45 protein-coding genes and 2 tRNA genes (1 of these 47 only partly in view) are annotated in these 51,887 nt (G+C 69.3%); 20 read left to right on the top strand and 27 right to left on the bottom strand.

Annotated features, from left to right (window positions below; all coding sequences use genetic code 11):
* Positions 1-854 (top strand): HNH endonuclease signature motif containing protein (locus BKH32_RS04485; protein WP_178384554.1); only part of this gene is annotated, 854 nt, incomplete at its 5' end.
* A gap of 26 nt (positions 855-880) precedes the next feature.
* On the opposite strand, the gene BKH32_RS04480 is transcribed toward BKH32_RS04485, so the two are convergent.
* The 7 genes from BKH32_RS04480 to BKH32_RS04450 all read right to left on the bottom strand — a co-directional run bounded on the left by BKH32_RS04480 (position 881) and on the right by BKH32_RS04450 (position 7,707).
* On the bottom strand, positions 881-1,327 hold the full coding sequence (locus BKH32_RS04480; protein WP_075248828.1) for an HIT family protein: 447 nt from the start codon (positions 1,325-1,327) through the stop codon (positions 881-883).
* A gap of 47 nt (positions 1,328-1,374) precedes the next feature.
* A complete protein-coding gene (locus BKH32_RS04475) occupies positions 1,375-2,139 on the bottom strand; it encodes a metal-dependent transcriptional regulator (RefSeq protein WP_081376690.1) in 765 nt (254 codons plus the stop codon).
* Positions 2,136-2,870: a vitamin K epoxide reductase family protein gene (locus BKH32_RS04470; RefSeq protein ID WP_075248814.1), complete on the bottom strand. Its 735-nt coding sequence runs from the start codon at positions 2,868-2,870 to the stop codon at positions 2,136-2,138. Before BKH32_RS04470 ends, BKH32_RS04475 begins: the two co-directional genes overlap by 4 nt.
* 93 nt (positions 2,871-2,963) lie before the next feature.
* Entirely contained in the window at positions 2,964-4,970 is a 2,007-nt protein-coding gene (locus BKH32_RS04465; RefSeq protein WP_075248813.1) for a metallophosphoesterase family protein, read from the bottom strand.
* Positions 4,971-4,978: 8 nt separating this feature from the next.
* The gene (locus tag BKH32_RS04460) at positions 4,979-5,836 is read right to left on the bottom strand and encodes an HAD hydrolase family protein (RefSeq protein ID WP_075248812.1); all 858 of its coding nucleotides are present in this window, start codon (positions 5,834-5,836) and stop codon (positions 4,979-4,981) included.
* A 115-nt stretch (positions 5,837-5,951) separates the two neighbouring features.
* The gene (locus BKH32_RS04455; protein WP_075248811.1) at positions 5,952-6,125 is read right to left on the bottom strand and encodes a methionine/alanine import family NSS transporter small subunit; all 174 of its coding nucleotides are present in this window, start codon (positions 6,123-6,125) and stop codon (positions 5,952-5,954) included.
* Position 6,126: 1 nt separating this feature from the next.
* Positions 6,127-7,707 (bottom strand): sodium-dependent transporter, encoded by a 1,581-nt coding sequence (locus BKH32_RS04450; RefSeq protein WP_075248810.1) that lies wholly within the window; start codon positions 7,705-7,707, stop codon positions 6,127-6,129.
* A 226-nt stretch (positions 7,708-7,933) separates the two neighbouring features.
* On the opposite strand from BKH32_RS04450, the gene deoD reads away from it, so the two are divergent.
* Positions 7,934-8,656 (top strand): purine-nucleoside phosphorylase, encoded by a 723-nt coding sequence (gene deoD, locus BKH32_RS04445; protein ID WP_075248809.1) that lies wholly within the window; start codon positions 7,934-7,936, stop codon positions 8,654-8,656.
* A gap of 279 nt (positions 8,657-8,935) precedes the next feature.
* Positions 8,936-9,214 (top strand): DUF1540 domain-containing protein, encoded by a 279-nt coding sequence (locus BKH32_RS04440; protein ID WP_075248808.1) that lies wholly within the window; start codon positions 8,936-8,938, stop codon positions 9,212-9,214.
* A gap of 121 nt (positions 9,215-9,335) precedes the next feature.
* Here BKH32_RS04440 and BKH32_RS04435 read toward each other — a convergent pair whose 3' ends face one another.
* From BKH32_RS04435 to BKH32_RS04395, 9 genes are all read right to left on the bottom strand, one after another.
* Positions 9,336-10,223 carry a hypothetical protein gene (locus BKH32_RS04435; RefSeq protein ID WP_075248807.1) on the bottom strand — a complete coding sequence of 296 codons (888 nt, stop codon included), beginning with the start codon at positions 10,221-10,223 and terminating at the stop codon, positions 9,336-9,338.
* Between the two features lie 127 nt (positions 10,224-10,350).
* Positions 10,351-10,998: a MarC family protein gene (locus tag BKH32_RS04430; protein ID WP_075248806.1), complete on the bottom strand. Its 648-nt coding sequence runs from the start codon at positions 10,996-10,998 to the stop codon at positions 10,351-10,353.
* A gap of 82 nt (positions 10,999-11,080) precedes the next feature.
* A tRNA-Ala gene (locus BKH32_RS04425) sits at positions 11,081-11,156 on the bottom strand.
* A 40-nt stretch (positions 11,157-11,196) separates the two neighbouring features.
* A tRNA-Ala gene (locus tag BKH32_RS04420) sits at positions 11,197-11,269 on the bottom strand.
* Between the two features lie 93 nt (positions 11,270-11,362).
* Positions 11,363-12,004: a histidine phosphatase family protein gene (locus BKH32_RS04415; protein WP_075248805.1), complete on the bottom strand. Its 642-nt coding sequence runs from the start codon at positions 12,002-12,004 to the stop codon at positions 11,363-11,365.
* A complete protein-coding gene (gene rsfS / locus BKH32_RS04410; protein ID WP_075248804.1) occupies positions 12,001-12,420 on the bottom strand; it encodes a ribosome silencing factor in 420 nt (139 codons plus the stop codon). Before rsfS ends, BKH32_RS04415 begins: the two co-directional genes overlap by 4 nt.
* Positions 12,421-12,486: 66 nt before the next feature.
* Complete coding sequence (locus BKH32_RS04405) at positions 12,487-14,175, bottom strand: hypothetical protein (RefSeq protein ID WP_075248803.1); 1,689 nt, start codon at positions 14,173-14,175, stop codon at positions 12,487-12,489.
* Positions 14,165-14,848: a nicotinate-nucleotide adenylyltransferase gene (nadD, locus tag BKH32_RS04400; RefSeq protein ID WP_075248802.1), complete on the bottom strand. Its 684-nt coding sequence runs from the start codon at positions 14,846-14,848 to the stop codon at positions 14,165-14,167. Before nadD ends, BKH32_RS04405 begins: the two co-directional genes overlap by 11 nt.
* Positions 14,849-15,026: 178 nt before the next feature.
* Positions 15,027-16,118 carry an ROK family protein gene (locus BKH32_RS04395; protein ID WP_075248801.1) on the bottom strand — a complete coding sequence of 364 codons (1,092 nt, stop codon included), beginning with the start codon at positions 16,116-16,118 and terminating at the stop codon, positions 15,027-15,029.
* Positions 16,119-16,400: 282 nt separating this feature from the next.
* Between BKH32_RS04395 and BKH32_RS04390 the strand changes: the two genes are divergently transcribed.
* The 10 genes from BKH32_RS04390 (at position 16,401) to BKH32_RS04345 (ending at position 28,762) form a co-directional block, all read left to right on the top strand.
* On the top strand, positions 16,401-17,177 hold the full coding sequence (locus tag BKH32_RS04390; RefSeq protein WP_075248800.1) for a DeoR/GlpR family DNA-binding transcription regulator: 777 nt from the start codon (positions 16,401-16,403) through the stop codon (positions 17,175-17,177).
* Between the two features lie 112 nt (positions 17,178-17,289).
* On the top strand, positions 17,290-18,582 hold the full coding sequence (locus BKH32_RS04385) for a glycosyltransferase family protein (RefSeq protein ID WP_075248799.1): 1,293 nt from the start codon (positions 17,290-17,292) through the stop codon (positions 18,580-18,582).
* A complete protein-coding gene (locus BKH32_RS04380; protein WP_075248798.1) occupies positions 18,579-19,865 on the top strand; it encodes a glycosyltransferase in 1,287 nt (428 codons plus the stop codon). The genes BKH32_RS04385 and BKH32_RS04380 overlap by 4 nt, the downstream gene beginning before the upstream one ends.
* Positions 19,865-21,034 (top strand): glycosyltransferase family 4 protein, encoded by a 1,170-nt coding sequence (locus tag BKH32_RS04375; RefSeq protein ID WP_075248797.1) that lies wholly within the window; start codon positions 19,865-19,867, stop codon positions 21,032-21,034. The genes BKH32_RS04380 and BKH32_RS04375 overlap by 1 nt, the downstream gene beginning before the upstream one ends.
* Before the next feature lie 50 nt (positions 21,035-21,084).
* Positions 21,085-22,860 (top strand): ABC transporter ATP-binding protein, encoded by a 1,776-nt coding sequence (locus tag BKH32_RS04370; RefSeq protein WP_075248826.1) that lies wholly within the window; start codon positions 21,085-21,087, stop codon positions 22,858-22,860.
* The gene (locus tag BKH32_RS04365; protein ID WP_075248796.1) at positions 22,857-24,077 is read left to right on the top strand and encodes a phosphotransferase family protein; all 1,221 of its coding nucleotides are present in this window, start codon (positions 22,857-22,859) and stop codon (positions 24,075-24,077) included. The genes BKH32_RS04370 and BKH32_RS04365 overlap by 4 nt, the downstream gene beginning before the upstream one ends.
* A 23-nt stretch (positions 24,078-24,100) precedes the next feature.
* Positions 24,101-25,180: a phosphotransferase gene (locus BKH32_RS04360; RefSeq protein ID WP_081376689.1), complete on the top strand. Its 1,080-nt coding sequence runs from the start codon at positions 24,101-24,103 to the stop codon at positions 25,178-25,180.
* On the top strand, positions 25,177-26,502 hold the full coding sequence (locus BKH32_RS04355) for a UDP-glucose dehydrogenase family protein (protein WP_075248795.1): 1,326 nt from the start codon (positions 25,177-25,179) through the stop codon (positions 26,500-26,502). The genes BKH32_RS04360 and BKH32_RS04355 overlap by 4 nt, the downstream gene beginning before the upstream one ends.
* Positions 26,503-26,576: 74 nt before the next feature.
* On the top strand, positions 26,577-28,106 hold the full coding sequence (locus BKH32_RS04350; RefSeq protein ID WP_075248794.1) for a sensor histidine kinase: 1,530 nt from the start codon (positions 26,577-26,579) through the stop codon (positions 28,104-28,106).
* A complete protein-coding gene (locus BKH32_RS04345; RefSeq protein WP_075248793.1) occupies positions 28,103-28,762 on the top strand; it encodes a response regulator transcription factor in 660 nt (219 codons plus the stop codon). Before BKH32_RS04350 ends, BKH32_RS04345 begins: the two co-directional genes overlap by 4 nt.
* A gap of 45 nt (positions 28,763-28,807) precedes the next feature.
* Here the strand turns inward: BKH32_RS04345 and BKH32_RS04340 are convergent, their stop codons facing one another.
* Positions 28,808-29,320 carry a ubiquitin carboxyl-hydrolase gene (locus tag BKH32_RS04340; protein WP_075248792.1) on the bottom strand — a complete coding sequence of 171 codons (513 nt, stop codon included), beginning with the start codon at positions 29,318-29,320 and terminating at the stop codon, positions 28,808-28,810.
* Positions 29,321-29,499: 179 nt separating this feature from the next.
* Positions 29,500-30,795, bottom strand: a complete 1,296-nt coding sequence (locus tag BKH32_RS04335; RefSeq protein ID WP_075248791.1) for a glutamate-5-semialdehyde dehydrogenase — start codon at positions 30,793-30,795, stop codon at positions 29,500-29,502.
* A gap of 104 nt (positions 30,796-30,899) precedes the next feature.
* On the opposite strand from BKH32_RS04335, the gene BKH32_RS04330 reads away from it, so the two are divergent.
* Both BKH32_RS04330 and BKH32_RS04325 read left to right on the top strand, forming a co-directional pair.
* Entirely contained in the window at positions 30,900-32,054 is a 1,155-nt protein-coding gene (locus BKH32_RS04330; RefSeq protein ID WP_075248790.1) for an AAA family ATPase, read from the top strand.
* Positions 32,055-32,066: 12 nt separating this feature from the next.
* Positions 32,067-32,666 (top strand): hypothetical protein, encoded by a 600-nt coding sequence (locus BKH32_RS04325; RefSeq protein ID WP_081376688.1) that lies wholly within the window; start codon positions 32,067-32,069, stop codon positions 32,664-32,666.
* 8 nt (positions 32,667-32,674) lie between these two features.
* On the opposite strand, the gene proB is transcribed toward BKH32_RS04325, so the two are convergent.
* The 5 genes from proB to BKH32_RS04300 form a co-directional block, all read right to left on the bottom strand.
* Positions 32,675-33,769 (bottom strand): glutamate 5-kinase, encoded by a 1,095-nt coding sequence (proB, locus tag BKH32_RS04320; RefSeq protein WP_075248788.1) that lies wholly within the window; start codon positions 33,767-33,769, stop codon positions 32,675-32,677.
* A gap of 82 nt (positions 33,770-33,851) precedes the next feature.
* Positions 33,852-35,459: a GTPase ObgE gene (gene obgE / locus BKH32_RS04315; RefSeq protein WP_075248787.1), complete on the bottom strand. Its 1,608-nt coding sequence runs from the start codon at positions 35,457-35,459 to the stop codon at positions 33,852-33,854.
* A gap of 86 nt (positions 35,460-35,545) precedes the next feature.
* Positions 35,546-35,803, bottom strand: coding sequence for a 50S ribosomal protein L27 (gene rpmA, locus BKH32_RS04310; RefSeq protein WP_009746875.1), 258 nt, complete (start codon positions 35,801-35,803; stop codon positions 35,546-35,548).
* Positions 35,804-35,872: 69 nt separating this feature from the next.
* Positions 35,873-36,193 (bottom strand): 50S ribosomal protein L21, encoded by a 321-nt coding sequence (gene rplU, locus BKH32_RS04305; protein WP_004565174.1) that lies wholly within the window; start codon positions 36,191-36,193, stop codon positions 35,873-35,875.
* Positions 36,194-36,369: 176 nt separating this feature from the next.
* A complete protein-coding gene (locus BKH32_RS04300) occupies positions 36,370-39,615 on the bottom strand; it encodes an Rne/Rng family ribonuclease (RefSeq protein WP_075248786.1) in 3,246 nt (1,081 codons plus the stop codon).
* Between the two features lie 632 nt (positions 39,616-40,247).
* Here BKH32_RS04300 and BKH32_RS04295 point away from each other — a divergent pair.
* From BKH32_RS04295 to BKH32_RS04275, 5 genes are all read left to right on the top strand, one after another.
* On the top strand, positions 40,248-41,798 hold the full coding sequence (locus tag BKH32_RS04295; protein ID WP_075248785.1) for a cytochrome ubiquinol oxidase subunit I: 1,551 nt from the start codon (positions 40,248-40,250) through the stop codon (positions 41,796-41,798).
* A gap of 23 nt (positions 41,799-41,821) precedes the next feature.
* The gene (gene cydB, locus BKH32_RS04290; protein ID WP_075248784.1) at positions 41,822-42,955 is read left to right on the top strand and encodes a cytochrome d ubiquinol oxidase subunit II; all 1,134 of its coding nucleotides are present in this window, start codon (positions 41,822-41,824) and stop codon (positions 42,953-42,955) included.
* A 65-nt stretch (positions 42,956-43,020) separates the two neighbouring features.
* Complete coding sequence (cydD, locus tag BKH32_RS04285) at positions 43,021-44,730, top strand: thiol reductant ABC exporter subunit CydD (protein WP_178384553.1); 1,710 nt, start codon at positions 43,021-43,023, stop codon at positions 44,728-44,730.
* Between the two features lie 50 nt (positions 44,731-44,780).
* Positions 44,781-46,640: a thiol reductant ABC exporter subunit CydC gene (gene cydC, locus BKH32_RS04280; RefSeq protein WP_178384552.1), complete on the top strand. Its 1,860-nt coding sequence runs from the start codon at positions 44,781-44,783 to the stop codon at positions 46,638-46,640.
* 5 nt (positions 46,641-46,645) lie between these two features.
* A complete protein-coding gene (locus BKH32_RS04275; RefSeq protein WP_075248782.1) occupies positions 46,646-48,739 on the top strand; it encodes a GAF domain-containing sensor histidine kinase in 2,094 nt (697 codons plus the stop codon).
* A 49-nt stretch (positions 48,740-48,788) separates the two neighbouring features.
* Here BKH32_RS04275 and BKH32_RS04270 read toward each other — a convergent pair whose 3' ends face one another.
* The 4 genes from BKH32_RS04270 to BKH32_RS04255 all read right to left on the bottom strand — a co-directional run.
* Entirely contained in the window at positions 48,789-49,448 is a 660-nt protein-coding gene (locus tag BKH32_RS04270) for a response regulator (RefSeq protein WP_075248781.1), read from the bottom strand.
* 88 nt (positions 49,449-49,536) lie between these two features.
* Entirely contained in the window at positions 49,537-50,595 is a 1,059-nt protein-coding gene (mutM, locus tag BKH32_RS04265) for a bifunctional DNA-formamidopyrimidine glycosylase/DNA-(apurinic or apyrimidinic site) lyase (protein ID WP_075248780.1), read from the bottom strand.
* The gene (gene rnc / locus BKH32_RS04260; RefSeq protein WP_075248779.1) at positions 50,595-51,389 is read right to left on the bottom strand and encodes a ribonuclease III; all 795 of its coding nucleotides are present in this window, start codon (positions 51,387-51,389) and stop codon (positions 50,595-50,597) included. Before rnc ends, mutM begins: the two co-directional genes overlap by 1 nt.
* A protein-coding gene (locus tag BKH32_RS04255; RefSeq protein WP_075248778.1) for a YceD family protein crosses the window boundary here: on the bottom strand, positions 51,389-51,887 show its 3' portion. 92 nt of this gene lie beyond the right edge of the window; 499 of the gene's 591 nt are visible here — the last part of the coding sequence; its start codon lies off the right edge, out of view; the stop codon is at positions 51,389-51,391. Before BKH32_RS04255 ends, rnc begins: the two co-directional genes overlap by 1 nt.

The raw sequence follows: 51,887 nt of genomic DNA, 5'->3' as shown, positions 1-51,887 counted from the left end.
CCAGCGGGAGGACTCTGCCCGGTTCCAGCGGGGAAAGTCTGCCTGAACCCGACCCGGCCGCTCCCACTCCCCAGCCCACCGCGTCGTTCTCCGCCGCTCCCACTCCCCAGCCCACCGTTCAGCCCACCGTTCAGCCCGCCGCCTCGTTGTCCGCTGCGGCCGGGGTCGCTGAAGTCTCCATCGGGGCGCGCAGCGTGGCGGTACCGCCCCTGACCGCCTGGGCCCTGGCCACAGGTGGGACCTGGAGGCGCCTGGTGACCGACCCCGTGGGCGGCACCGTCCTGGACGTGGGCCGCACCAGGTACCGTCCCCCGGCCGGCCTGGCCGACCTGGTACGCGCCCGCGACCGGGCCTGCGTCTTCCCCACCTGCCAGACCCCCGCCTCCCGCTGCGACATCGACCACCTCACCGCCTGGAGCCAAGGCGGAACCACCAGCCTGAACAACCTCGTGGTCCTGTGCCAGGCCCACCACCGCCTCAAGCACACCCCCGGATGGGCCCTCACCAGAGACAACACCACCGGGACCCTGTCCTGGCACACCCCCGACAAAACCGTCTACCAGCGCCACCCAGACGGCACCATCGACCGCCTGCCCCGCAAGGTCGGCCCCCACCAGCGCTACGTCCCCGGCACCGTCGTACCGGCCGACCTGAGCCAGCAGATCAGCCCCGACATCCTCAACCGCCTCAACACCGCCCTCGACCGTACCCAGCCCAGCAGCGGCAGTGCCCTCCTCGTGACCCGAGGCCCCCTACCCGGCGAAAACGCGGGAGACTACGAGACCACCCCTCATCCGAGGGCCGCCCACACCCTCGGACTAGCGCCCCTCATCGACCAAGCCCCACCCTTCTGACGAGGACGAAGCGAGTAGCGTCGGGGCTACGCAAGCGCCGCGCTGTCCATCTGCACGGGCACGAACTCACCCCAGCCGTCCTCGACGAGGCCGGCCCGCAGGCGCTCCATGGCGGCGTCGAGCTCGGGGTCCTCGGGGTGGCGGGCCGAGGAGAAGGACAGGTCCTCCTCGCAGCGGATCGGCAGCACGTGCAGGTGCAGGTGGTCGACGCCGTAGCCGGCCACGACGAGCCCGGCCCGGGGCGCCTCGAAGACGCGCACCTGCGTGGCACCAATGCGCTTGGCAACCACGGCCAGGTGCGCCACCACGTCGTCGGGTGCGTCCACGTAGGAGTCGACCTCAGCCCGCGGGACCACGAGGACGTGCCCGTCGGTGTGCGGCTCAATGGTGGCGAAGGCGACGCAGACCTCGTCCGCCCACACGAAACGGCCAGGGATCTCTCCCTTGATGATCTTGGTGAAAATCGTGCTCATGGCCCCCATTGTCCCCCAGTCGCACCCGGATCCGTCCAGGCCCCTGGTCAGGCCAGCAACCACAGGGAGCCGTCGGGGATGACGGCCTCCCGGGCGCCCTTGGGCGCTGCACCGCGTGAGGCGTCGGCGTCCAGCAGGGCGATGACGGTCGCCCGACGGCGGCCACCGCCCTCCACGGCCGGCGCCACGGTGCCCCGATCACGGATCCGCACCCGGCTGTCCAGCCCGATACCGGCCCGCTCCAGGCGGCGCAGCGTCTCTGCGTCGTCCTGGATCCGTCCGACGACGCCGTCGGAGCCCACCGGCAGAGTCTCCAGTCCCACCAGGTCGGGCACGATGAGGCGGCCGTCCGCCGTGGGGATCGGATCCCCGTGCGGATCGCGGGTGGGGTGCTCCAGGACCGCGTCGAGCCTCTCCAGCAGCCGCTCGGAGACAGCGTGCTCAAGCTCCTCGGCCTCGGCGTGTACCTCGTCCCAGCCGAAGCCGAGCCGGGTGACCAGGTAGGTCTCCAGGATGCGGTGTCGGCGAATCATGCCCATAGCCCGGCGTCGCCCCTCCTCGGAGAGGGTGACAGCCTTGTAGGGCTCGTGGACGAGCAGCCCCTCCTCCACGAGGCGAGCCACGTTCTCCGAGGCGGTCGAGGGCGCCACCTCCATACGTTTGGCCAGGCCGGTGATGGAGGCGCCAGCGCCGCCCCACTCGCAGGCGGCCCACACGACCTTGAGGTAGTCCTGCGTGACGGTCGAGTCCCCCGCCACCGAGGACTTCCCGCCGGCTCCGCTCGGAGCCCTCCGCTCCATGGGTGCGGTCACCCGAACAGCCTCGCCAGCTGGCCGCCGAAGGCGATGACGACGGTGAGGACCACCGCCAGGTACATCGCCGCCATGATCCACCAGCGGGCCTTGAGCACATCCAGCGCCAGGTTGTCGCGCAGCCCCAGGTGCCCGCCGGCCGCGGCCCAGGCCCAGGAGTGGGCGGCCGCCGGGATGGTGACGGACCAGATGACCATGCAGAAGGGGCAGAGCTTGCCAAAGGTCATGATGGAGACGGACAGGAACCAGATGACGAAGGCGATCCCGCCGAGGCTGCCGGCACTGAGCCCCCACCACATCCAGCGCGGCAGGCGCGCGCCGCTGAGCAGGACCGTGCCGATCGCCGCCAGGGCCCCGAAGGCGATGGCCCCGATGAAGGAGTTCGGCACCCCCAGCAGGTTGCCCTGCCACACGTTGAGGGAGTCGCCGCAGGACACCAGGGGGCTGACGTCGCAGACGAGCACTGCGTCCGGGTTGCGCAGCAGGTCGAGCTGGGCGCTGATGAGCTCCCAGCAGGCGAAGATCCCGACGAGTGCGCACACGGTGAGCAGCCAACCGAATCCCCGCCCGGCCCCGGAGCGTCGCAACCAGGCGGGACGCGCGGACGAGTCGTCGTCGGTATCACGACGGGTGCGCCGGTCAAGCTCTTGGGCGGGGCCGGAGTCCAGGTAGGCCTCGAGCTCTTCCTCGCTCATCTCATCGATCTCGGCATCTGTGGGCATGCGCGACATCGTCAGTCTCCTCACCGGTGGTGCGTCAGCAGTTCTTCTGGGCGTCGTGGGGTTGTCAGGATGAGAGCGTATGCCACAACCGTCGACTATGCCCTACCCGTCCGAAGAATCGGTCTCCCCCTGAGGCTCGGCCCCCTCCTGCGGCTGCGAGGCCTCCTCAGGCCTCGCGCTCTGCGGAGCCTCGGTCGGTGTCGGCACCGGGGTGGCCGACGCCGACGGGCTCGGGGTCGACGCCATCGTGGCCGTCGTCTGTCCCGAGGCGATACCGGGCACGGGCCGCCAGGCCCCCACCGTCACCGAGGCGTCGGGGTGAAGGATGACGACCCGCCAGGCCACGAGCGCTCCGGTGGAGTCGAAGGACATGACGTGGAGGAAGGCGTCCTCGGTGACCGCGCCCAGTGACGTGCCGCCCTTGCCCGCACCCGAGATGATCCCGGTGACGGGCAGGCCGGTTCGGGGGCTGATCGCCGTGGTCATCCCCCGCTCGGCGTGGACGTGACCGGCCAGGAGCAGCGGCGCGCAGCCCTTCTTCGTGAGCGTGTCGAAGGTGGCGGGCTGGTGGATGAGGACGACGTCGACCGGCGTGCCCCCGCAACTGGTCTTGGCCAGGCGGGAGGCGATCTTCTCGGTGGTCTCCCCGTTGCGGGGCTTGGTGCCCGCAGCCGTCGTGCGCTCGGCGTCGTCGTGCCCCAGGACGGTGATCCCGGCGACAGTCTGGACCGAGCCGTCGGTGACGGTCCACCCCTGGGAGCGCAGGCGGGCGGCGGTGGCGTCGGAGTCGTGGTTGCCGATCGTGGCGACCTTCTTCGCCGAGCTCGGGACCGCCTGGGTCAGCGCGTCGACGCACACCCGCTCCGGATCCGAGCCGGTCATGGTCAGGTCGCCGTCATCCATGTGGATATCGGCGCCCGAGAGTTGGTCGAGGATCCCGGAGAAGGCGATGACGTCGAGGTTGCAGTGCAGGTCCGTGGTGAGCACGGCGGTCTTGCGTCCACGCTCGGGCACTGAGCGGGCTCCGGTCACCGAGATCGAGGCTGTCGCAGTGGCCCTCGGACTCTCAGATGGCTGCGGGGCGGCGCCGGGCTCAGGATTGGCGGCCTTCACCAGAGTCTTCGCGGAGGACGCCCTGACCCGGGCCTGCAGGTCCTCGGTGTCCACCTTTCCGTCGGCGGCGGTGACGTCCACCAGGCCCCCAGTCTGCTCGGCCGCCTTCCAGGCGGCCCGCAGGTTGGTATCCGCCTTGGCGTAGAAGCCCTTATTCGTCTCCACGAAGGTGCGCGCCTTGGGCCCGTAGGCGGTGACGACGTCGGCGATGCGTCCTGAGAAACGGGCCTGGGCCAGCGGGGTCCCCTCCAGGACGGACAGGGTGGAGCCGTGCGAGGTGGCCGTGCGCATGGCCGGAACCAGGAGGACAGCCACGGTGGCCACGGTCGTGGAGAACGCCACGGTCGTCGCCCAGCGGTGCGAGGCACCGACTCGGACGGTCTCACGCCAGGGCTTGGTCGGCGCCAGGCGCCAGGCGGCCACACAGCACAGGAAGATCGCCTCGACGACCCCGGCCCGGCGCAGGGCGTCGCCGGCCAGTCCGTAGAGGCCCTGCCGGATCGTCAAATCGGGGTGGGAGACCAGTGAGAGATAGGAGGTCGCGTCGGAGGACAGGGACTGCCCCACACTGGCCGCATTGGCCGTATCGGGTGTCGGATCGCCCGGGATCTCCCCCAGGACCACCTTGACGCCGAAAATCCCTGCAGGGGACTCCATCGAAGCGGTTCCCAGCGGCCCGAGGTCCAGCGTGACAGTGGAGTCCAGGGTCGTCGACCAGGTCGCCTCGTGCGGGCCGACCGGCGTCGAGGCCGTCGCCGTGGACACCCCCAGCAGGAGGGAGACGAGGCTGGAGGCCAGGATCATGGCCGCCGTTCCGATCGCCGTGCGGGTGCCGGGGCGACGACGACGCCACCAGCCGCGCGGTGACAGCATGAGCGTCACGGCCAGGGCGCAGCAGTGCCGCACGGCCGTCAACAGACCACCCCACCGGTCTCCTGCTCCTTCGGTGGTGCCGGTACCGGCACCGGTGTCAGGGTCTGAGGTTGTCCGTACCACGACTGACCTCAGAGACGAGCGCCCAGTGAGACCTGGGCGGCCGGGTCCTCACCGCCGTGCGTCTGAGAGGCGATGAGACTCGCCAGGGAGGTGACGTAGGTGACGGTGTCCTGCCAGCCGCTCACGGCCTGGCAGGGAACGCCCAAGGCCTTGACGGGGTAGTCGTTCCCCTCCGGGTCCAGGCGGTCGCCGACGAAGATCATCTGCTCCAGTGCGATACCGGTCATCTCCGCCAGGCGCTTCATGCCGTAGGCCTTGTCCACCCCTTTGAGGGTGATGTCGACGCTTGTGGAGCCGCCGGAGCGGACCTCCAGGTCCGGAAGGAGCGGGGCGACGGCGTCACGCAGGGCGGCCTTCTTCTCACCGGTGGGGTCCCACGCGCGCTTGGCGTCCAGGGGTGCTTCCTGCCCCAGGGCGGAGAAGGTGATCTGACTGCCGCGGTCCTCCAGGATCTCCCCCCAGGTCTGTTCCTCCCACAGGCCGAGCCGACGCGCCTGGGCCTCGACGATCTCGAAACCAGTGCGGATCTGCTCAGGGGTGAGGTCGTTGGCGTAGACCAGCGTCCAGGCGTCCTCATCGCGCTCAGCACGGGAGGGGTCGTAGGTGTAGTAGCGCGTTCCGCAGGTGGGCATGAGGTGGAGCCGGGAGAGCTCGTCAGCGTCGGCGTCGAGGTGGGCCAGGACCTGATCGCGGAACTGTCCCATCTGCCCCCCGGAGATGATGCAGACGGGCACGACGTCGAGCAGCCGCCTGAGCGCGGTGGCCATGGCCGGTGGCATGGCCGACTTCGAGGGCGCCAGCGTGTCGTCGAGGTCGAAGGCCACCAGACGGGGCAGCACCTGGGGGCTCACATCAGTCTGAGTCATAGGCGTATTGTGTCCCACCCGCCTGGAAACCGGCCGAACCGGGCCCCAGACGGGTGGTGGAGTCAGTCTCTCTTCTCAGGCGGTCTCGTCAGTGGTTCTCAGCGGACCGCGCCGGTCAGTCGACCTGCTCGGGATGGAGCATGTGCTCGCGGGCCCGCGCCGAGGCCTCGGCCCGGGCGTCGCGGTCCTCGCGGCGTCCGCGCGAGATGAGTGCGGTGATGGACACCGCCAGGCCACCCCAGATGATGACGATGGCAAGCAGCATGATGAGCACGGCGATTCCGGTCATCTCAGTCCTCCTCCTGGGAAGCGGCCTCCAGCGTGAGGGGCTCGAACTCGTCCACCGGGGTCTTCCAGGGGATAAGGCTCATGACGGCGGTGCCCAGGGCGACCAACAGCAGCATCCCCCACCCGAAGACCATGACGAAGCCGTTGGAGTAGGCCTCCGACTCGTATCCTTCGGTCAGATACGTCCACAAGGTCTGGATGAACATGTACCCCAGCAGGACGGGGACGACGGCGCCAACGAGGGCCCGCCACCACAGGCCGATCATCCGGGACTCCGAGACGGCGTTGAGGTGGTCCTGAAGCAGCTTGGTGCGCCGCAGTACCCAGGCGACCACCACGCACATGATGATGGCCGAGGCGACGACGCCGATGTTGTTGATGAAGGCGTCCACGACGTCGAGGTCCGGCAGGCCCGAGCTGGTGGCGAACAGGGCGAAGGACAGGACGGCGGCCGGGACGCCGACGACGAGGGATGCCTTCTTCGGCGGCAGGTCGAGCTTCTCCCCCACGCCGGCGGCCACCACCTGGATGATGGAGATGAAGGAGGTCAGCCCCGCCATGGAGAAGGAGGCGAAGAAGAGAACCCCGAAGAGCGCGCCTCCTGGCATCTGGGCGATGACGGTGGGGAAGGTGATGAAGGACAGGGCGGGCCCGGTGATCTTCATCTCGCTGATCCCGACATGCTGCGTGTGCGCCATGAAGCCGAGGGTCGCGAAGACGCCGATACCTGCGAACAGCTCGAAGGAGGAGTTGGCGAAGCCCGCCACGAGACCGGTTCCCACCAGGTTGGAGCGGCGCCGTTGGAGGTAGGAGGCGTAGGTGAGCATGATGCCGAAGCCCACTGACAGGGAGAAGAAGATCTGCCCGAAGGCCGCCATCCACACCTGGTAGTCCAGCAGAGCGGACCACTTGGGCGTGAACAGGGCATTGAGCCCTTCCCCCGCTCCCGGGAGCATGAGGGCGCGCACCACGAGGCCGGCGAACATGAGGACCAGCAGCGGCAGGAAGATCTTATTGGCCTTCTCCACGCCTCCGCTGACTCCCAGGGCGGTCACCACCAGACCGAAGCCCCATACGAACAGCAGCGGCAGGGCCACACCCATGATGACTGTCGGTGAGTAGCCGACCTCGGAGCCGAGCCGGTCCATCCCGATGTAGTTCTGAAAGAAGCCTGCCGCGTCGTCACCCCAGGCGATGTTGACCGAGAAGAGCATGTAGCGCAGGGACCAGGCCACGACCACCGCGTAGTAGGTCATGATGACGAAGCAGATGAAGACCTGGAACCATCCCAGCCACTCGAGCCTGGCGGACAGGCGTCTGAAGACCGCCGGCGGGGAGCCGCGGAAGCGGTGGCCCAGGGCGTAGTCGAGGAAGAGGATCGGCAGCCCGGCCGCCAGCAGCGCGATGACGTAGGGGACGATGAAGGCGCCGCCGCCGTTGGTGTAGGCCACGCCTGGGAAGCGCCAGATATTGCCCAGCCCGATCGCCGAGCCGATGGCGGCGACGAGGAAGCCGAGCTGACCGCTCCACTGCTCGCGCGGGGGCGCCTGAAGAGACTCGCTCTCCCCTGTCTTGGAGGTCATGAGTGCCTTCCGTGATGTGACGAACGAAGGTGGCCCAAGGGCTACCTTTTCCTGCGGATGGGTCGCAGGCCCTTTTGTCGTCGGACGCTAGTCCAGTGACCACGATGTGTCGTCTGATGTCCACGATACGGACGATTGTCGGGGTGGACCCCTGTCTTTTCTCACGCGATCCATGCCACACTGAACGTCACTGTCCAATCTGATTCACCACCCCGAGAGGACCCCCATGGCCACCCCTCATATCGCCGCAGAGCCCGGAGACTTCGCCCCCGCCGTTCTCATGCCCGGCGACCCCAAGCGGGCCCGACGCATCGCCGAGCTCCTTATGGATGACGCCCGCCTGGTCACTGACGTGCGCGGGATGCTGGGCTTCACCGGGACCGTGAACGGGAAGCCGCTGAGCGTCATGGGTTCAGGGATGGGGCAGCCCTCCTTCACGATCTACGCCACCGAGCTGTTCAGCCAGTTCGGCGTGGAGCGGATCATTCGGGTGGGCACTGCTGGCGGCCTCTCCCCGAAGGTCAAGGTCGGCGACGTCATCGTGGCCACCGGCGCCCACACGGACTCCTCCATGAACCAGCTGCGCATCCCGGGCGTCAACTTCTGCGCTGTGGCGGACTTCCGGTTGGCCGCAGCCGCCTACGAGGCCTCCCTGGCCAAGCAGGCCCAGGTCGGCGGAGCAGTCCACCTGGGCACCGTCATGTCGCGGGACCACTTCTACTTCACCCCCGAGGGACAGACCGAGGCGCTGGCGAGGCACGGGGTCCTGGGAGTGGAGATGGAGGCCGCCGCCCTCTACGGGGTCGCAGCCGAGTACGACAAGCAGGCGCTGGCGGTCCTGACCGTCTCCGACCACCTGCTGGACCACTCCGGTGACATGAGTGCCGCCGAGCGGGAGACACGTTTCGCGGACTCTTTGCGCCTGGCCGTGGCGGCGGCCCACAGCTGATCCACGCACAGTCCTCCAGGCCGCTCGGGCCTCCGGCCGCCCCCGCGCAGGACTGCCTTACCTGGGATGAATAACGAAAACTGTCGGCACACAACCCCAGCCTTCCCCAAGGGCTTCCGACGGGCGGGAATAGCCCGACACGAACCACTGAAACGGCGGAATTGCAACGATTAACAACGAGAGACGAAACAGGGCAGGCTGTCCTTCGTTGCCGGGAGGCGGATGCGGATTTACGTTATTCATGTCCACAGCGCACATCCGCTCGAAAGGAAATGCATCATGTCCGTCACCAAGATCGCCTCCTGCACCACCACCTCCTGCGCCTTCAACAACGGCGGCTGCACCGCCTTCGCCATCACCGTCGGTGGCGACAACGGCGCACCGGCCTGCGACACCTTCATCAGCCTCGACGCCCGCGGCGGTCTGCCGGTGGCCGAGGGCCACGTGGGTGCCTGCCAGCGCCTCGAGTGCGTCCACAACAAGGACCTCATGTGCACGGCCGAGGCCGTGACCGTCGGCGGTGACACCGCTGCCTGCACGACCTACGAGGTTCGCTGACCGGAAGGCTCTCCAGCTCGAGCGGCTGGGGGCCAACGGGGGATGCCACCGCATGGTGGTGTCCCCCGTTTCGGTTTCTGCAGTGGGATCAACGGCCGCAAGCGCAGCCGCGACTGGCTCCTCAGGGGCGAGTCAGGCGCCGCGGCAGAGCGTGAGAGGCCAGCCGCTCCAGGGCCGGCCCGACCTCGCCGGCGCCGACCAGGGCCTGTGGGAAGGAGACCACCAGCGTGGTGACCTCTTCACCGGTGATGGACATGAGGGTCACCCCGTGGGCATCGACGTCGACGCACAGGGTCCTGTCCCACAGCGTGGGGCACACGCCGACGGCAGGGCGGGACGAGCAGATCCATCCGGGCATCTGCCCCTCGCGCACGGCCTCGCACACGGCCCGCAGCCCCAGCTGACCGACGGCGCTGACCGCCTCATGGGCGTCCATGATCTCCTGAGGGCTCCAGGAGGCTGAGGGCGCCGCAGCAGCATCGGCCGAGTCGATGTCGAGGATCTCCTCGATGTCGTGGCTGGAGACCCCGGAGACGCAGTGAAGCATGACCCGTTCACAGGTGATGACGCCCAGCCGTCCACCGGGTCCCGAGGCGATCTCCCGAACCCGCTCGAGCGGATCCTCGCCGACGATGACGCAGTGGCAGGCAGACGACCGAGAAGAGGCCAGGACCAGGGCGCGGTCCTCACCCGCGACCCAGGTCAGGCTCCCGAGCAGATGAGCGGTGGCGGCCGTGATGCGAACACCGGGCTCGGCGGCATCGAGAGTGACGTCGAGCCGGATGTCGACGGCGACGTCGTCGGGCGCGATGGCCAACGGAGTGCCCTTGGGGGGACAGGCGGCGACGAGGATCCGACCATCGGCCCGCAAGGCATGAGCGACGAAGGCGGCCGGTGCGGAGGGGTCGATACGGTAGGCCGTCACAGCGGCGCTCCCGCTGCCGGCCAGGAGACGCCGGGCCATGCGCCGGGCACGCTGCATGATGTCGGGGACCTGAACGGACGTCACACGCTTACCTTCCTACCGTGTTGCCGCACGTGGGAGCGGGGTGCTCCCGGCAGCATCTGAAGGTGAGGCTACCCTCAGTCCGCTCGAGGAGCCAGTTCCTCTCAGGAACCCACACGTGGGGCGCGTCTCAGCGAGCCAGCCCGGGGAAAAGGTGCTGGATCCCGACGACGATCATCTGCACCGCGATCGAGGCCAGGATCATTCCCATGAGGCGAGTCATAATGGTACGCATCGTCTGGGACAGGCGAGCACCGATGCTGGCTGAGAAGTAGAGAACGATCCCGAGCGCTACGAGGACGGCCGCCAATGCAGCCGTAACCGCCGCATGCCCGCCCAGTCCCCGGACCTGGGACTGGATGACAATGATGGTGGCGATCGTTCCCGGCCCCACGAGGATGGGAAAGGTCATGGGGAAGAAGGCGATATCACTCCCATCACCAGCGGCGACGTCGTGATGCTCCTTCTCCTGCCTGCTTCCCTCGTGGGCGCTGGAGCCACTGCCATGGAGCATGGACAAGGAGATGATGAGCAGGACGATTCCACCTGCAATCCGGAAATCGTCGACACCGATGCCGAAGAACCTCAGGATTGCCGCACCGAGGATCAGTACGACGGCGCACATGACGGTGGAGGAGATCGTTGTACGAATCGCTGTGCGCCGCTGGGTCGCAGCATCCTGGTCTTGGGTGAGGCTCAGGAACAGGGGCAAGTTGACAAAGGGGTTCATGATCGCGAAGAAGGCACCCAAGGCCTTGACCAGCACAGCGATAGCCATACCTATATTGTGCCCCACATTGCAACGGCGAGCAGAGAAACAAAATGACCCTCGCCTGGATGGCGGGGCCTGGTCGGTGACTTGGTGGAGCTAGGGGGATTCGAACCCCCGACCTCTTCCATGCCATGGAAGCGCGCTACCAACTGCGCCATAGCCCCTTCACGGGTGTCCCACCCGGTGTTCACTCCGAGGGGATCGTGGAGCTAGGGGGATTCGAACCCCCGACCTCTTCCATGCCATGGAAGCGCGCTACCAACTGCGCCATAGCCCCGTTCGGGCGTCGCTCGCGTGCGGCGACGCGGATAACTGTATGAAGTTCGGACCCGTCAGAGCAAATCCGCACCACGTGCACTACCTCACCCGTTCAACCCAAAATGCTGCCCAACGGACTGGAGTCCACTGGCGGCCCGGCGTTCCACGTCACCACCGACCAGCCCGGAGGCCGTTCGTTGGTCCGCATGATCGCGTAGCAGCAGTTGCTCATGCCGCGCAGGCCGAACCACTGCTGGGCATCCATCCCCAGCAGGCAGGTGGCCCCCAGGTTGGTGGCCGCTCCGTGGGAGACGGCCACGATGACGTCGTCCTTCTGAGAGCCTGCGGCGATGGCATTGAGTGCCTCTCCCACCCTCTTGGCGGTTTGACGGCGCCCCTCGATCCTGAACTGAGGAAGCTCTCCCCCGGCCCGCCAGGTGGCGTAGTGCTCCGGCCACTGCTTCTTGATGTCAGTGGCCTTGAGCCCCTCCCAGTCCCCGAAGGACTTCTCCGCCAGTCCCTCATCGATCTCGACGCTCAAGCCGGTCAGTGACGCCAGCACCTCGGCCGTGGCCCGAGCCCGTACCAGCGGGGAGGAGACGATGCGAGTGGGCCCCAGTGCCGCGATGCCCTCGGCGGCGCGCCGGGCCTGGTCACGACCGGTCTCGTTGAGAGGGACGTCGACCTGGCCCTGAATTCGCCCTTGACTGTTGTAATCGGTCTGGCCGTGGCGCCACAGAATGAGATCCGTCATGACGCGGTGGTCTCTCGACCGCCGAGAGCGTCACTGTCTCGGCCGTTCTCATGCGTCAGGTCCACCGGCAGCTCGATGGCCGGGCAGTCCTTCCACAGTCGTTCGAGCGAGTAGAACTCTCGGTCCTCGTTCTGCAGGACATGGACGACGACGTCGCCGTAGTCCACCAGGACCCAGTGGGCGTCGGCGAAGCCCTCCCGGGTACGGCGCTTGGCCCCGGCATGGTGCATGGCCTCATCGACCGCGTCGACGATGGCGTGGACGTGTCGGTCGTTCGATCCGGAGGCCAGCAGGAAGACGTCGGTGAGCCCCAGTCGCTCGGAGACGTCGATGGCGGCGAGGTGCTCGGCCTTCTTGTCGGCTGCCGCGCGAGCAGCGGCGATCGCCAGGCCGGTGGCGTGTTCGGTGGCGGACACGGATCTCCTTCGGGACGGTCAGTCGGACATCATGCGGCAGCGGCGACTGTACCGTGCACGCCCCCGTCAGACGAGCTGACGGATCCACTCCCCCGCACCGATGCCGGTCGCCATGGCGCTCGAGCTGCCGCCGATCCTGCCGTTGAGGATCAGCAGTCCTAGGACAACCGCGATGATGATCAGCAGGAGGACGATGATGAGTGCGGCCATGAGGATCTTCCCGATGCGCGAGGAGGAGCCGGGCTGTTCCATCGGCAGGACGTGATCCGGGGTGGGCACCCTTCCGGTCACCTCATTGACCGGAGCCAGGTAGGGCTCCTCGGGAGCCTCGGCAGCCGGGACCGCCACGGAGTCCCACTCGGAGGAGCCCAGCGGAGCGTTGCCGTGCTCGGCCTCGTCGCTGTAGAAGGCGTAGGGACTGACGGCCTCACCGGAGACAGCTGCGGTCTCAGCCGTCCCCTCCACGATCGCCTCCTGGAAGCTGCCCGTCTGCGAGGGCTGGTGCAGCGACCTCCACTGCGGGGCCCCGGGTGCACCGAACTCGGAGTCCTGCGCGGCCTGAGTCGAGGGGGCCGACGTCGGAACCACCATGGTCTGCGCCTCCATATCGACCTCAACCGCGGCGTCGTCCTGCGCCATCGGCTCCTCGATGGAGGGGACGTCGTAGACATCCTGCGCGTCGGCGGCATCCTGAGCGGACGGTGAGCTGTCCACGGGCTGGACCGAGCTGAGCTCTCCCGTGGAGGCGTTGACGGTGCGCACCCCCTGCGCAGCGGCCGGAATCCGCACGATGGGTCGGCGCACCGAGCCGGCGGAGGACGCCGACCCGGCACTGAGTCCGCTGCGTGCGGACTCAGTGGTCCGTGCGGCCGCGGCCTGCTCGTAGGCGGAGAAGTCGGCGGCACCGGAGGCCGTTGCGGAGACGGCGGGAACAGCGGGGGCGGCGCTCACGGCATCGACCGTCGAGGAGGACTGCGAGGAGGCCTCCCCATCGTCCTGGCCCGTCGGCTCAAAACCCTCCCGGTAGTCGTAGGGGCTGGTGGCAGGCTCCTCGGCCTCGGCGTCGTCGCTGACCTCAACGGCCCCCTGAGGCCCGTTGCCCTCCGGGCTCTCCGCCTCCTCCGCCTCGGAGACGGAGCCCCCCTCAAGGCGGTCCTTGAGCGAGAAGCGGGCGGGTACCGGTGCCGGCTCGGAGCTGGGGTTCGCGGCCCAGTGAGCGTCATAGTCAAGGGTGGCCACCGGCAGGTCGACGGCCTCCATCAGGCCCGTCTCGATCTCAGAGATCGCCACGGCCTCGGCCGCCGACAGCGAGCGCCAGCTCGGGGCGGAGGCGGCCGGCCCCTCGGGGACGGACAGGTTGAGGGGCGGGTTCTGCCCTCCCTGCTCGAGGTAGTCGGCCCCGTCGACGGCGGCCGGCTCGGCCGGCTCCCCCAGCCCGGACTCGGCCTCATCGCCCGAGGCGGAGGAGGAACGGGAGGTGACCGACGCGGGATCGGCAAGAGGGTCCTGCAGCGCCTGGGCCTGCTCAGGGGTGATCTCGCCCGCCTCGACGGCGGCCCTGAGCGCCTTGGCCTCCTCGCGCAGACGCCTCATCTCACGTCGGGTCAGGAGCGGCTGCTGACCGGTCAGGATCGCCTCGCGCTCAGCGGCGCGCTCCGCCTGCCGGATCGCACGACGACTGCCGCGTGGAGCGTGCTCATCCTGCGTCGGCTCCTCGGACGTGGGGGCATTGACGCCGGTCTGCTCAGTGCTCACCGTCGTTCTCCTTCCTCAGGGACTGCTCGCGGGCCACTCTCGCCGTCATCGACGTCGCCGACGCCGGCCGCAAGGCCATACGATAGAGCCCGTACTTGCGTATGTACTGCACGACACCGTCAGGAACCAGGTACCACACCGGAGACCCCTCCCCGACCCGTTGACGGCAGTCCGTCGACGAGATCGCCATGGCCGGCACCTCCACCAATGAGATCCGGTCACGGGGAACCCCGGAGTCGCTGAGGACGTGCCCGGGACGTGTCACCCCCACCAGATGAGCCAGGTCGAAGATCTCCTCACTGTCCTTCCAGGTGAGGATCTGCGCCAGCGCGTCGGCTCCAGTGATGAAGTACAGCTCCGCACCCGGGTACTCCGCCGCGATGTCATGAAGGGTGTCGATCGTGTAGGTCGTTCCTCCCCGGTCGATATCAACCCGGGAGACCGTGAACCTCGGGTTGGAGGCCGTGGCGATCACCGTCATGAGGTAACGGTGCTCGGCCGGGGAGACCTTGCGCTCCTTCTTGAAGGGCTGGGCCCAGGTGGGCACGAAGACGACCTCGTCGAGAGCGAAGACGTTCTGAACCTCGCTGGCCGCGACCAGGTGCCCATGGTGGATCGGATCAAAGGTTCCCCCCATGATGCCGATGCGAAGCGGACGAGCAGACAGGGTCACGCGCTGCGCCTCGCTTCTCTCCTGGGGGACACGTTTGGTTCTCCTCAACCGGCTTGGACGACTGCAGTTGGCGAACATACTGCCACGGCCTACCCCCATTGTGGGCCTCCGCAACGCCATAAGCGAGTTATCAGCCGACGGCGCAGAGACGCGAGGCGGCATTCGGACTGCCGTCAGACTACTTCCAACCGACGAGTGCGCGCCCCGCCGCCCCCAGCACCGGGGCCGTTGCCCCGAGCCGGGAGGCCATCAGCCGCGGCGCCGGCAGGTCGCCCACGAGATCAGCCACCCGACACCGCAGAGGCTCAAGGAATGCCTCCTCATCTGCCCGCATCAGCTCGGAGTTGACGACGACGTCGAGAGGGCCGAGCAGACCGACGCCGTGAGCGACGAGCTCAGCCAAGGCGTCCAGGCCGGTGTCCCAAACGCGGCGCGCCTCCCGGTCCCCCGAACCTATCGCGCAGAGGAGGGCCTCCAGACCTGAGGCGCACTGGGTCAACGACTCACTGGAAGCGTCATCGCAGCCGCCCGAGGCCGACGCAGTGGCACCGGAGCCGGAGCCGGAGGAGCCCGCGGAGTCATCGAGCATGCCTGCGGTGTGGCGCCTCACCATGGCGCACACGGAGGCGACGTCCTCCAGGCGGGCCCTCTCCCCGTTCCAGTCCGGATCGGGAACCAGGATCCGACCGACCTGACCTGCCCAGCCCTCGCCGAGTACCGGGGTGCCGCCCAGCAGGACGGCGGAGGAGATCCACTCGCCGACCGCCAGGTAGAGGCAGTTCCTCCCGGCCGCACCCCACTGGCTCTCGGCCCAGGCGCCGCAGCCGGCATCCTGATAGAGCCTCACCTCGAGGTCTCCGGAGAGCTCGGACAGCCCAGCGGCATGAGACGACAGCGACTGCCTCACCAGACTCGCCAACGGGGCGTCCTGCAACCCGAGAGTCTCGCTGCGGCGCACGCGCCCCTCATCCTCATCGACGACGCCGGGCACACTGACCCCGACCACGAGGGCCGTCACCCCGGACGCTCCACCGCTGAGGTCGTCGGCGAGGCCCGCGTACAAGGACCGGATCGCGTTGCCGATCTCCTGGGCGAGTCGGTTGACGTCGGAGCGGCACTCCTTGGGAACGGGCAGTTCCAGGGAGGAGACGACACTCCCCCAACCATCAGCGACAACCGCGGAGACGGCGTCGGCACCGACATCGACCCCCACGGCGAGGACGCCCTCCTCACGGTGGAGGGGCTCGGCAAGATCAGCGGGACAACCCATGTCTTCTCTGTTCTCGGAGGCGGGACGGCGAGCCCACGAGGCCGCACCCCGCACAATGGCGTGATTGATGTCGAGGACAGTAGCAAGGTTTGTATCGCGATGTGTCGCTCTCAGGAGGCAACTGCGGGTATCACTGAACTATGCTGACGTCCATACACCGACTACCTGCCGCACGGTCACCAGAATACGGCAAGTAGTTGATGCACAAATCATATACACGTCCAGCTCCCGCCCCTCCCCTCCCCGTCCCGCACTACCCCCTTGACCCCCAGGAGGATCGAGATGTCTCGGCATGATCGCCATTCAGCCATCCTCGACATCATCATGGACGAGGGCAGCGTCCATATCGATGACATCATCACGCGATTGGGGGTCTCGGCGGCGACCGCACGGCGCGACCTCGACCATCTGGCGGACCAGCAGCTGGTCAGCCGCACCCGTGGCGGCGCCATCGCCAACCCCACCTCCACCGAGCCGCCTCTGCGCTATCGCACCTCCAAGATGGCCGATGAGAAGACCCGTATCGCCAAGGCGGCGGCCGCTCTGGTGCACCCGGGCGACTCCGTCGGTCTTAACGGCGGCACCACGACCACCGAGGTGGCTCGCGAGATCGCGCTCCTGCCGGAGCTGACCGACCCGGACGTGCCGGTCACCCTGGTCACCAATGCCGTCAACATCGCCAACGAGATGGCCGTGCGCCAGTGCGTGCGCGTCGTCGTCACCGGAGGGATCGCGCGAGCCCGGTCCTTCGAGCTCACCGGCCCTCTGGCCGACCTCATCCTGCCCTCGATCAGCGTGGGCACGCTCTTCCTGGGAGTCGAGGGCCTCGATGCCAGAGGCGCCTACGCCCAGCACGACGGCGAGGCCGCCGTCAACGCCGCCCTGGTCGAGGCCGCCCAGCACGTCGTCATCGTGTGCGACAGCTCCAAGCTCGGCAGGACGGCCTTCGCACTCATCTGCACCACCTCCAAGATCGACACGGTCATCACCGACGACGCCGCTCCCGCCGACCAGGTCGAGGCCCTGCGTCAAGCCGGAGTCCAGGTGCGGCTGGTCTAGCCTCCGACAAACCTGAGAGCTTTCTCATCCGCCCCTAATCGTCATCTTCTCCTGACCGGTCAGGATCGTTTCAGAACGATCCAGAACCGACACCGGGAGAAGAGAGACGATCATGACGACCGCTCCCCTACGTGTGGCCCTCTACAGCCACGATGCCAAGGGGTTGGGCCACCTTCGCCGCAACCTCGCTCTGGCCCACCACCTGGCCCGGGCGCTGCCGGGGCTCACCGGCCGTGACGTCACCGGCCTGGTCGTCACCGGCCTGGCTCCGGGACAGGAGTACCGCCTCCCCGACGGCTTCGACTGGCTGGTGCTGCCAGGGGTCAAGAAGTCCGGGGGCATCTACCAGCCCCAGCGCCTGCGCATCACCCGCGAGGACCTGGGCGAAGTCCGTAGCTCCCTGCTGTCCGGAGTCCTGAGCACCTTCGCCCCGGACCTGCTCATCATCGACCGGCATCCCTACGGGGTGCACCAGGAGCTGCGCGAGCCCCTGGCGCACCTGCGCCGGACACACCCCGCCGCGCGCGTGGTGCTCGGTCTGCGCGAGGTCCTGGACACCCCCGTGACCGTGCAGCGCGAGTGGGACGAGCTCGGCGAGGCCGACACGCTGCGCCGGCTCGTCGACGAGGTCTGGGTCTACGGGGACGCCGCGGTCCACGACCTGAGCGCCACCGGCGAGGCCCCGGCTGCGCTGGAGGAGCGGATGCGCTACACCGGTTACCTCGCCCACGGTCGCGATATCGCCGAGGCCAGGGACGGCTCCGAGGTCTCACCCGCGCTGGCCGGTAACGCCCTCGACCCGGAGCCCTTCGTCCTGACGACCGCCGGTGGCGGCTCCGACGGCATCAACCTGCTGCGTGCCGCCGCGCAGGCACGCGTCCCTGACGGCTACCGGCATGTCGTGGTCACCGGCCCCCAGCTCGATGCCGCCCTGTTCCACCAGGTCGCTCAGGCGGCCGGACCCCGCACCGCGGTGCGCCGGTCCTGGCCGGGAATGAGTCGCCACATCCAGCAGGCCGCAGCGGTTATCGCGATGGCCGGGTACAACACGGTCAGCGAGATCCTCGCCTCCGAGACCCCGGCTCTCCTCGTCCCGCGCGAGACGCCTCGCCTGGAGCAGCTCATCCGGGCCTCCGCCCTGAAGAAGGCGGGCGCCGTCGACCTCCTGAGAGTCACGGATCTGAGTGCCACAGCGCTGGAGGACCGGCTCACCGAGCTGCTGGGCGATCAGGAGGCCGCCCGTCACCAGGTGACGGGGCGACGCCGTCTGCGCCTGGACGGCCTGGCCACGGTCCCGCTGCTCGCCGCCGAGCTCATTGACGACCGAAACGACGCTCCCACCACGCGCCTGACTCACCTCACCAGCCACGCCACCAGCCTCACCAGGATGGAGATCCCCGCATGAATCCCGCACTCGACACCCACCGGGGCGCCCCCCGTATCGGATACGTCCTCAAGGTCTACCCCCGCTTCTCGGAGACCTTCATCGTCACCGAGATCCTGGCCCGCGAGGCCCAGGGCGAGGATCTGAGCATCTACGCGCTGCGCCCCACCACTGATGCGCGCTTCCACCCCGAGATCGCCCGGGTCGCCGCCCGCGTCAACTGGGTGGGCCGGCCGCAGCGGGGCATCGACCTGTGGCACCAGCTCACCGACGGCCTGACCCGCCGGGAGGACCGCGAGCGCTTCGCAGCCATCATGCCGGTGCTGGCCGAGCTGCCCGGTGACGAGGTGGCCCAGGGTGTGGAGCTGGCCCGCCAGGCGCGCAGGGACTCCATCACCCACCTGCACGCGCACTTCGCGTCCCTGGCGGGGCGGGTGGCGTGGATCGCCTCGGCCGTGACCGGCATTCCCTACACCGTGACCACCCACGCCAAGGACATCTTCCACGAGTCGGTGGACCCGGTGTGGCTGCGCCGGATCTGCGCCGGCGCGCAACGGGTCATCGCCATCAGCCGTTATAACGAGGACTACCTGGGAACAGTGCTGGCGGGCACGGGTGCCACGGTATCGCTGCGCTACAACGCCCTGGAACTGGATCGCTTCTCCTACCGCGCCCCGCAGCCGGTCTCCGCCACGAGGACCGAGCCGCTACGGGTGTGCGCCGTGGGTCGTCTGGTGCCCAAGAAGGGCTTCGCCGACCTGGTCGAGGCGGTGAGGATCCTGGTGAGCTCGGGTGTCGACGTCGAGGTGGAGCTGGCCGGTGACGGCGATGAGCGTGAGCGCCTGACCGAGCAGATCGATCGCCTGGGGCTGGCCTGCAGGATCCGTCTGCTGGGTCCGCTCACGCAGGCGGAGGTGCGCGAGCTGCTGGCGCGCTCGGACGTGTTCGCGGCTCCCTGCATCGAGGCGGCCGACGGCAATATCGACGGTCTGCCCACGGTGGTCCTGGAGGCGATGGCCTGCGGGACGCCGGTGGTGGCCACGGCGGTGTCGGGACTTCCGGAGGTGGTTCACGACGGCGTCACCGGGATCCTTCTTCCCCCGGGTGACCCGGCCTCGTTGGCCGTGGCCCTGCGCGGGATCGCGCGGGGAGAGGTGGACACCGTCTCGTTGTCCCGTGGGGCGCGGGCTCTGATCGAGGAGCAGTTCGACTCCCGGGTCCAGGCCGAGGTCCTGGCCGCCTGGCAGTCGGGCCCCGTTCCCGCTGCCGGCGTGTGCCTGGCCGACCAGGAAGGGGCCGCCTGATGCGGATCGCCTACATCTGCTGCGACCCGGGCATCCCGGTGTTCGGGACCAAGGGCGCCTCGGTGCACATCCAGGAGGTCGTTCGCGAGCTGCGGTCCGCCGGCCACGAGGTGGTGCTCTACGCCCTGCGCTCGGGTGAGCACGTGCCCGCCGACCTGGCCGACCTCGAGCTGCACCTGGAGGCGGTTGCCGATGCCGCCCCCGCTGAGCGGGAGCAGGCGCAGGTGCGTACCGCGCAGAGGATCGCCTCGCAGGTGATCGCCGACGGCGCCGACCTGGTCTACGAGCGCTACTCCCTGTTCTCCACGGCACTGACCGATGTCACTGCGGCCACCGGGGTGCCGGGGGTCCTGGAGGTCAACGCTCCGCTGATCGACGAGCAGCGTCGTCATCGCTCGCTGGTGGACGTCTCCGGCGCGAAGCAGGTGCTGCGCCGTCAGGTCGGGGCTGCCCGGGTCACGGTGTGCGTCTCGGACCCGGTGGCCGACTGGGTTCGTCGCCGCATCGCCGATGTGCCGGACGCGGAGGCTGTCGCCGGCAGAATCCATACGGTTCCCAACGGTGTGAGCGTGCGCCGCATCCAGCCTCAGCCGGCGGACCCCGACCGGGTGGTCGTCACCTTCGTGGGGACGCTCAAGCCCTGGCACGGGGTGACCGACCTCATCACGGCGGCGGCCCTGGCGCGTCAGCAGTGGAGCCTGCGGATCATCGGGGACGGCCCTGAGATGGAGACGCTCCGGGCTCAGGCCGAGCGCCTGGGGGTGGAGGCGGACTTCCGTGGAGCGGTGGCGCCTGAGGAGATCCCCGCCCACATGGCGGGTTCGGCGATCGGGGTTGCCCCTTATCCGGATCTGGGGGGCCTGGAGCAGCAGTACTTCTCCCCCATGAAGGTCCTGGAGTACCTGGCCGCGGGGCTGGCGGTCGTGGCCTCCGACGTCGGGCAGATCCCCCAGCTGCTTGAGGAGGGCCCGCAGCTCCACGGCGTGCTCGTGGCGCCCTCGGACCCCACGGCGCTGGCCGCGGCCCTGGATGATCTGGCGGCCTCGCCCCAGCGGCGGGCCCGGTTGGGGCGCGACGGGCGCCTTCTGGCCGAGGAGCGCCACTCCTGGGCTCGAGTCGTTACCCGGATCCTGGAGCTGGCCGGTGTGGCTCAAGGGGGTGGGCGGTGATGGGCTCGCTTCCACGCCGTCACGGATGCAGTCGGATGCGCCACTCCCCCATGCGGCAGACCCTGCGGCTGGTGGGCCCTGATGCCGCGCCGCAGTGGCGTCTCATGGCCGGCGGCACGGCGGTGCTTCTGGCGGAGGTGGTCTTCCGGGTACTGGAGCCCTGGCCGTTGAAGATCGCCATCGACTCGCTGGTGGCGGCGCTGGGCCGTCACACGGGCAGCGCCCCCGCCACGGTCTCCTCACTGGTGGGGCTCGGTATCGCCCTTCTGGCGATCGTGGCCGGCCGGGCACTGTGCAACTACCTGGCCACCGTGGCCTTCGCCCTGGTGGGGTCGCGTACAGCGGCCTCCCTGCGCGGCCGGGCCTTCCACCACGTCCAGGGCCTGTCCCAGCAGTTCCACGCCCGCAACCGCAGTGCGGACACGGTTCAGCGGCTCATCGCCGACGTCAACCGCATGCAGGAGGTCGCTGTCACCGCCGGCCTGCCGATGGCCGCCAACACCTTGACCCTGCTGGTCATGGTCGTGGTCATGGTGTTCCTCGACCCGCTGCTGGCCATGATCGTGCTCCTGGCGGTGGTGGCCTTCCTGCTCGCGTCCTCGGGCAACTCGCGGCGGATCTCCGCAGCCTCTCTGCGCAGCCGCAAGTCGGAGGGGAACCTGGCCAACACCGCCCAGGAGGCGCTCGGCGCCATCAAGGTGGTCCAGGCCTACGGTCTGGAGCCGCTGCTGCATGAGCGTTTCACGGGCGCCAACACGGTGTCGCTCAGTGAGGGGGTGCGCTCGCGCCGTATCGCCGCGCGCCTGGAGCGATCCACGGACGTCATCGTCGGCGTGGCCACCGCCGTGGTCATGGTCGGCGGGGGCATCCGGGTCCTGAACGGCGCCATGTCCCCGGGGGACCTGGTGCTGTTCACGACCTACCTGCGCACCACCATGAAGCCGCTTCGGGATATGGCCAAGTACACCGGCCGCATCGCCCGGGCGACGGCCTCGGGCGAGCGGGTGGCCGACCTCATGGCGGTCAAGCCCGACATCGTCTCCCCTGCTGACGCCACCGTGCTGGACCGGGTCCACGGCATGATCCACTTCGACCACGTGCATGCCGCGTACGAGGGCCGCCCGGTGCTGCACGGTGTGAGCCTGACGGTGGTTCCCGGCGAGCACGTGGCCCTCATAGGGCCGTCGGGCTCAGGCAAGTCCACCCTGGTGTCCCTGGTGGTGCGGGCCCTGGATCCGACGTCCGGCACAGTGAGTCTCGACGGGCACAGCCTGGACGACCTGGATCTGCGCTTCCTGCGCTCGCAGGCCTCGGTCCTGCACCAGGAGGCAGTGCTGCTGACCGGCACGATCCGGGAGAACATCCGGCTGGGGCGGCCCGATGCCTCCGACGAGGAGGTGGAGGCGGCCGCGCGTGCGGCCCATGCCCACGACTTCATCACCCGGATGCCGGGCGGCTACGACACGGCCGTGGGCGAGCGGGGCGGCACCCTCTCCGGCGGCCAGCGCCAGCGCATCGCCATCGCTCGGGCGCTGCTGCGCGACTCGCCGATCATCATCCTGGATGAGGCGACCACCGGACTGGACCCGGCCTCGACGTCGGCGGTGCTGGAGGCGATCGATGAGCTGGTGGCCGGACGCACGACCCTGACCGTCACCCACGACCCGCAGGCCGCCATGCGCGCCGACCGGGTGGTGTGGATCCAGGACGGGCGGATCCGCCTGGAGGGCAGCCCTCAGTGCCTCGTGGAGTCCTCGGCCGACTTCCGTCGGTGGGCGAGCAGTCATCTGGCCGAGTCCTTCGCCCTGGTGGGGAGCGGATCATGACTCCGTCGATCATCAGCGCAATGACCACGGCTGACGCCGTCGCCACGGTACTCGACGCCGATCGGCTCAGCGAGCTCCTCGGGCGCCCGGTGCGGGCCGACAGGCTGCGTATCAAGCCGGAGGTCTCGGTCCTGGTCTCTCTGACGGATCGGAGCACCGGGCTCACCGCGGGCTGGGCCCGTCTGCTCTGGCCCATCTCGCAGTCCAAGGCCGCTCAGGCCGAGCGCCTGGCCGCCCGCCTGGGGCCGGCGCAGTCCCCCGTCACCCGTCCCCTGGGCGACGGCCTGCTGCTGCAGTGCGGTGAGGTCCTCACCGACCCCAAGCTGGCCGAACCTCTCGCCCAGGCGACGGATCTGGGGGTGCTGGGCACCTGGGAGGCCCGGGACGTGCTGCGCTACAACCCCTCACGGCGACTGGTCCTGCGAGACGGTTCCACGGTCCTGCGGCTGCGAACCGGAGCCGGGGGGCCGGCCGACGACGCCCACCGCGCCCTGTCCGGGCTCCTCCCGGTCCCCGGCCTGCTCGACTCGCAGGCCGTGTCCAGGTGCGAGGGCCGCGTCAGTGTGCAGCAGTGGTGCGGAGACACGAACCTGGCTGACTTCTACGCGGACAACACTGATGATCCGGCCACCGCTCAGGGCCTCGTGGAAGCCACCGGGAGCGTGGGGACGCTGCTGGCTGAGCTGCACTCCTGCGCCGGGCAGCTGCCGGCGGACCTCGTCGACCGGCTGCCGCATCAGCCGCCCTGCTCCCGGGAGCTGGTCGAGGTCCACGCCCGTCAGCTCGATGTCCTGGCCCCCGAGCTGGCGCGCCGGGTACGGGCGGTGGGCGACATGCTGCCCGACCGGCTCCCGGGGACACCGGTTGTCACCCACGGCGATGCCTCCCCCGACCAGGTGCTCTACGAGTACTCGACCGGGCGGATCTGGCTGACCGACTTCGACCGGGTGCGTCTGGCACCGGCGGCCACGGACCTGGGCTCCTACCTGGTGGGCGCGCCGTCCTCTCAGCGGCGTGCGCTGCTGGAGGGTTACGCCGCGCACCGGCCGGTGCCGGGCGGCGAGGAGCTGGGGTGGGCGATCGCACTGTCCCGGCTGGCGCGACTGGCCGATCCCCTGCGACGGGCCGAGCCGTCCTGGCGTGAGCGCATCGGTGCGGATCTGGCCGCCATCGAGCGCATCGCCCAGTCGCCTGAGAAGGAGGCCACCTGGGCATGACGGACACGATGAGGACGACACGAATGACTCAGATGACGCAGGAGACTCAGAGGACGGGGGCAGTGGACATGCTCAGCACGCTGCGCGCCATCCCCGGGCTGCGCCGGGCCTGGCCCGGCAAACGGGACTCGGACCCCGCGAGCGTGAGCATCGAGTGCGTCGACGATCAGGGCCGTCTGCGCGCCGGGCACGTCACCGTGGGGGGTGCCCCCGACCTGCTGCCCTATGCCGGCGACCCGGCTCTGCCGGCCCTGTCCACGCAGCTGACCGGGAGACTCGTCGTCCACCGCGCCGGTCGCCGCGCCGTCGTGACGGAGGCCTCCCGGGTCCGCAAGATCGTACGGCCCCACAAGGCCGCCTCCCTGGTGCGGGCGCACGCGACCGCCGCCTCGGTGCTGCGGGTCACCGACCTGCGCACCCCCAGGATCCTGGGCAACGGGGACGACGTCGTTGACCTCGAGCTGCTGCCGGGCCGCAGTCTCGACGAGCTCGGTGACGCCGGCCTTCCCGGGTGGCGGCGGCTCACGGACTCCTGGTCATGCCTGGGCGAGCGAGAGGCGGACCTGCCCGTCCACGGGCCTCGGCAGGAGGCCGAGGTGCTGCGGCGCTGGCTGGCCTCCGCCCACCGCTACGGCGTCATCGACCAGCAGGACCTTCTGCACGAGCAGGTGGTGGACACCTGCCTGAGCCTGAGGGAGGGCAGCGGGATGCACGTCATCACCCACCGCGACCTCCACGACGGCCAGCTCCTGTGGGACGGAACCGACCTGTCCCTGCTCGACCTGGACACCGCGGCCATGGCCGAGGCGGCCCTCGACCTGGGCAACCTCTGGGCCCACGCGGATCTCATGGCGGTTCGCGGCCGGCTCGGCCCGGAGGCTCACACCCGGGTCCGCGGGTTGCTCGACGACCTGGCCCGCAGGCTGCCCGTGACGGCACCGCGCCTGGAGACCTACTACCGCTCCTCGGCGCTGCGGCTCGTCTTCGTCCACGCCTTCCGTCCCGCCGCCCACCAGTGGCTGCCCGTCTGGGTGCACCACTGCCTGGGACACGCCTCCCCCTTCATGCCCCTGGACCTCACCAACGATTGGAACAACTCATGACCCCTCTCAAGCTCACCGTCATCGGCTGCGGATACCTCGGTGCCGTCCACGCCGCCGCCATGGCCCACCTGGGACACCACGTCCTGGGGATCGACACCCGACCCGAGCAGGTCGAGGCCCTCTCCCAGGGCCGCGCCCCCTTCTATGAGCCGGGGCTGCCCGAGCTGCTGGTCACCGGGGCTCAGCAGGGCGACCTGCGCTTCACCTCAACGCCGACGCCGGCCGAGCTGGCCGCGGCCGACGTCCACTTCATCGCCGTGGGAACCCCGCAGTCCGCCACCGGCGGGGAGGCCGACCTGAGCCAGCTGTGGAGCGTGGTCGACATGCTTCACGACGCCCTGCCCGAGGGCGGGCGCAGCCTGGTGGTGGGCAAGTCCACCGTCCCGGTGGGCACCGCCCAGCAGGTGGCCGAGCGCCTGGCCGGACGCGCCCTGGTGCTGTGGAACCCCGAGTTCCTGCGCGAGGGCTTCGCCGTGGCCGACACCCTCCACCCCGACCGCATCGTCTACGGGGTTCCCGCCGACCCCCGCGACACCCAGGAGGCCCAGGCCGCGCTCGACGCCGTCTACCAGGACCTGCTGGAGGAGGGCATCCCCCGGATCGTCACCGACTACCCCACCGCCGAGCTGGTCAAGACCGCGGCGAACTCCTTCCTGGCCACCAAGATCAGCTTCATCAACGCCATGGCCCACCTGTGCGACACGGCCGGGGCCGACGTCACCGTCCTGGCCGACGCCATCGGCCACGACCCGCGCATCGGCAGGCGCTTCCTCCAGGCCGGCGTCGGCTTCGGCGGAGGCTGCCTGCCCAAGGACATCCGGGCGCTGCAGGCCAGCGCCGACCTCCACGGCGCCGTGCACCTGGCGGACCTGCTGGGCAGGGTCGACTCCATCAACCGCGAGCAGCGCGACCGGATCGTCGAGCTGGCCCGCACCCACGTGGGCGGAGACCTGTCCGGCCGGGCGATCACCATCCTGGGGGCGGCCTTCAAGCCCCTGAGCGACGACGTGCGCGACTCCCCCGCCCTGGACGTCGCCTCCCGCCTGGCCGACCTCGGGTCGGAGGTCACTGTCTGCGACCCGCAGGCCCTGCCCGTGGTGGCCCGCTCCCACCCCCACCTCACCTTGGAGGACGACCCCCGAGCCGCGCTCAGGGGGGCCGAGCTCGTCCTGCTGCTGACCGAGTGGGACCAGTTCGTGGCCCTCGACCCCGCTGACGCCGCCGCCGGCGTCGCCGAGCGCGTCATCATTGACGGACGCAACGCCCTGGACCCGGTGGCCTGGCGCGAGGCCGGGTGGACCTACACGGGAGTGGGACGCTGAGTCGGGCCGCTACCGGCTCCGCCCGTGCCCGGACCCGTCGGGCGGAGCCCCATGGCTCCGGGCACAATGGCGACATGACCTCACTGCTGCCCACTCGTACCGTCACCATCGGCACCCGTGTCATGTGGGCGATCGTGCTGGTGGCCGGCATCGCACTGGTCATGTGCGGGGCGATCGTGTGGGCGCTGGGGCACTCCAGCGTGTCGGCCGATGCCACCAACCGGCTCGAGCACAGCCGAGACCGGATCCGACAGCTGGCCGCCGAGAGGCAGGACCCCTCCAGCGGTCAGCCCCTGGAGGACGTCTCCGCGATTCTGCGCACCCACATCCAGCGCACTGCCGAGGGGCGCGGTGAGGCCGAGCTCGGCTTCGTGGGCACCGATGCCGGCACGGAGCTGACCTGGGTCTCCTCGGACAACGTCTCCTTCCGCCCCGAGGAGGACAAGGAGCTGCTCACCCGGGTGACCTCCCAGGCCGCCGCCTCGGAGTCCGTCATCGAGACGGTGCGCACCCCCACCTCGACCTACCGGGTCCTCATCGTCCCGCTGCAGGGCGGATCGCAGCGCGGCGCGCTCGTGCACGTCATCGACCTCAAGGTCGCCGAGTCCCAGCTCCGACGCACCATGGCCTTCTACGCGGCGGCGGCCGTGTTCACCGTCGCCCTGGTGACGGGGCTGGCCTGGTTCGCCGTCGAGCGGCTCCTTCGTCCCATCGAGCAGCTGCGCCGAGCCACCGAGTCCATCGGTGAGGAGGACCTGACCACCCGGGTGCCGGTCAAGGGCCGAGACGACCTGACGGCCCTGGCCGAGGCCGTCAACCGGATGCTCGACCGGGTCCAGACCTCGGTGGAGGCCCAGCGCAACCTGCTCGACGACGTCGGCCACGAGCTGCGCACCCCGATCGCCGTGGTCCGCGGTCACCTCGAGCTCACCGACCCCTCCGACCCCGAGGACGTGCGCCAGACCCAGCTGCTGGCCCTTGATGAGCTCGACCGGATGGGGATGCTCGTGAACGACCTGATCCTGCTGGCCAAGAGCGTCCAGAGCGACTTCGTCACCCCGGTGGACACCGATGTCGCCGAGCTGACCGAGCTGGTCTTCGACAAGTCCCTCGCCCTGGGCGAGCGCCGCTGGAAGATGGAGTCGGCGGCCTTCACCCGGGCCATGATCGACCCCACCCGGATCACCCAGGCCTGGCTCCAGCTGGTGGCCAACGCGGTGAAGTACTCCGAGCACTGCTCCACCGTGTCCCTGGGCTCGGCCGTTCGCGACGGCCACCTGCAGATGTGGGTGGCCGACGAGGGCATCGGGATCGCGCCTGAGGACATCGACCTGGTGCGTCAGCGCTTCAAACGCGCCACCGGGGCTCAGGAGCTCGCCTCCGGGGCAGGACTGGGGCTCAGCATCGTCGAGACGATCGTTGCAGCGCACGGCGGGCGACTGGACATACGCTCTGAGAAGGGCCGAGGATCGGTGTTCACCATGGTGGTCCCCCTGAAGACCTCCGCCGCCCCGTCCTCCTCCCAAGGCGGCGCCCTCGCACCCGCCGGGGACTCAAGCCCCGCTCAGCCCCCGACAGCCTCCCGAAGGAGTCACTCGCCATGAGCCGCATCCTCATCGTTGAGGACGAGCCCCGCATCGTCGCCTTCCTCACCAAGGGTCTCAAGGCGGCCGGGTTCACCACGCACACCACCGCCGAGGGCAGGCAGGCCGTGGCCCTGGCGGTCCAGGAGAGCTTCGACCTCATCATCCTGGATGTGGGCCTGCCCGACATCGACGGCTTCGAGGTGCTCCAGCAGCTGCGCGGCCAAGGGGTGGGAGCGCCGGTCATCATGCTCACGGCGCGCTCCTCGGTGGCCGACCGCGTCGCCGGCCTGGAGGGAGGTGCCGACGACTACATGCCCAAGCCCTTCTCCTTCGAGGAGCTCCTGGCCCGTATTCGGGTACGGCTGCGCCCTGGTACCACTGGCCCCGACCAGATGAGTCTGACCCACCGCGACATGGTTCTGGACCTGCGCACCCGGACCCTGACGCTGGAGGGGCGGACCGTGGAGCTCTCCGCCAGGGAGTTCGCCCTGGCCGAGGCCTTCATGCGTCACCCCGGTCAGGTCCTCAGCCGCGAGCAGCTGCTGAGCTCGGTGTGGGGGCTGGACTTCGACCCCGGTTCCAACGTGGTGGAGGTCTACGTCTCCTACCTGCGCAACAAGCTGGGAAGGCAGCGGGTGGAGACCGTGCGCGGCATGGGTTACCGGCTCACCTGATCCGCGGCGCCGGCCATCTCGTCAGTCGCCCCGTCAGCCGTCCACTCAGTCATCGATGTCGCGGTCGTCGTCATCGACTTCCTTCACACCGTTCCTGACCGGCTTCTTGTCGTCATCGTCATCGTCCGCCTCGGTGCGGGAGTCGTCGGAGCGGCCGGTGGCGGCCGGGGCGGCGGGCCCGGCCGGGGCAGCGGGGGCGGCGGGAGCCGGTTGACGATTGCCGTGGTCGACGGCGACAGGGGGGTCGGGCTCCACCGCCTGAGGCCCGTGGCCCTGCGTCGAGGAGTTCGATGAGGTCGAGGAGCCCGCTTCGGAGTCGCCGGGCTCGTGCTGGGTGGCGCTGGCACCGCCGGCACTCCGGCTCGGCGTCGCCGTGGTCGAGGACTGGGAGGAGGTGACCCGTGGGGTTGCCGTCAGAACGATTCCCGGTTCCTTCGCGGACTCGGCGGGGTGGGAGAGGACCATGCGGGTGACCGCGAGCAGGAGGCCCGCTGTCACGACGACGACCGTGGTGGCAACGATGCGGCCACGACCGAGACGATGTGGCAGACTCGCCATTCCGGCGTCCCCCTTCTCCCCGGCTCTGACTCGGACCTACCCGACTTTTGTCGACCGTAACATGAATGAGAGGACAAAGCACCGGAACACGGCGCCGGGGAGTCACAGAACTGATCCGCTCGCTTCTCACAATCAGTACAGCTCCGAGACGTCCCAGCATCACTCGCAGGCGCGAGGACTCAGGGACGGATGTGGCCGTCTCCCTCGACGATCCAGGTCGTCGTCGTCAGCTCGCTCAATCCCATGGGGCCGCGGGCGTGGAGCTTCTGGGTGGAGATGCCCAGCTCGGCCCCCAGTCCCAGCTGCCCGCCGTCGGTGAAGCGGGTCGAGGCGTTGACCATGACGGCCGCCGAGTCCATGCCGGCGATGAAGTCGTTGATGACGCTCACGTCCTGGGCGAGGACCGCCTCGGTGTGCCCGGTGGTGTGGGCGCGGATGTGGTCGATGGCCTCCTCCAGGCTCTCGACGACGCGCACGGCCAGGTCCAGCGAGCCGTACTCGGTGTCCCAGTCGGCCTCAGTGGCCTCGGTCAGGAGGTCATCACGTCCACCGGCCGTCGCAGTCTCGGCCAGGAGCCGGTGGGCGGTGGGGTCGGCGTGCAGGACGGTGTCCTTGTCCCACAGGGCGCGGGCGGCCGCCGGCAGGTAGGTGGCGGCGACATCGGCGTGGACCAGGAGCGTCTCGGCGGCGTTGCACACGCCGACGCGCTGGGTCTTGGCGTTGACGATGACGTCCACCGCTGCCCCCAGATCGGCGCTGGCGTCGACGTAGACGTGGCAGTTGCCCGATCCGGTCTCGATGACGGGCACGGTGGACTGCTCGACGACGGTGCGGATGAGTCCGGCCCCGCCCCGCGGCACCAGGGCGTCGACCAGACCGTGGGCGCGCATGAGGGCGCGGGCCCCGTCCCGACCGGCGGCGTCGACGCTGGTGACGAGGCCTGCGGGCAGTCCCCGTGCCTCCAGGGCGCTGCGCAGGGCCGCGACGATGGCGGCGTTGGAGTCCTGGGCGGCGCTGCCCCCACGCAGGATGATGGCGTTGCCGGACTTGACGGCCAGGGCGGCGGTGTCGACGGTGACATTGGGGCGGGCCTCGTAGATCATGCCGACGACGCCCAGTGGCACCCGCACCCGGCGCACTCGCAGCCCGTTGGGCATGACCGAGCCGTCAACGACCTGACCCACGGGATCGGGCAGGGCGGCCACCTCGCGCAGGGAGTCGGCGATGGCTGACAGCCGCCCGCTGTCCAGGGCCAGGCGATCGAGGAGGCCGGCCTTCATTCCTGCTTGGCGTCCGCGCTCCAGGTCGGCGGCATTGGCCGCGAGGATCGCTTCGCCGTACTCGGTGAGGCTGTGGGCCATGGCCTCCAGGGCCGCGTCCTTGACGGCGCGCGGAGCCCTGGCCAGGCCTCGTTGCGCCACGCGGGCTGAGCGGGCGGTTGTCGTGACGAGCTCGTGGGCCTCGACGTCGTTCATGGGGACATGATAGAAGAAGAACGCAATCTAGCAAAAGTGAAGTTGAAGCGATAGACTAGTTGAACCCCCTTAGACAGCAACCATTCGATGGGAGCAAATCTTCCGTGAAGATAACTCACATTTCTGCGAACAACTGGAGAAACTTTAAAACAATAGACTTCGACCTTGAACGCAGACTATTCATTGTCGGCCCCAACGCGGCCGGAAAATCCAACCTACTCGACCTCTTCCGATTTCTAGGTGACGTTGCTGCACCTGGAGGAGGTCTCACCAGCGCAATTTCCAGCCGAGGCGGCCTCAGCAAAGTACGCAGTCTGTTCTCCCGAAACTTCCGAAAAGGAAGGCTCATCATTGATGTAGACCTTGTCGACGGCGACACTTCCTGGAGGTACCGTTTATCCATCAAGGGGGAATCAGGAGGACTCAATCGGCCGATCGTCGATGAAGAACTTGTTGAAAAAAACAGGAATATAATACTCAGGCGCCCCAACTCCGTGGATAATTCAGACAAAGAGCGTCTCACACAGACACATCTTGAGCAGATCGCAGCAAACCAGGATTTCCGCGAGATAGCGGACTACTTCAGCAAGGTCCAGTATTTCCACTTAGTTCCGCAGATCATTCGAGATCCGGGGCGAATCAACGCCACCCCCCAAGACCCGTTCGGGAGAGACTTCATCGCACAGATGAACGCCACCCCCAAACGCACGAGGGACGCATGGATGAGGCGGATGCAAAGAGCTCTACAAGCAGCCGTACCCGAGTTCGAGTCTCTTGAGATCGAGGTGGATCCCTCAGGAACCCCTCACCTCAAAGCCGGATATAGGAACTGGCGTTCCACACCCTCAACACAGTATGAAACAGATTTCTCGGACGGAACTTTACGCCTTATCGGCCTTCTCTGGACCATCATCAAAGCGCCGAGCAATGCCGGAGTTCTCCTTCTAGAGGAACCCGAGTTGTCACTCAACTCGGCTATTGTCAAAGTTCTTCCTTCCATGTTCGCCATGGCACAGCGTTCCAACGACCTTCAGATTGTATTATCCACCCATGCTCCAGAGCTCCTCGACGAAGAGGGAATTAATCCGAAGGAGATACTCGTTCTGCAAGTGACTGACGACGGAACGACCGCGAATCTGCTTTCAAGTATCAGCAGTGCAATAGAAGACATCGAAATCGGTCTCCCTGTTTCAGACGCCATTAATGGCCTCATTGCGCCAGAGGAGTTGCAGGGACTCGTTAACTCTTCAGGTCGCTGAAGGTGTACCAGCATGCTTACACCGTATGTTAAAGTAGCCGTCGAAGGACAATCAGACCAAGGGATGGCCAAAAAGATAATTAAGCACTCTGGATTCTCTCTGGCGCGAATCGTCACCAAGAACGGATCGGGCAACATCGACAAACTAATTCAAAGCCTATCAAGAACCTCACCATCCAACCCTTGGGTAGTTTTTCGTGATTCCGACGCAAAATGCCCAGTGGAACTTCGCAGACATCTAACGAAATCAGATACAGCCAACCCGGCATTTTTGCTACGCATTGTCCATCCAATGACGGAGGGGTGGCTCATGGCTGATCCGCAGTCATTCTCACAGTACTTCAAAATCGCAGCGAAGACCGTTCCCGTCGACACCGAACTTCTGCCACACGCTAAACGTACTTTACTCGCACTATGCAGCAAATCACGCAATCGCGATATCCGCAGTGACCTAGTCCATCCCGACGGAAGCGCCGGACCCTTGTATGTCTCTCAGATCAACAAATTCGCAGAGGACTACTGGGATGTAGCTGCAGCTGCTCAGAACAGTCCGAGTCTCCATCGTGCTCTCGTACGTTTAGAGGAACTGCGTTCATTCCTGTTGACGCAGTAGAAGAACTTTCAGACTCCGGCGATACGGGGCAGCTCGGCCAGATCGTCGCGGTGGATCACTGGGGCCACGTGATCGGGGGCGGCGGCACCCTCGGCCCTGGCCGCCAGGACCTCGCGCAGCTCGGCGGCGGCGTAGCGGCATATCCCCCGTGCCAGGACGCCCTCGGGGCCGACGACGTCGACCACGGAGCCCGATTCGAAGTCCCCGTCGACGCCGGTCAGGCCGGGCAGCAGGAGTGACTTCTTCCCCACGGTCAGGGCCCGGGCCGCCCCGGCATCGACGAGAACACGTCCTTCGGGCTGGGAGGCGTGGGCCATCCACAGTCGGCGGCTGGGGCGGTGGGGCCCGGTGGGCTCGAACCAGGTGCCCAGGTTGCTGGGAACCCGTCCCCGCCCCAGGAGCCCAGTGGCGTCGTCGGCCCGGGCGATGAGGGTGGTGGTGCCTGAGGCGCAGGCGATGGAGGCGGCCTGGAGCTTGGTGGTCATGCCGCCGGTTCCCACGAAGGATCCGCGCCCGGAGACGCTGACCCCCGCCAGGTCCGCGGAGGAGCGCACGTGGCGGATGGGGATGGCGCCGGGGGTCCCGGGGCGCGCGGTCCACAGGCCGTCGACGTCGGTGAGCAGCACGAGGACGTCAGCGGTCACCAGGTGGGCCACGAGGGCGGCGAGCCGGTCGTTGTCGCCGAGGCTGAACTCGCTGGTGGCCACCGCGTCGTTCTCATTGATGATGGGGACGGCTCCCAGTGAGAGCAGGGAGTCGAAGGTGGCGCGCACCGTGCGGTAGTGGCTGCGGATGGCGACGTCGTGGGCGGTGAGGAGGACCTGGGCGGTCACCAGTCCGTAGGCGCTCATCGCAGTCTCCCAGCGGGCGGCGAGCCGTCCCTGTCCCACGGAGGCGGCCGCCTGCAGGAGACTGAGCTCGTCGGGGCGCCGGCTCATCCCCAGGGGCACCAGTCCTGAGGCGACGGCCCCGGAGGAGACCAGGACGACGTCGTGGCCACGGCGTCGCATGCCGGCGATGAGGCCGGCGAGGATGTCGATGCGGTTGAGGTCGAGCCCGCCGTCGGCGCGCGTCAGGGACGAGGAGCCGACCTTGACCACCACGCGGGCCCCCTCGGGCAGCCGTTCCGGGCGCTCCTGCCCGCCGTCGGCGCCGGTTCCTGATGGTGTCACGGGATCCCTCCGGTCAGTCCTCGTCGTCCCCGTGCCAGGAGGCGGCATCGGTCCACAGGCCCTCGGCGGCCTCGTCGCGCAGCTGCTGGCGCGCGGCCTCCTTGGCATCCATCATCTCGTGGTACTGGCTGCGCCGCTCCACGTTGGTCCGACGCCGACTGGTCTCCAGGCGCAGGTCGGTGCCTCGGGCGCCCAGCAGCTCGGGGCCGGTGGTCATCGAGGGCTCCCAGGTGAAGAGCACTCCCCCGTCGACCTCGCCGATGAGGACGGTGTCGCCGGCGTGGGCGCCGGCCTTGACGAGCTCGTCCTCGACCCCGGCCGCGGCCAGGCGGTCGGCGAGATAGCCGACGGCCTCGTCATTGGAGAAATCGGTCTGACGCACCCAGCGCTCGGGTCGCTGCCCCCGGACCTGATAGACCTGCCCCTCACTGGGATGGGCCAGCAGACGCACCTGGGCGACACTCTCCTTCTCCCGGCGTCCGACCGCTGCGGGCCGGATAATGGGGCGCGGCTCACCGGAGCCGTCGGTCCCACCGGACTCGCCGTCGCGCTGGGGAGCCGCCGGAGCCGCCTTGCGGGCCCGCTCGATTTCCTCGGCCAGGGCGAAGGACAGGGGGTGCAGCCCCGTGTGAGCGACCGCGGAGACGATGTGGACCGGCACTCCCCGGGCCTCGATGTCGGCGCGCACGAACTCGGCGAGCTCGGCGGCGTCGGGCACGTCGACCTTGTTGAGCACCACGATGCGGGGGCGCTCCATGAGCGGGACCCGTCCGGTGAGGGAGGGATCGTCCTCCTGCTCGCCGAGGCGCTCGGAGTAGGCGGCGAGCTCGGCCTCGATGGTGTCCAGGTCGGACAGGGGGTCGCGCCCCGGCTCGAGGGTGGCGCAGTCCAGGACGTGGACGATGACGGCGCAGCGCTCGATGTGCCGCAGGAAGTCCAGCCCCAGCCCCTTGCCCTGGGAGGCTCCGGGGATGAGGCCGGGGACGTCGGCGATGGTGTAGCGGACATCGCCGGCCTCAACGACCCCGAGGTTGGGCACGAGGGTCGTGAAGGGGTAGTCGGCGATCTTGGGGCGGGCGGCGCTCATGGCGGCGATGAGGGAGGACTTGCCGGCGCTGGGGTAACCCACCAGGGCGACGTCGGCAATGGTCTTGAGCTCTAAGGTGATGTCCTGGACCTGACCGGGCTCTCCCAGGAGGTGGAAGCCGGGGGCCTTGCGCTTGGCGGAGGCCAGGGAGAAGTTGCCGCGCCCGCCGGTGCCGCCCTGGGCGACGACGACGCTGGTGCTCTCCCCCACGAGGTCGGCGATGACCTGGCCGCTCGAGTCCTTGACGACGGTGCCCTCAGGAACGGGCAGGACAAGGTTCTTGCCGTCGGTACCGCGGCGCCAGTCCCCCATGCCGGGGGTGCCGTTGCCGGCCCGCTGGTGCGGGGAGCGGTGGTAGCTCAGCAGGGTCGTCACCCGGGGGTCGGCGGTCAGGACGACGTCGCCGCCATGACCGCCGTCGCCGCCGTCGGGTCCGGCCAGGGGCTTGAACTTCTCACGGTGCACGGAGGTGCAGCCGTTGCCGCCGTCGCCGCCGGCCACGTGGAGGACCACTCGGTCAATGAAGCTGGGCATGGGGTCTCCTGTGAGTCCGGGATAGCGCGAGAGGGCGGACGGCAGCTGCCGTCCGCCCTCTCGCGACGTGTAGATGTGCTCGGGGCTCAGGCCTCGGGGAGCACGACGTTGACGACCCGGCGACCGCGGAAGGTGCCGAACTCGACGTTACCGGCAGCGGTGGCGAACAGGGTGTCGTCGTTGCCGCGGCCGACGTTGCGGCCCGGGTGGAAGTGGGTGCCGCGCTGGCGGACGATGATCTCACCGGCCTTGACGAGCTGGCCGCCGAAGCGCTTGACGCCGAGGCGCTGCGCGTTGGAGTCGCGGCCGTTACGGGAGGAACCAAGACCCTTCTTGTGTGCCATGGTTGAAGGCTTCTTTCTTCTCGAGCGTGTGCGTTCAGGATGCCCGCGTACTGGCTGACGCCGGGGCGGTCACTTGATGGCGGTGACCTTGACGGCCGTCAGCTGAGCGCGGTGGCCCTGGCGCTTGCGGAAGCCGGTCTTGTTCTTGAACTTGAGGATGTTGATCTTGGGGCCCTTCTCGTCGCCGATGATCTCGGCGGTGACGGAGGACTTGGCCAGATCGGCGGCAGAGGTGGTCACCTTGTCGCCATCCACCAGCATGACGGGGGCGAGGGTGACCTCGTCGCCGATCTCACCAGCAAGCTTGTCGACAACCACGACGTCGCCGACGGAGACCTTCTCCTGACGGCCGCCGGCCTTGACGATCGCGTAGACCACTTGAATGCTCATCTCTGTAGATTCTTCGGAAGGCTCTCACTCGCTGCAAGACCGGGATCGGCCTCACCGGGAGGGCCCTGTCTGGGCAATGGCGCAAGACGCACCGGCAGATAACTCTAGGCGATCATGTCGCCGGCACCAACCTCCGACCCGACCCACCCCCTGTGTTCTTGGGCACGGAGACCTCGTCAGGCCGAGGCCTCCGGGGTGTCTGAAGAAATCTCCGGCGAGGGCGCAGTGCTCTTCGCCGTGGCCCGCCGCCGTGTTCTCCTTGCAGGTTTCTCCTCCGCCGGCTCCGACGACTCCTCGCCGGGCTGCGGCTCAGCAGGGTCCTCAGACGTCGTGGCGGCCTTCTTCTCAGTCTTCTTGCCGGTCTTCCTCCCTGACTTCTTATCCGCCTTGTCGCCCTTCTTCTCACCGGCCTTCTTCGCCGACTTCTTGTCAGCCGCCTTCCTCGACCGGGTCTTGACCGGCTTGTCCTCAACCGGGGAGTCCGAAGCGTCCTGGCCGCTGGCAGGCTCCGCGGCCCCCAGCACGTCATGGGCGCTGTCGCTCACGCCCACGGCCGAGGCCTCAACGGCCCCCTGATCCTCATGAGGGTCCTGCCCCTCCTGGTGGTTGTCCTTGTGGGCCTGCTCGGCGGCGGCCGCGATCTGGGCCAGGGCGCCGCGCACTGCCGCTCGGGCCTCGTCGTCGGCTCCGGACTCCGGCGATCCGGCGACGTCGCGCCCTGCGTCTCCCTTGCCGTGACCGGAGCCCTTGGCCCCCTTGGAGCCCTTGGTCTCCTGGGAGTCCTTCTTGGCCTCCTTCTTACCGCCGCCGGCGGCCTGCTCCTCACGGTTCTTGCGTCCGCGCGAGCGCCCGCCACCGCGTGAGGCGGAGGCCGACATGTCGACCTGCTGGTTCTCGACGGGCTCGTCGTGGACGATGAAGCCCCGGCCCTTGCAGTGCTCGCAGGTGGTGGAGAAGGCCTCGACCAGGCCCTGCCCCACCCGCTTGCGGGTCATCTGGACCAGACCGAGCGAGGTGACCTCGGTGACCTGATGGCGCGTACGGTCGCGTCCCAGGCACTCCACGAGCCGGCGCAGCACGAGGTCCCGGTTGGACTCCAGGACCATATCGACGAAGTCGATGACCACCATTCCGCCGATGTCGCGCAGGCGCAGCTGGCGGACGATCTCCTCGGCCGCTTCCAGGTTGTTGCGGGTGACGGTCTCCTCCAGCGTGCCTCCCGCACCGGTGAAGCGCCCGGTGTTGACGTCGATGACGGTCATCGCCTCAGTGCGGTCGATGACCAGGGTGCCGCCGCTGGGAAGCCAGACCTTGCGGTCGAAGCCCTTGGCGAGCTGCTCGTCGACGCGATGGGCGGTGAAGACGTCCTCGGGTCCGACCCAGTGCTCGAGACGCTCGGACAGATCCGGGCTGACCTCGTCGATGTACTGGGAGATCGTGGACCAGCTGTTGTCACCGGAGACGACGAGCTTGCGGAAGTCCTCGTTGAAGACATCGCGGATGACTCTCACGGCGAGCTCGGGCTCCCCCTTGAGCAGGACGGGGGCCCTGCCACCGCCCTTCATGACGGAGGACGCCTTCTTGTCGATGGCCTCCCACTGGGCCACGAGGCGTTCGACGTCGGCGGCCAGCTGCTCCTGAGTGGCCCCCTCAGCGGCGGTGCGCACAATCACCCCGGCCGAGTCGGGCACGATCCGCTTGAGGATCTTCTTCAGGCGGCTGCGCTCGGTGTCCGGCAGCTTGCGCGAGATCCCCGTCATGGTGCCTCCGGGGACCATGACCAGGTATCGGCCCGCCAGGGTGATCTGGCTGGTGAGACGAGCGCCCTTGTGGCCGATGGGATCCTTGGTGACCTGGACCAGGACGGTGTCGCCGCTGGAGAGGGCGTCCTCGATGCGGCGGGGCCTGCCCTCCAGGCCGGCGGCGTCCCAGTTGACCTCACCGGCGTAGAGCACGGCGTTACGTCCCTTGCCCAGGTCCACGAAGGCGGCCTCCATGGAGGGTAGGACGTTCTGAACCCGACCGACGTAGACGTTGCCGACCATGGAGGTCTGGGTGTGTCGGGAGACGTAGTGCTCCACGAGGAGCCCGTCCTCCAGGACGGCGATCTGGTTGAGGCCGTCGGACTCGCGCACGATCATCTGCCGGTCCACGGACTCGCGACGGGCCAGGAACTCGGCCTCGGTGACGATGGGACGACGACGCCCGGCCGCCCTGCCCTCGCGGCGGCGCTGACGCTTGGCCTCCAGGCGGGTGGACCCTTTGAGGGCGGTCACCTCGTCACGCAGGTCGCCGCTGTCAGAGCGGGTGCGGGAACGACGCCGCCGACGACGCGACCCGGACACGGTGCTCGCGGCGGCCTCAGCGGCTCCGTCAGCGGAGGTCTCGCGCGAGGGCGCAGCATCGGCTCCGTCATCCTCCACGGCCGGCGACTCATCATCGGCGTCGTTGTGCACCGAGTCCTCGCCCCGCGAGCGCGAGCGCCGACCGCGCCCGCCACGGCGGCGCTTGCGGCGGGTCCCGCCCTCGCGGGCGTCCTCCGCCGCCCCGTCCCGGGCCTCATCGGTTCCGTCGGCGCTGTCAGGGCCGTCGGCCTCTGGGACCTCGGCGTCGGGCTCGTCGGGGGCGGAGTCCTCCCGGGGCTCCTGCGGGGTTCCGGTATCGGCGGCGGCCCGTCGCCGACGACGGCCGCGGGTGCTGCTGCGGTCGGCTCGGGAGGACTCGGCCCCAGTGGCCTCATCGCGGTCCTTGGAACCGGTCGGCGCAGCGTTGTCCTCCTCATCCGCCCAGTCCTTGGCGCCCTGGTGGCGCGAGGCGCTCGGCGCCTCCTGGGGGGCGGCGGCCGCCGCGGTGACTCGGCGGCGCCGGCGGGCCCGACTGGGGTCGGGGGCCTGGAACAGGAGCGAGGCGGCGGGTAGACGGGGGGCCTGGAGGTCCTCCTCATCCGAGCCCGTCCCGGTGAGCGCGTCGTCCCCCTGGGGTGTGTCGGGCTCCTCGCCGTCGGTCCCCTCGGTGTCGGCCTGCTCCTCAATGTCCTCCTGAGCGGCATCGGCGCTCGGTCCGCCCTCGGTCGCGTGCGCCCCGTCGGGCTCGCCGGCCTCGGCGGCGACGTGGGGCTCGGCGGCAGGAGCCTCCTCGGGGGCGGCGGAGGCCGCGACGACCTTCCGGCGGCGACGAGACGGGGCCGACTCAACGGCCGGGGCCTGAGGGACCTGCTGAACGCCGGGCTCCTCGGGTCCGGAGGTGGTGGCGCCCGCGGCACCCGCCGGGGTGGGCTGCTCGGCAGCGGGAGCCTGGGCGGGAGCGGCCGTGGCCGCGGTGACCCTGCGGCGACGGCGCGGAGCCGGGGCGCTCACGGCGTCACCGTCAGCGCGCTCCTGCTCGTACGATTCTGTTGATTCTGATGTGGTGCGACGTGCCATGGGGCTTGCACTCTCCGGGGCCGACGCCGTCGTCGTACCCTCGACGCGCCAGCGCGGTTGTGCTCCCAGCGGGAGCAGCGAGAAAGTCTTGAGCGCGCCCGCGAGGGCGCACGCCTTACCTGGCGTCCACACAGACCGGGCTCGCAGCGGCGCAGCTCAGGCGGCGCAAGGTCCTCGGACAGGGTCGGCCGGAAGGCGCGGCTCCAGGTACCGGTACGAGGCACCCGAAGCCGGCTCGAAGTATCCCACACATGCAGCGATAAGCACCTACGCGACTCGTCGCGACCACAGGTGGCCCGCATCTCGCCCCACCTGCATCTCACCCTACAGTCAGACCACTTTCAGAATTCAGTCAGTTTTCAGTTGATCCTCGCCATTTTCTTACGGGCCTTCGGTCCTACTTGCAAGATCGTCAAACCTTCAGCAACAGCAGTCGGATCCCACTCCGAGAACCCTCAAGAATAATAGTCTTAACAAGGAAAATTGAGAGTCAACGCAGGCATCGACATCGCTTTGAAACCCCCTGCTTCATGACATCACGTCGTAGATGGACTATAATTCCCTTATTGACCTGTAGGACGTTCTACAGGATCTCTTATCGATCTCATCGTCATCTCCGAAAGGTGGCACGGATGGCCATCTCTCCTATGGCGCTGGACTCTCTGGATCTGGCGCGCTGGCAGTTCGGTATCACCACCGTCTACCACTTCATCCTGGTTCCGCTGACCATCGGGCTGTCCCCGCTGGTGGCTCTCATGGAGACGCTGTGGCGCAGGACCGGCAACAAGCAGTGGCTGGTGGCCACCAAGTTCTTCGGCAAGATCCTGCTGATCAACTTCGCACTGGGCGTGGCCACCGGCATCGTCCAGGAGTTCCAGTTCGGCATGAACTGGTCGGAGTACTCCAGGTTCGTCGGCAACATCTTCGGCGCCCCGCTCGCCTTCGAGGCCCTGCTGGCCTTCTTCATGGAGTCCGTCTTCCTGGGCCTGTGGATCTTCGGATGGGACCGGTTGTCCCCCAGGCTGCACAACCTGTGCATGTGGGCAGTGGCCGCCGGCACGAACTTCTCAGCCTTCTTCATCCTCACCGCCAACTCCTGGATGCAGCACCCGGTGGGCGCCGTCGTCAACCCCAAGACGGGGCGCGCCGAGCTCGACGGCGTGAGCGGATTCCTCAAGCTCTTGTCCGACGACCTGGTGTGGGCCACCGTGCTGCACGTCGTCTCCTCGTCGCTGTTGGTCGCCGGCGCCGTCATCATGGGCGTCTCCGTGTGGTGGATGGTCAAGGCCGCCCAGGCGAAGCAGGACTTCGAGGCGCGTGAGCTGTGGCGGCGGGTCACCCGTTTCGGGGCCATCACCATGGTGGTCGCGGGTCTGGTCACCGCCGGTAGCGGCCACATGCAGGGGCAGCTGGTCGCCGAGTACCAGCCGGCCAAGATGGCCGCGGCCGAGGGCCTGTGCCACACCGAGGCCGGGGCGCCCTTCACCGTGGCCGCCTTCGGGGACTGCGAGAACGAGAACGGCATGGTCCGGTTCATCTCGGTTCCCGGTGTCTACTCCTTCATGGCCACCAATGACTTCAACGCCAAGGTCACCGGGCTCAAGGAGGCCGGCGACACCTACGCGAAGCGGTACGGCGCCACTGATGCGCGCGGCAACGCCGTCGACTACAGCCCCAACGTCACGGTCAACTTCTGGTCCTTCCGACTCATGATCGGACTGGGCATGGTCTCGATGGGCCTGGGGGCCCTGGCCCTGTGGCTGACCCGCTCCAACAGGCTCATCTCCCGCCCGATTCTGGGCAAGACGGCGCTGGCCGCCATGTGGCTGCCCTTCATCGCCAGCTCCTTCGGCTGGCTCTTCCGTGAGATGGGCCGTCAGCCCTGGGTCATCGCCCCCAACCTGTCCGACCCGGTCTCCCAGGTCTACATGCTCACGGCCGACGGCGTCTCCTCCGTGGTCTCCTCGGGCACGGTGCTGGCCTCCATGGTCGTCTTCACCCTGCTGTACGCCGCGCTCGGAGTGGTCTGGTTCATGCTGCTGCGCCGGTACATCCGCGAAGGGGTGCGCACCCCGGCGCCGGACAAGACCGGGAAGTCCGAGCAGACGGACCAGGGCAGCAAGGGCACGGACCGCAGCGATGACGACTCCGAGGCCGCCCCGGCCCTGTCCTTCGCCTACTGAGAGCAGAGGAAGGTAGAAAACCCATGACACTGAGCATCCTCTGGTTCATCCTCATCGCCGTCCTGTGGATCGGCTACCTCGCCCTGGAGGGATTCGACTTCGGCGTCGGCATGATCCTGAAGATCCTGGGCCGCGACGAGCGCGAGCGGCGCGCGATCCTGTCCACCATCGGCCCCCACTGGGACGGTAACGAGGTGTGGCTGCTGACCGCCGGCGGGGCGACCTTCGCCGCCTTCCCCGAGTGGTACTCCACCTTGTTCTCCGGGGCCTACATCGTCCTGTTCATCATTCTGCTGTGCCTCATCGTGCGCGTGTGCGCCATCGAGTGGCGTCCTAAGGTCAACTCCCAGACCTGGCACGACCGCTGGGACTGGGCGCACACGGTCAGCGCCTGGCTGCCCTCCGTCCTGTGGGGCGTGGTCTTCGCGAACCTGGTTCAGGGCATGCATATCGAGGTGGTCCAGATCTCCAACGGCGCCGTCGTCCCGACCGCCCAGGTGCCGGCCGACTCCCTGGTGGCCGGCGCCGCCCACCAGATCACCGGGGGCCTGCTCACCATGGTGACTCCCTTCACCCTGCTGGGCGGCGCCGTCACCTGCCTGCTCTTCCTCAACCACGGTGCGCTCTTCGTGGCTCTCAAGACCACCGGTGACCTGTCGCAGCGCGCGCTGCGGATGTCACGCCGGCTCGCCCCCGCGGCCACCACGGTCACCGCCGCCTGGGCCCTGTGGGCGCAGCTGGCCTACTCGGGCAGCGCCCTGTCCTGGATTCCGTTGGTCATCGCCGCTGCCGGTCTCATCGGCTCCCTGCTCATGGGACGCACGAAGAGCGAGGGCCGGGCATTCGCCCTGAACTTCGTGGGGATCGCCTTCGCCGTCGTCTTCATCTTCGCCGCGATGTCCCCCAACGTCATGCGCTCCTCGGTGGACCCGGCCTACTCGCTGACGATCCAGCAGGCCGCGAGCGCCGACACGACCCTGCTCATCATGACCGTCGTCGCGGCCGTGTTCGTCCCCGGGGTCCTGGCCTACACGATCTGGAGCTACAAGGTCTTCGCCTCGCGCATCAGCGTCGAGAGCATCAACCCCGACCAGGGCGGGCTGCACCCCACGCTGGTGCGTGACTCGGCCCAGCCCGAGGCGCACTTCGGGTACTGACCATCAGCGCGACGCATCGGCCGGGGTTTCCGGGCCCTTGGACCTACTCCCCTATCCTTGAGCAGGTGAAGCCCCTCGATCCCCGGCTGATGCGTTACGCCCGCTCCGCCCGCCGATACATCGCCGCCACCGCTGTCACTGGAATGGTGACCGCCGCTCTGGTGGTGGTTCAGGCCTTCCTCATCTCGAGTGCGGTCTCCTCGGTCATCTCCGAGGGGGCCGCACCGTCCGCCGTCAGGGCGCTGGTGGTGGCGCTGGGCGGGGTCCTGGCGGCCAGGGCCCTGGTGGTGCTGCTCCAGGAGGTTCACGCCCACCGGTCCGCCACGGAGACGATCGTCGAGCTGCGTCGGCTGGTTCTGGAGCACGCAGCCCGGCTGGGCCCCCGGTGGCAGGCGCTTCACGGGACGCAGACCGCCACCTTGCTGACTCGCGCGCTGGACGACCTCGAGCCCTACTTCACCCGCTACCTCCCCCAGCTGGTGCTGGCCTCCACGGTCACACCGGCCACGGTGCTGGTGCTCCTCACCCAGGACTGGTCGGCCGCGGTGGCCGTGGTGTGCACCCTGCCCCTCATCCCGATCTTCATGATCCTCATCGGCAGGATGACCCAGTCCGTCTCCCAGGAGCGCCTGAAGACCATGCAGGTCCTGGGCGATCAGGTGCTCGATCTCATCTCGGGGCTGCCCACGCTCAAGGCCCTCGGGCGCGAGCAGGGACCGGCCGAGCAGGTGCGCTCCCTGGGCCGCTCCTACCGGCGCACCACCATGTCGACCTTGCGGATCGCCTTCCTGTCGGGGGCGGTCCTGGAATTCATCACGACGCTGTCGGTGGCGATCATCGCCGTCCAGATCGGGTTCCGCCTCGTGGCCGGACGCATGGATCTGTTCACCGGCCTGCTCGTCCTCATGGTGGCCCCTGAGGTCTATCAGCCGCTGCGGCAGGTGGGTTTCCAGTTCCACGCCTCGGCCAACGGGGTGGCGGCGGCGAACGCGGTCTTCGAGGTTCTTCAGACCCCGGTGCCCGAGCACGGCGACCTGCCGGCCCCCGACCTGCGCTCCTCGACGATCGAGCTCGATGCGGTGTCAGTCGCCTCCCGGGGCGCGTGGGCCCCCGCCGGGCTCAGTGCCACGATCCCTCCCGGCAGCCTGGTGACGCTGACCGGCCCGTCGGGTGCGGGCAAGACCACGACGACCCAGGTCCTCCTCGGCCTGCTGGCCCCGGACCGGGGGCGGGTGAGGGTCGCGCCCGACGGCGGTGATCCCGGCGGCGCCGTCGACCTCGCCCAGATCGATCCGGCCACCTGGTGGGAGCAGATCGCCTGGGTGCCCCAGCGCCCCACCATCACCCCGGGCACGGTGCTGGACAATGTCCTGGATCATGCCGAGTCGGGCGACTCCTCGGCAGGGGGCGTACCCGATGTGCTGGCCGAGGCGGCTCGGGCCACCGGTTTCGATGAGGTCGTGGACGGCCTGCCGCAGGGGTGGTGGACCCCGGTGGGCAGCCAAGGAGTGGGATTGTCCGTGGGACAGCGCCAGCGTCTGGCCCTGACCAGGGCCCTGTGCTCGAGGGCGCCCCTGGTGGTCATGGATGAGCCGACCGCGCACCTGGACGCCGCCAGCGAGGCCCACGTCCTGGCCGGGGTCCGTGCGCTGCACGCCTCGGGGCGCACGGTGGTGGTCATCGCCCATCGTCCTGCGCTCATGGCCCTGGCCGAGCAGACCGTTGCCGTGACGAGCGAACCGGTACCGCCGGCGCCGCAGGAGGAGGCCCTGTGAGCACTGCAAGCACATCGAGTCCTGAGAGCCCTGTGAACGCTGCGAGCCAGATGACATCCGTCCTCTCCCCGGCGCTGTCCGCCGCTGAGCGACGCTGCCTGCGCCGGGCAGTGGGCCTGCTGAACCTGGACCGATCACGCTTCGCCCTGGCCGTCATCGCCGGAACGGCGGCCATGGCCTCGGCCGTGGCCCTGTCCGGGGTGGCCGCCTGGCTCATCGCGCGAGCCTCCCAGATGCCCGACGTCGTCGCGCTGGGGGTGGCGCCGGTGGCGGTGCGGCTCTTCGGTATCTCGCGCTCCGTGCTGCGCTACTGCGAGCGGCTCGTCTCCCATGACACGGCCTTGAGGGGCATGGGCGCTCTGCGCACCCGCCTCTATGCGTCCCTGGCGGCGGCCCGCACGGACACGATTGCGGGGCTGCGCCGCGGCGACGTCCTGGCGCGAGTGGGCAGCGACATCGACGCGGTCGGGGACCTCGTCGTGCGCGCCTATCTGCCTGCGGCGGTCGCAGCCGTCCTGGGCGCGGCCACCTGTCTTGGCATCGGCGTGGTCTACTGGCCGGCGGGCCTCGTCCTGCTGGCCTGCCTGCTGCTGTCGGGGCTGGTGGCCCCGCTGGCCACCATCCGCTCCGCGAGAATCGCCGAGCAGGCCCGCCAGAGGCAGGCCACCGAGCTGTCCGCGCAGGTCCTGGCGGTCCTGGAAGGGGCTCCTGAGCTGTCCGTCTCCGGGCGTCTGGCCGGTTCGATGCGTCAGCTCGCCTCCCGGGAGGAGAGCCTGAGCCGCCTGCGGGACCGGGCCGCGGTACCGGCCGCGATCGCGGCGGCCGTGGACGTGGCCGCCATGGGCATCGCGGTCCTGGGCAACCTGGTGGTCGGGGTGAGCGCCGTCTCCGCCGGGCAGCTGGCCCCGGTCTGGCTGGCTGTCATCGTCCTGGTTCCGCTGGCGGCCTTCGAGGCCACCTCCGCGCTCGGCCCGGCCAGCGTGCAGCTGGTGAGGTCGGCCGGTGCCGCCTGCCGCATCGTGGAGCTCATCGATGCGGCTGAGGCCAGTGCCGACGCCGGCGGCGCGACGTTCGGCACGCCTCGGGAGCTGCCCGAGCCCTCCGCCCAGGGCCCGTGCCTCAAGGCGAGGGGCCTGGCGGTGGGCTGGCCGGGCGGCCCGGTGGTGGCCGAGGGCATCGACCTGGATCTGCAGGTCGGTCGCCGAGTGGCGATCGTGGGGCCGTCGGGAATCGGCAAGTCGACACTGCTGGCCACGCTGGCCGGACTGCTGGAGCCGCGTGGCGGCACGCTGACGCTCGACGGCGTCCCCCCGTGGCAGGCCGCCCGTCCTGAGGTGGCGGCCAGGGTGTGCCTGACCGCGGAGGACGCGCACGTCTTCCACACCAGTGTCCTGGAGAACCTGCGCGTGGCGCGGGGGGACGTCACCCCCGCCGAGGCCGGCGAGCTGCTGAGGAGGGCCGGCCTGGGCAACTGGCTCGAGGCCCTTCCCGAGGGAGCCGAGACCATCATCGGAACGGATGCCACGACGCTGTCGGGTGGGGAGCGGCGTCGGCTCCTGCTGGCCCGGGCCCTGGCGGCTCCGGCACCCCTGATGCTGCTGGACGAGCCCGGTGAGCATCTCGATGCCGCCACCGCGGACCGGCTCGTGACCGACCTCCTGACAGTGGGTGACCAGGGGCGCGGGACTCTCCTGATCACCCATCGCCTCAGCGCCCTGGAGCACGCCGACGAGGTCCTCGTCATGGGGCACCGGCCGCAGGCCGCCGGGGAGCAGGCCCCGGCGACTATCCTGCACCGAGGCAGCCACCGTGAGCTCCAGGACGTCTCCGAGACCTACCGGTGGTCGCTCTCCCAGGAGGATCAGGACAGGCCGCAGGACCACGTATCCGCTACGAGCTGGACGAGCTGAGTACGATGACGACACACGACCCGCAGGACGCAACCGGCGCTTTCCCCGACGGCCTTGGCTTTCCCGGTGTGCCCCAGGACGCCTCGGAGGAGCTCGACGGCCCCGCAGCGCGACGGGAGGAGGCCATGGCGCCTGCTTCGGAGGAGGCCACCGCGGCAGGGCGCCTGGCCTACGCCGTCCACGCCGACCAGCTGGTCTCCACCCGTGACCGCCGGGCGTCGGCCCTTCAGCCGAGCCTGGATGAGGCGACCGTCGCCCTCATCCAGGCGGCCCTCAGGCTCACCAGCTCCCTGCGGGTACCCGACGCGCTGCGCCGTCTGGTGGAGTCGGCCTGCTCCATCACGGGTGCCTCCTGGGGCACCATCGCGGTACTCAACCACGCGGATATGGACGTTGACCAGGCCGGTGACCTCTCGTCCGATCCCTCCGCAGCGGGCTCAGGCACCGGGCTGTGCAGCGGGGTGCCCACGGCGACCCTCGATGAGCTCGCCCAGATGGCCGGCGCCCCCGATACCGCCGGCGCTTCGCACGCCTCCGCTGAGTCCATGCTCAGCGGGCTCGAGGGCACCGGGATGGTCATCGACAACGACCTGGGCAGGGCCTCGGCCTTCACCGGTGCCATCGAGGGTGAGGAGACCGGCAGCCTGCTCTCGGCCCCGCTGCGCCTTCACGGCCAGGTCTACGGGCACCTTTACCTGTGTGACAAGCCCGGGGGCTTCACCCGCTCGGACGCCGACGCCGTGCTGACCCTGGCCCAGGCCGCAGCCGTCGCCGTGGAGAACGCCCGTCTGTACCGCGAGGCCCGCGACCGTGAGCAGTGGATGGTCGTCTCCCAGGAGCTGACGACACTGCTGCTCTCGGGCGCCGAGGAGGATGACGCACTGACGCTCATCGCTCACCGCGTCCGCCACGTGGCTCACGCCGACACGGCCGCCCTCATCCTGCCCAGCATCGGCAAGCGCTGGATCTGCGAGATCGCCGACGGCGAGCACGCCCAGGAGCTCATCGGCACCTTCTTCCCGTCCGAGGGTCGAGCCCTGACCACCCTGGCCCATCAGACCGGCCTGGTCGTGAGCTCCCTGGAGGACGCCTGGAGCGACGGCGACCTCCTGGTCCCCCAGCTGGCCCAGTTCGGACCGGCCCTCTACGCCCCCATGATCCACCGGGGGCGGGGCGTGGGGGTCATGCTGCTGCTGCGCTCCCCGGGCGCGGCGCCGTTCACCGCCCAGGACCTGGAGATCGCCGAGCTCGTGGCGGGGCAGGCCACGATGGCCTTCGAGCTGGCCGACGCCCAGCACGCCGAGGAGATGGCCACGCTGCTCGATGAGCGGGCCCGGATCGGCCGGGACCTGCACGACCTGGCCATCCAGCAGCTCTTCGCCACCGGCATGCAGATCTCCGCGGCCCGGGAACGGCTGGCCTCCAGCACTCAGGCAGACCTGGAGACGGTGTGCTCCGTCCTGAGCACCGCGCTGGAGGCGGTGGACGACTCCGTGGGCCAGATCCGCTCCATCGTGCGCTCCCTGCGCGATCGGGATGAGGAGGTCGGCGTGATCGAGCGGCTGCGGCGCGAGGCCTCCCTGGCCCGAAACGCCCTGGGCTACGCCCCTTCGCTGCTGCTGAGCGTCGACGGCCGGGGCCTGGCCCAGGTGGACCGCGACGAGGAGGACCGGCTCATCGCCTCGGTCGGCGCCGCCGTGGCACCGGATATCGCCGACGACATGGTCGCCGTCGTGCGTGAGGGACTGAGCAACGTGGCCCGTCACGCCCACGCCTCCTCGGTGACGGTGGACGTCAAGATCGAGGGGGTGCAGCCGGGCTCGGAGCAGTGCTGCGGCCCGGGCGACGACGAGGGCCACGCCTCGGGCGACGCCGAGCCCTTCCGGGGCAGCCCGGTGGTGGAGATCGTCTGCCGTGACGACGGCATCGGGGTGAACCCCTCGGTGACGCGCCGTTCGGGGACGGCCAACATGGCCGAGCGGGCCCGGCGCCACGGCGGCAGCTTCGTCATCGGTCCGCGGGCCCGCTCCGACGGCGAGCGGCGCGGCACCTGCTTCACCTGGCGAGTGCCCTTGGACGGGGGCGGCCGGGAGCGCTGAGTCCGCTGGCGCCCCTCGGCGGCGGGCTCAGCGCCGTCGGGAGGCTCCCTCAGCCGTTGCGCCAGCCCGAGGCGCGCTGGCCGGCGACCCAGGCGGCGACCTGGGTGCGCCGCTGCAGCCCCATCTTGGCCAGCAGGGAGGTGATGTGGTTCTTGACCGTCTTCTCGGCGACTCCGAGCCTCTCACCGATCTCCCGGTTGGACAGGCCGTCGCCGATGAGGTCGAGGACCTTGCGCTCGGCGTTGGTCAGGTCAGCGGTGGGGTCGTCGTGGTCCGCCCGGCGGCGCGTCACGGTGCGCTCGTCGAGCAGGACGCGCCCGGAGGCGACGGCCCGCACGACGTCGCTGATCTCGGCGCCGTGGACCGTCTTGAGCAGGTAGGCCCGGGCGCCTGCCGCCAGGGCCTCGGCCAGGGCCTCGTCGTCGTCGAAGGAGGTCAGCACGATCGGCAGGGCCTGGGGCACGGAGTCCCTCAGTTCCTGCATGAGCTCGATGCCGGTGCCGTCGGGCAGCTGGAGGTCCACGAGGATGACATCGGGGCGGACCAGCTCGGCCCGGCGCACCGCCTCGGCCCGAGAGCCCGCCTCGGCGACGACGTCGAGCCCATCGGCGCGGTCAATGATCTCGGCGATGCCGCGACGGACGATCTCGTGGTCGTCCACGATCATGACGCGGACGATCTCCGAGGAGGGGGTGTGTGCCATACTCATGACATTACCAGGGGCTGGAAACCTACGTCACACCTCTGGCTCCGTCGTGGCGCGGCTGTCGTGGAGACTGCCCGACACCGACGGCCGCCTACCGGCGTCGGCGCGGACGGGGCTGGCAGTGGGGACAGTAGGTGTGGGAACGCCCTCCCAGAGTCTCGCGCGCCATGGTGGCCCCGCAGCGGCGACACCCCAGCCCCTGACGCCCGTAGGCTCCGAGCTCGCGGGCGAAGAACCCGGCAGCGCCCTCGACATCGACGTAGAGGGCGTCGAAGCTCGTGCCACCGACCTCCAGGGCCCGGCGCATGACCGCAGCGGTGGCTTCAAGGATCCGGGCCACGGCCTTCGGACCGAGACCGGTTCCCGGACGCAGGCCGTGCACCCCGGCCTCCCACAGGCCCTCATCAGCGTAGATGTTGCCGATACCCGAGACGAGCCCCTGATCGAGCAGCTGGGTCTTGATGGCGCGTCTCGAGGCGCGCACCCGGGCGACGACGCCGGTGGGGCCGGTCAGATCCAGGGCCGGATCGAGCAGGTCGCGGGCGATATGGGTGGCGTCGGCGGGAAGCAGCGGCCGCGGATCGCCCATCCCGCCGGGAGCACCGTCGGAGGTGGGGGTCAGGTCGACGACGTGCAGGCCGCCGAGCATGCGCTGGTCGACCAGGTCGAGCACCGCCCCGCCGGCGCTGTCGTCACCGTCGAGGCCGGTGCTGAGGTGGAGGCGCACTCGCAGGTGGCGGGCGGAGGTGGAGATGTCCCGCACGTAGCGGGGCGGCTCGGTGGCGCTCAGGTCCACCGGGCGCCCGCCGGGCCGAACGTGCGGGTCGGCCAGGAAGGCCGCGGCACCGGCCGGCTGCGGGTCGGCGCCGGGAGCGGTCGCGGCGGTGGTGCCGCGCACGAGCAGCTGGCCGCTCATGCCCAGGTGGGCGGCCAGGGCGCGTCCGTCGTCCAGGGGCAGCCACAGGAACTTCCCGCGGCGGACAGCCGCGGTGAGGGCGCGCCCGGTGAGCTGGTCGACGAAGGACTGCGCTCCCCCGTCCTGGCGGCGCAGAGGACGCGGGTCGAGGACCTCGACCCGGGTGACAGTGCGTCCGGCCACGTGCCGGGCGAGCCCGGCGCGCACCACCTCGACCTCGGGCAGCTCGGGCATCAGCTCTTCCGGGGGGTCTGCCGGGTGAGCAGGTCGGCGCGCAGGGCCTCGTTGACACCGGGCAGGTCGAGGCCGCCGTCGCCCCTGGCGGCCAGGATGGCGGCATAGGCCGCCTCGGCGGCGTCGTGCTCGGCGATCTTCTTCGAGCTTCCGGTGCCCTGCCCCAGAACCTGGCCGTCGACGATGGCGCTGGCGGTGAAGACCCGCTGATGGTCGGGGCCGGTTCCGGCCACCTCGTAGGCGGGGTTGCCGAGCTGGTGGACGGCGGTGAGCTCCTGGAGGCTCGTCTTCCAGTCCAGGCCCGCGCCGCGGGTGCGGGCCGAGTCCAGGAAGCGGGAGACGAGCCGGGTGACGACCGTGCGGGTCTCCTCCAGACCGTGGGTGAGGTAGGTGGCGCCGATGAGGGCCTCGACCGTGTCGGACAGGATGGAGTCCTTGTTCCTCCCGCCCGAGAGCGCCTCGCCCTTGCCGAGCTTGATGAACTCCCCCAGCCCCAGGTCGCGGGCGACGGCGGCCAGGGCCGGCTCGGAGACGGTGGCGGCACGCATCTTGGCGAGCTGGCCCTCGGGGACCTCCGGGTGGGTGCGGTAGAGGTACTCGGTGACGATGATGCCCAGGACGGAGTCGCCCAGGAACTCCAGACGCTCGTTGGTGGGCAGGCCGCCGTTCTCGTGGGCGTAGGAGCGGTGGGTCAGGGCCAAGTCGAGCAGCTGGGCATCGATGCTCGGCCCCCAGCGGTAGACGAGGGCCTCGGTGTCGGTGCGCGCGGGCGGGGCGCTGCGGCGCTTGGCCATCAGGACTGTTCCTCCCCGTTCGTGGGCGCGTCCTGCTCGCCCTCCTGACCGGTCCTGGTCTCCAGCAGGCCGGCCAGGGCAGACCAGCGCGGGTCGATGACCTCATGGTGGTGGTCGGCGGGCAGGTCCTCGAGCCGTTTGCCGCAGTCGGGGCACAGCCCGGGGCAGTCGGGGCGGCACAGGGGCTGGAAGGGCAGGGTGGGGACCAGGGCGTCGCGCAGCGCCGGTTCGAGGTCCAGGGTGGTCTCCCCCACCGCCAGGAGGTCCTCGGCCTCCTCATCGCCTTCGGCCCGCTGGGTCTCGATGACCTCGGGGAAGAGGTAGAGCTCGTCGATCCTCACGCTGCGGGCCTCATCGAGGTCGCGCAGGCAGCGCACGCACTCGCCGTGGACGTGCAGGTCGGCGTCGGCGTGCGCCAGGACGCCGTCGTCCATGGAGGTCAGAGTGACGTCGAGGACGAGGTCGCTGCCCTCGGGCACGCCGATGACCTCGGTGCCC

This window comes from Actinomyces oris (assembly GCF_001929375.1).
Taxonomy (GTDB): Bacteria; Actinomycetota; Actinomycetes; order Actinomycetales; family Actinomycetaceae; genus Actinomyces; species Actinomyces oris_B.
This window is presented reverse-complemented; position numbering and strand designations above follow the sequence as displayed.

What these genes read in the sequence shown, in the direction of transcription:
- BKH32_RS04480 (WP_075248828.1), bottom strand. Translation starts at nt 1,327, where the DNA reads ATGAGCACGATTTTCACCAAGATCATCAAGGGAGAGATCCCTGGCCGT.
- BKH32_RS04470 (WP_075248814.1), bottom strand. Translation starts at nt 2,870, where the DNA reads ATGTCGCGCATGCCCACAGATGCCGAGATCGATGAGATGAGCGAGGAA.
- BKH32_RS04460 (WP_075248812.1), bottom strand. Translation starts at nt 5,836, where the DNA reads ATGACTCAGACTGATGTGAGCCCCCAGGTGCTGCCCCGTCTGGTGGCC.
- BKH32_RS04455 (WP_075248811.1), bottom strand. Translation starts at nt 6,125, where the DNA reads ATGACCGGAATCGCCGTGCTCATCATGCTGCTTGCCATCGTCATCATC.
- BKH32_RS04450 (WP_075248810.1), bottom strand. Translation starts at nt 7,707, where the DNA reads ATGACCTCCAAGACAGGGGAGAGCGAGTCTCTTCAGGCGCCCCCGCGC.
- deoD (WP_075248809.1), top strand. Translation starts at nt 7,934, where the DNA reads ATGGCCACCCCTCATATCGCCGCAGAGCCCGGAGACTTCGCCCCCGCC.
- BKH32_RS04440 (WP_075248808.1), top strand. Translation starts at nt 8,936, where the DNA reads ATGTCCGTCACCAAGATCGCCTCCTGCACCACCACCTCCTGCGCCTTC.
- BKH32_RS04430 (WP_075248806.1), bottom strand. Translation starts at nt 10,998, where the DNA reads ATGGCTATCGCTGTGCTGGTCAAGGCCTTGGGTGCCTTCTTCGCGATC.
- BKH32_RS04415 (WP_075248805.1), bottom strand. Translation starts at nt 12,004, where the DNA reads ATGACGGATCTCATTCTGTGGCGCCACGGCCAGACCGATTACAACAGT.
- BKH32_RS04395 (WP_075248801.1), bottom strand. Translation starts at nt 16,118, where the DNA reads ATGGGTTGTCCCGCTGATCTTGCCGAGCCCCTCCACCGTGAGGAGGGC.
- BKH32_RS04390 (WP_075248800.1), top strand. Translation starts at nt 16,401, where the DNA reads ATGTCTCGGCATGATCGCCATTCAGCCATCCTCGACATCATCATGGAC.
- BKH32_RS04385 (WP_075248799.1), top strand. Translation starts at nt 17,290, where the DNA reads ATGACGACCGCTCCCCTACGTGTGGCCCTCTACAGCCACGATGCCAAG.
- BKH32_RS04380 (WP_075248798.1), top strand. Translation starts at nt 18,579, where the DNA reads ATGAATCCCGCACTCGACACCCACCGGGGCGCCCCCCGTATCGGATAC.
- BKH32_RS04375 (WP_075248797.1), top strand. Translation starts at nt 19,865, where the DNA reads ATGCGGATCGCCTACATCTGCTGCGACCCGGGCATCCCGGTGTTCGGG.
- BKH32_RS04370 (WP_075248826.1), top strand. Translation starts at nt 21,085, where the DNA reads ATGCGGCAGACCCTGCGGCTGGTGGGCCCTGATGCCGCGCCGCAGTGG.
- BKH32_RS04365 (WP_075248796.1), top strand. Translation starts at nt 22,857, where the DNA reads ATGACTCCGTCGATCATCAGCGCAATGACCACGGCTGACGCCGTCGCC.
- BKH32_RS04360 (WP_081376689.1), top strand. Translation starts at nt 24,101, where the DNA reads ATGACTCAGATGACGCAGGAGACTCAGAGGACGGGGGCAGTGGACATG.
- BKH32_RS04355 (WP_075248795.1), top strand. Translation starts at nt 25,177, where the DNA reads ATGACCCCTCTCAAGCTCACCGTCATCGGCTGCGGATACCTCGGTGCC.
- BKH32_RS04350 (WP_075248794.1), top strand. Translation starts at nt 26,577, where the DNA reads ATGACCTCACTGCTGCCCACTCGTACCGTCACCATCGGCACCCGTGTC.
- BKH32_RS04345 (WP_075248793.1), top strand. Translation starts at nt 28,103, where the DNA reads ATGAGCCGCATCCTCATCGTTGAGGACGAGCCCCGCATCGTCGCCTTC.
- BKH32_RS04340 (WP_075248792.1), bottom strand. Translation starts at nt 29,320, where the DNA reads ATGGCGAGTCTGCCACATCGTCTCGGTCGTGGCCGCATCGTTGCCACC.
- BKH32_RS04335 (WP_075248791.1), bottom strand. Translation starts at nt 30,795, where the DNA reads ATGAACGACGTCGAGGCCCACGAGCTCGTCACGACAACCGCCCGCTCA.
- BKH32_RS04325 (WP_081376688.1), top strand. Translation starts at nt 32,067, where the DNA reads ATGCTTACACCGTATGTTAAAGTAGCCGTCGAAGGACAATCAGACCAA.
- obgE (WP_075248787.1), bottom strand. Translation starts at nt 35,459, where the DNA reads ATGCCCAGCTTCATTGACCGAGTGGTCCTCCACGTGGCCGGCGGCGAC.
- rpmA (WP_009746875.1), bottom strand. Translation starts at nt 35,803, where the DNA reads ATGGCACACAAGAAGGGTCTTGGTTCCTCCCGTAACGGCCGCGACTCC.
- rplU (WP_004565174.1), bottom strand. Translation starts at nt 36,193, where the DNA reads ATGAGCATTCAAGTGGTCTACGCGATCGTCAAGGCCGGCGGCCGTCAG.
- BKH32_RS04300 (WP_075248786.1), bottom strand. Translation starts at nt 39,615, where the DNA reads ATGGCACGTCGCACCACATCAGAATCAACAGAATCGTACGAGCAGGAG.
- BKH32_RS04295 (WP_075248785.1), top strand. Translation starts at nt 40,248, where the DNA reads ATGGCCATCTCTCCTATGGCGCTGGACTCTCTGGATCTGGCGCGCTGG.
- cydB (WP_075248784.1), top strand. Translation starts at nt 41,822, where the DNA reads ATGACACTGAGCATCCTCTGGTTCATCCTCATCGCCGTCCTGTGGATC.
- cydC (WP_178384552.1), top strand. Translation starts at nt 44,781, where the DNA reads ATGACATCCGTCCTCTCCCCGGCGCTGTCCGCCGCTGAGCGACGCTGC.
- BKH32_RS04275 (WP_075248782.1), top strand. Translation starts at nt 46,646, where the DNA reads ATGACGACACACGACCCGCAGGACGCAACCGGCGCTTTCCCCGACGGC.
- BKH32_RS04270 (WP_075248781.1), bottom strand. Translation starts at nt 49,448, where the DNA reads ATGAGTATGGCACACACCCCCTCCTCGGAGATCGTCCGCGTCATGATC.
- mutM (WP_075248780.1), bottom strand. Translation starts at nt 50,595, where the DNA reads ATGCCCGAGCTGCCCGAGGTCGAGGTGGTGCGCGCCGGGCTCGCCCGG.
- rnc (WP_075248779.1), bottom strand. Translation starts at nt 51,389, where the DNA reads ATGGCCAAGCGCCGCAGCGCCCCGCCCGCGCGCACCGACACCGAGGCC.